This window comes from Thiolinea disciformis DSM 14473 (genome assembly GCF_000371925.1).
Classification (GTDB): domain Bacteria; phylum Pseudomonadota; class Gammaproteobacteria; order Thiotrichales; family Thiotrichaceae; genus Thiolinea; species Thiolinea disciformis.
In genome coordinates this window covers 168633-226303 of sequence record NZ_AQVE01000003.1, presented here as the reverse complement: position 1 = coordinate 226303, position 57671 = coordinate 168633, and the positions used below count along the sequence as shown (strand labels likewise).

The 57671-nt window shown below is 45.7% G+C and carries 51 protein-coding genes and 1 other RNA gene (2 of these 52 cut by a window edge); 34 read left to right on the top strand and 18 right to left on the bottom strand.

Annotated elements, in window-relative coordinates:
* From A3IE_RS21855 to A3IE_RS19820, 3 genes are all read left to right on the top strand, one after another.
* Window positions 1-738: the 3' end of an SUMF1/EgtB/PvdO family nonheme iron enzyme gene (locus A3IE_RS21855; protein WP_020394300.1), read on the top strand. The gene continues 1206 nt to the left of window position 1, outside the view; only the last 738 of its 1944 coding nucleotides appear in the window; its start codon lies off the left edge, out of view; the stop codon is at window positions 736-738.
* Window positions 739-768: 30 nt separating this feature from the next.
* Window positions 769-1314 (top strand): Uma2 family endonuclease, encoded by a 546-nt coding sequence (locus tag A3IE_RS0103990; RefSeq protein WP_020394299.1) that lies wholly within the window; start codon window positions 769-771, stop codon window positions 1312-1314.
* 188 nt (window positions 1315-1502) lie between these two features.
* On the top strand, window positions 1503-5690 hold the full coding sequence (locus tag A3IE_RS19820; protein WP_245539173.1) for an ImpA family metalloprotease: 4188 nt from the start codon (window positions 1503-1505) through the stop codon (window positions 5688-5690).
* Window positions 5691-5781: 91 nt separating this feature from the next.
* Here the strand turns inward: A3IE_RS19820 and A3IE_RS0103980 are convergent, their stop codons facing one another.
* Window positions 5782-6573 (bottom strand): enoyl-ACP reductase FabI, encoded by a 792-nt coding sequence (locus A3IE_RS0103980; RefSeq protein WP_020394297.1) that lies wholly within the window; start codon window positions 6571-6573, stop codon window positions 5782-5784.
* Between the two features lie 118 nt (window positions 6574-6691).
* Between A3IE_RS0103980 and A3IE_RS0103975 the strand changes: the two genes are divergently transcribed.
* From A3IE_RS0103975 to A3IE_RS0103960, 4 genes are read left to right on the top strand one after another with little or no spacing between them, the layout of a single operon-like run.
* Entirely contained in the window at window positions 6692-8566 is a 1875-nt protein-coding gene (locus tag A3IE_RS0103975; RefSeq protein WP_020394296.1) for a peptide-binding protein, read from the top strand.
* A gap of 12 nt (window positions 8567-8578) precedes the next feature.
* Window positions 8579-9958, top strand: coding sequence for an ABC transporter permease (locus A3IE_RS0103970; RefSeq protein ID WP_020394295.1), 1380 nt, complete (start codon window positions 8579-8581; stop codon window positions 9956-9958).
* Window positions 9951-11141 (top strand): ABC transporter permease, encoded by a 1191-nt coding sequence (locus A3IE_RS0103965; RefSeq protein ID WP_020394294.1) that lies wholly within the window; start codon window positions 9951-9953, stop codon window positions 11139-11141. The genes A3IE_RS0103970 and A3IE_RS0103965 overlap by 8 nt, the downstream gene beginning before the upstream one ends.
* Window positions 11141-12778, top strand: coding sequence for an ABC transporter ATP-binding protein (locus tag A3IE_RS0103960; protein WP_020394293.1), 1638 nt, complete (start codon window positions 11141-11143; stop codon window positions 12776-12778). Before A3IE_RS0103965 ends, A3IE_RS0103960 begins: the two co-directional genes overlap by 1 nt.
* A gap of 113 nt (window positions 12779-12891) precedes the next feature.
* Here A3IE_RS0103960 and nadN read toward each other — a convergent pair whose 3' ends face one another.
* Window positions 12892-14742: an NAD nucleotidase gene (gene nadN / locus A3IE_RS0103955; RefSeq protein WP_020394292.1), complete on the bottom strand. Its 1851-nt coding sequence runs from the start codon at window positions 14740-14742 to the stop codon at window positions 12892-12894.
* Between the two features lie 68 nt (window positions 14743-14810).
* Here nadN and A3IE_RS0103950 point away from each other — a divergent pair, with 68 nt between their 5' ends.
* Window positions 14811-15626 (top strand): hypothetical protein, encoded by an 816-nt coding sequence (locus A3IE_RS0103950; protein ID WP_020394291.1) that lies wholly within the window; start codon window positions 14811-14813, stop codon window positions 15624-15626.
* Here the strand turns inward: A3IE_RS0103950 and ftsX are convergent.
* The 3 genes from ftsX to ftsY are packed head-to-tail and all read right to left on the bottom strand — an operon-like array spanning window position 15616 to window position 18305.
* A complete protein-coding gene (gene ftsX / locus A3IE_RS0103945) occupies window positions 15616-16596 on the bottom strand; it encodes a permease-like cell division protein FtsX (protein ID WP_020394290.1) in 981 nt (326 codons plus the stop codon). The two genes, A3IE_RS0103950 and ftsX, sit on opposite strands and share 11 nt — an antisense overlap.
* Window positions 16593-17240: a cell division ATP-binding protein FtsE gene (ftsE, locus tag A3IE_RS0103940; protein ID WP_020394289.1), complete on the bottom strand. Its 648-nt coding sequence runs from the start codon at window positions 17238-17240 to the stop codon at window positions 16593-16595. The genes ftsX and ftsE overlap by 4 nt, the downstream gene beginning before the upstream one ends.
* Window positions 17241-18305 carry a signal recognition particle-docking protein FtsY gene (gene ftsY / locus A3IE_RS0103935; RefSeq protein ID WP_020394288.1) on the bottom strand — a complete coding sequence of 355 codons (1065 nt, stop codon included), beginning with the start codon at window positions 18303-18305 and terminating at the stop codon, window positions 17241-17243.
* Between the two features lie 118 nt (window positions 18306-18423).
* Here ftsY and rsmD point away from each other — a divergent pair, with 118 nt between their 5' ends.
* Both rsmD and A3IE_RS0103925 read left to right on the top strand, forming a co-directional pair.
* Window positions 18424-18993 carry a 16S rRNA (guanine(966)-N(2))-methyltransferase RsmD gene (rsmD, locus tag A3IE_RS0103930; RefSeq protein WP_020394287.1) on the top strand — a complete coding sequence of 190 codons (570 nt, stop codon included), beginning with the start codon at window positions 18424-18426 and terminating at the stop codon, window positions 18991-18993.
* Between the two features lie 92 nt (window positions 18994-19085).
* Window positions 19086-20255 carry a DesA family fatty acid desaturase gene (locus tag A3IE_RS0103925; RefSeq protein WP_020394286.1) on the top strand — a complete coding sequence of 390 codons (1170 nt, stop codon included), beginning with the start codon at window positions 19086-19088 and terminating at the stop codon, window positions 20253-20255.
* 100 nt (window positions 20256-20355) lie between these two features.
* Here A3IE_RS0103925 and A3IE_RS0103920 read toward each other — a convergent pair whose 3' ends face one another.
* From A3IE_RS0103920 to rpsF, 8 genes are all read right to left on the bottom strand, one after another.
* Entirely contained in the window at window positions 20356-20832 is a 477-nt protein-coding gene (locus A3IE_RS0103920; RefSeq protein WP_020394285.1) for a Spy/CpxP family protein refolding chaperone, read from the bottom strand.
* A gap of 132 nt (window positions 20833-20964) precedes the next feature.
* A complete protein-coding gene (locus tag A3IE_RS0103915) occupies window positions 20965-21654 on the bottom strand; it encodes a response regulator (RefSeq protein ID WP_020394284.1) in 690 nt (229 codons plus the stop codon).
* Entirely contained in the window at window positions 21651-23081 is a 1431-nt protein-coding gene (locus tag A3IE_RS19815; RefSeq protein ID WP_020394283.1) for an ATP-binding protein, read from the bottom strand. Before A3IE_RS19815 ends, A3IE_RS0103915 begins: the two co-directional genes overlap by 4 nt.
* A 17-nt stretch (window positions 23082-23098) precedes the next feature.
* Complete coding sequence (gene dnaB, locus A3IE_RS0103905; protein ID WP_020394282.1) at window positions 23099-24466, bottom strand: replicative DNA helicase; 1368 nt, start codon at window positions 24464-24466, stop codon at window positions 23099-23101.
* A 106-nt stretch (window positions 24467-24572) separates the two neighbouring features.
* On the bottom strand, window positions 24573-25025 hold the full coding sequence (rplI, locus tag A3IE_RS0103900; protein ID WP_020394281.1) for a 50S ribosomal protein L9: 453 nt from the start codon (window positions 25023-25025) through the stop codon (window positions 24573-24575).
* A gap of 65 nt (window positions 25026-25090) precedes the next feature.
* Entirely contained in the window at window positions 25091-26002 is a 912-nt protein-coding gene (locus A3IE_RS19810; protein ID WP_020394280.1) for a hypothetical protein, read from the bottom strand.
* A gap of 55 nt (window positions 26003-26057) precedes the next feature.
* Window positions 26058-26285, bottom strand: coding sequence for a 30S ribosomal protein S18 (rpsR, locus tag A3IE_RS0103890; protein ID WP_020394279.1), 228 nt, complete (start codon window positions 26283-26285; stop codon window positions 26058-26060).
* Window positions 26286-26302: 17 nt separating this feature from the next.
* Window positions 26303-26704 carry a 30S ribosomal protein S6 gene (gene rpsF, locus A3IE_RS0103885; protein WP_020394278.1) on the bottom strand — a complete coding sequence of 134 codons (402 nt, stop codon included), beginning with the start codon at window positions 26702-26704 and terminating at the stop codon, window positions 26303-26305.
* A gap of 313 nt (window positions 26705-27017) precedes the next feature.
* Between rpsF and A3IE_RS0103880 the strand changes: the two genes are divergently transcribed.
* The 3 genes from A3IE_RS0103880 to A3IE_RS0103870 all read left to right on the top strand — a co-directional run bounded on the left by A3IE_RS0103880 (window position 27018) and on the right by A3IE_RS0103870 (window position 29392).
* Window positions 27018-28238: a serine/threonine protein kinase gene (locus A3IE_RS0103880; protein WP_020394277.1), complete on the top strand. Its 1221-nt coding sequence runs from the start codon at window positions 27018-27020 to the stop codon at window positions 28236-28238.
* Window positions 28239-28301: 63 nt separating this feature from the next.
* The gene (gene xrtH / locus A3IE_RS0103875) at window positions 28302-28808 is read left to right on the top strand and encodes an exosortase H (RefSeq protein ID WP_033406349.1); all 507 of its coding nucleotides are present in this window, start codon (window positions 28302-28304) and stop codon (window positions 28806-28808) included.
* Window positions 28805-29392 carry an exosortase H-associated membrane protein gene (locus A3IE_RS0103870; RefSeq protein WP_020394275.1) on the top strand — a complete coding sequence of 196 codons (588 nt, stop codon included), beginning with the start codon at window positions 28805-28807 and terminating at the stop codon, window positions 29390-29392. Before xrtH ends, A3IE_RS0103870 begins: the two co-directional genes overlap by 4 nt.
* On the opposite strand, the gene A3IE_RS0103865 is transcribed toward A3IE_RS0103870, so the two are convergent.
* On the bottom strand, window positions 29389-30354 hold the full coding sequence (locus A3IE_RS0103865; protein ID WP_020394274.1) for a hypothetical protein: 966 nt from the start codon (window positions 30352-30354) through the stop codon (window positions 29389-29391). The two genes, A3IE_RS0103870 and A3IE_RS0103865, sit on opposite strands and share 4 nt — an antisense overlap.
* A 160-nt stretch (window positions 30355-30514) precedes the next feature.
* On the opposite strand from A3IE_RS0103865, the gene A3IE_RS0103860 reads away from it, so the two are divergent.
* From A3IE_RS0103860 to lpxC, 18 genes are all read left to right on the top strand, one after another.
* A complete protein-coding gene (locus A3IE_RS0103860) occupies window positions 30515-31438 on the top strand; it encodes a hypothetical protein (RefSeq protein ID WP_020394273.1) in 924 nt (307 codons plus the stop codon).
* A 36-nt stretch (window positions 31439-31474) separates the two neighbouring features.
* An RNA gene (gene rnpB, locus A3IE_RS21860) (RNase P RNA component class A) lies at window positions 31475-31832 on the top strand.
* A 290-nt stretch (window positions 31833-32122) separates the two neighbouring features.
* Window positions 32123-32578 carry a division/cell wall cluster transcriptional repressor MraZ gene (gene mraZ, locus A3IE_RS0103855; RefSeq protein ID WP_020394272.1) on the top strand — a complete coding sequence of 152 codons (456 nt, stop codon included), beginning with the start codon at window positions 32123-32125 and terminating at the stop codon, window positions 32576-32578.
* Window positions 32578-33513, top strand: coding sequence for a 16S rRNA (cytosine(1402)-N(4))-methyltransferase RsmH (rsmH, locus tag A3IE_RS0103850; RefSeq protein ID WP_020394271.1), 936 nt, complete (start codon window positions 32578-32580; stop codon window positions 33511-33513). Before mraZ ends, rsmH begins: the two co-directional genes overlap by 1 nt.
* A gap of 12 nt (window positions 33514-33525) precedes the next feature.
* Window positions 33526-33801, top strand: a complete 276-nt coding sequence (ftsL, locus tag A3IE_RS0103845) for a cell division protein FtsL (protein WP_020394270.1) — start codon at window positions 33526-33528, stop codon at window positions 33799-33801.
* Entirely contained in the window at window positions 33798-35642 is a 1845-nt protein-coding gene (locus A3IE_RS0103840; RefSeq protein ID WP_020394269.1) for a peptidoglycan D,D-transpeptidase FtsI family protein, read from the top strand. The genes ftsL and A3IE_RS0103840 overlap by 4 nt, the downstream gene beginning before the upstream one ends.
* Window positions 35639-37144, top strand: a complete 1506-nt coding sequence (locus A3IE_RS0103835) for a UDP-N-acetylmuramoyl-L-alanyl-D-glutamate--2,6-diaminopimelate ligase (protein WP_020394268.1) — start codon at window positions 35639-35641, stop codon at window positions 37142-37144. The genes A3IE_RS0103840 and A3IE_RS0103835 overlap by 4 nt, the downstream gene beginning before the upstream one ends.
* The gene (locus A3IE_RS0103830; RefSeq protein WP_020394267.1) at window positions 37141-38505 is read left to right on the top strand and encodes a UDP-N-acetylmuramoyl-tripeptide--D-alanyl-D-alanine ligase; all 1365 of its coding nucleotides are present in this window, start codon (window positions 37141-37143) and stop codon (window positions 38503-38505) included. Before A3IE_RS0103835 ends, A3IE_RS0103830 begins: the two co-directional genes overlap by 4 nt.
* Window positions 38505-39587, top strand: a complete 1083-nt coding sequence (mraY, locus tag A3IE_RS0103825; RefSeq protein WP_020394266.1) for a phospho-N-acetylmuramoyl-pentapeptide-transferase — start codon at window positions 38505-38507, stop codon at window positions 39585-39587. The genes A3IE_RS0103830 and mraY overlap by 1 nt, the downstream gene beginning before the upstream one ends.
* The gene (murD, locus tag A3IE_RS0103820; protein WP_020394265.1) at window positions 39587-40942 is read left to right on the top strand and encodes a UDP-N-acetylmuramoyl-L-alanine--D-glutamate ligase; all 1356 of its coding nucleotides are present in this window, start codon (window positions 39587-39589) and stop codon (window positions 40940-40942) included. Before mraY ends, murD begins: the two co-directional genes overlap by 1 nt.
* Window positions 40939-42177 (top strand): putative lipid II flippase FtsW, encoded by a 1239-nt coding sequence (ftsW, locus tag A3IE_RS0103815; RefSeq protein WP_020394264.1) that lies wholly within the window; start codon window positions 40939-40941, stop codon window positions 42175-42177. The genes murD and ftsW overlap by 4 nt, the downstream gene beginning before the upstream one ends.
* Window positions 42174-43292 carry an undecaprenyldiphospho-muramoylpentapeptide beta-N-acetylglucosaminyltransferase gene (murG, locus tag A3IE_RS0103810; protein ID WP_020394263.1) on the top strand — a complete coding sequence of 373 codons (1119 nt, stop codon included), beginning with the start codon at window positions 42174-42176 and terminating at the stop codon, window positions 43290-43292. Before ftsW ends, murG begins: the two co-directional genes overlap by 4 nt.
* Complete coding sequence (murC, locus tag A3IE_RS0103805; RefSeq protein WP_020394262.1) at window positions 43289-44731, top strand: UDP-N-acetylmuramate--L-alanine ligase; 1443 nt, start codon at window positions 43289-43291, stop codon at window positions 44729-44731. The genes murG and murC overlap by 4 nt, the downstream gene beginning before the upstream one ends.
* Window positions 44732-44742: 11 nt before the next feature.
* Complete coding sequence (locus A3IE_RS0103800) at window positions 44743-45657, top strand: D-alanine--D-alanine ligase (RefSeq protein WP_020394261.1); 915 nt, start codon at window positions 44743-44745, stop codon at window positions 45655-45657.
* On the top strand, window positions 45658-46518 hold the full coding sequence (locus A3IE_RS0103795; RefSeq protein WP_020394260.1) for a cell division protein FtsQ/DivIB: 861 nt from the start codon (window positions 45658-45660) through the stop codon (window positions 46516-46518).
* Entirely contained in the window at window positions 46502-47755 is a 1254-nt protein-coding gene (gene ftsA, locus A3IE_RS0103790) for a cell division protein FtsA (protein WP_020394259.1), read from the top strand. Before A3IE_RS0103795 ends, ftsA begins: the two co-directional genes overlap by 17 nt.
* A 16-nt stretch (window positions 47756-47771) precedes the next feature.
* Complete coding sequence (gene ftsZ, locus A3IE_RS0103785; protein ID WP_020394258.1) at window positions 47772-48941, top strand: cell division protein FtsZ; 1170 nt, start codon at window positions 47772-47774, stop codon at window positions 48939-48941.
* A 211-nt stretch (window positions 48942-49152) separates the two neighbouring features.
* Window positions 49153-50070 carry a UDP-3-O-acyl-N-acetylglucosamine deacetylase gene (gene lpxC / locus A3IE_RS0103780; RefSeq protein WP_020394257.1) on the top strand — a complete coding sequence of 306 codons (918 nt, stop codon included), beginning with the start codon at window positions 49153-49155 and terminating at the stop codon, window positions 50068-50070.
* A gap of 4 nt (window positions 50071-50074) precedes the next feature.
* On the opposite strand, the gene A3IE_RS0103775 is transcribed toward lpxC, so the two are convergent.
* Entirely contained in the window at window positions 50075-50491 is a 417-nt protein-coding gene (locus A3IE_RS0103775) for a DciA family protein (protein ID WP_020394256.1), read from the bottom strand.
* Between the two features lie 715 nt (window positions 50492-51206).
* On the opposite strand from A3IE_RS0103775, the gene secA reads away from it, so the two are divergent.
* Genes secA through mutT form a run of 3 tightly spaced genes read left to right on the top strand, consistent with a single transcriptional unit; the run spans window position 51207 to window position 55529 of the window.
* The gene (gene secA, locus A3IE_RS0103770; protein ID WP_020394255.1) at window positions 51207-53909 is read left to right on the top strand and encodes a preprotein translocase subunit SecA; all 2703 of its coding nucleotides are present in this window, start codon (window positions 51207-51209) and stop codon (window positions 53907-53909) included.
* Entirely contained in the window at window positions 53909-55117 is a 1209-nt protein-coding gene (gene argJ / locus A3IE_RS0103765; protein ID WP_020394254.1) for a bifunctional glutamate N-acetyltransferase/amino-acid acetyltransferase ArgJ, read from the top strand. The genes secA and argJ overlap by 1 nt, the downstream gene beginning before the upstream one ends.
* Window positions 55098-55529, top strand: coding sequence for an 8-oxo-dGTP diphosphatase MutT (mutT, locus tag A3IE_RS0103760; protein ID WP_020394253.1), 432 nt, complete (start codon window positions 55098-55100; stop codon window positions 55527-55529). Before argJ ends, mutT begins: the two co-directional genes overlap by 20 nt.
* Here the strand turns inward: mutT and A3IE_RS0103755 are convergent.
* The 3 genes from A3IE_RS0103755 to radA all read right to left on the bottom strand — a co-directional run.
* Window positions 55518-55727, bottom strand: coding sequence for a YdcH family protein (locus tag A3IE_RS0103755; protein WP_020394252.1), 210 nt, complete (start codon window positions 55725-55727; stop codon window positions 55518-55520). The genes mutT and A3IE_RS0103755 overlap by 12 nt on opposite strands.
* 21 nt (window positions 55728-55748) lie before the next feature.
* Window positions 55749-57296, bottom strand: coding sequence for a DEAD/DEAH box helicase (locus A3IE_RS0103750; RefSeq protein ID WP_020394251.1), 1548 nt, complete (start codon window positions 57294-57296; stop codon window positions 55749-55751).
* Window positions 57297-57499: 203 nt separating this feature from the next.
* On the bottom strand, window positions 57500-57671 hold the final stretch of the coding sequence (gene radA / locus A3IE_RS0103745) for a DNA repair protein RadA (RefSeq protein WP_020394250.1). 1193 nt of this gene lie beyond the right edge of the window; 172 of the gene's 1365 nt are visible here — the last part of the coding sequence; the start codon falls outside the window, past its right edge — the gene reads right to left on this strand; it ends in the stop codon at window positions 57500-57502.

Here is a 57671-nt window from a genome sequence, read left to right as displayed (position 1 = left end):
GTTCAGATTGCTGACTTTGCCTTGAGTCGCACTGAAATCACCCGTGGGCAGTTTCGTGCTTTTGTGGAAGCAACTGGTTATAAAACTACCGCAGAAAAAGAGGGGGCGTGTGGAGGCGATAAAACAGGAAAAGGCGATTGGGGTTATGTAGAAGGTAATTACTGGCAAAAGGTTGGTTTTGAGCAAACCGATGATCATCCGGTCGTTTGTGTCAGTTGGGATGATGCACAAGCTTATGTGCAATGGTTAAATGAAGTAGATGCTGGAAAAAACTATCGCCTACCCACCGAAGCAGAATGGGAATATGCCGCGCGGGGTGGCAATCAAAAAAATGCTTATCCGTGGGGGCAGGATGGTAGTGGTCAATTAGCCTGCCAAGGAGCAAACTTGGCAGATCAGGTTTTGAAAAAACATTATCCTAATTGGTCGTGGACAGTAGCAAATTGTGAGGATGGTTATGTTTATACCGCACCCACAGGTCAATTTGATTCAAATGGTTATGGCTTAAAAGATATGCATGGTAATGTTTTTGAATGGGTACAAGACTGTTATCATGGTAGTTATGATAAAGCACCTAAAAATGGTGGCGTTTGGCAAGAAGACTCTTGTGAGAAACGTGTGTTGCGTGGCGGCTCGTGGGGCAGCAAACCACGGAGCGCGCGTTCGGCTATCCGATTCTGGTTCGTTCCCACTGATCGTGACTTCAATATTGGTTTTCGGATTTCCAGGACTTATTAATCTTTTACCTTTGCGCTTTGAACCTTTGCAATGACAACCAGCGAATACCTTCAGCAAGAACGGCAAAGTCGTGAGCGCCATGAATATATTCAAGGTCAAATTTATGCAATGGCAGGCGCTAGCCGTGAACACAATCAATTGGTCTTCAATCTAGCAGGTTTGTTGCACGCTCAATTACGCCACCGACCTTGCTCGGCTTTCGTGGCCGATATGCGTGTGCGGACTCGTGCGCATGAAGCTTATTTCTACCCAGACCTGAGTGTGGTGTGTGGTGAAATGCAATTTGAAGATGAGCATAGCGATACCTTCACCAATCCCAGCTTGATTATTGAAGTATTGTCATCCAGCACTGAAGGCTATGATCGTGGGGCGAAGTTTGCACATTATCGTCGTCTTGAATCCTTGCGCGAATATATTTTAGTAGCACAAGACCGCATCAGTATTGAGCGTTATACGCGCAATGAGCAAGGTCAGTGGTTACTATCAGAAGCCACTGAGTTGGATCAGACCCTGCAACTGGAAGCGATTGGCTGTGAATTGTCGCTGCAAGCGGTCTATGAAAAAGTCCTCAGCTAATATAAATCTTTGTCCCAAGTAATCAGGATTTTTCGAACCCCAAAGTGCGCCTAATGAAGCCATTTAGCTGAAAAATGGCGATAATTTATCCTTCTTAAGCCAATCTGTGGCCGCTTGTCACTTGTAAAGCTTCTTTAGTAGCTAATGCTATTGTTGTAATTTATATTGCTATCAAATCAATAAATATAATGATAGCAATGATTATTCGTCTATTCTTGATAGTTCTATTGTCCGTATTCGCGACCAATGCCGTTAGAGCGGATGTCTCGTTACAAGCGAAGGTCTGGTTACAAGGGGCTTACGACCCGAATACCAAGCTCATGCGTGATGAACTACGCAGCAAAAATCTCCTTCCTAGCACGCAACCTTATCAGCCAGCCCCTTTCAATTATTCAGGTTCAGAGACAGTGAGTGCTAGTTTATTGGCAACCACAGGGCAGAAAGCCATAGTTGATTGGATTTTATTAGATGTGCGTGAGCCGAATAGTCATGATTTGTTAGCACGTCGTGCGTTTTTATTGCAGCGTGATGGGTGGCTGCTCGACCCCAAAACCAATAGCAATACCTTAGTGTTTAGTGGTTTGCCAACAGGTTCTTATGTCATCGGCATCAAGCATCGCAATCATTTGGGTATTCTGAATGCGAGTATGAATATTACTAGCAGCCCGACAATTATTGATTTTACGAAGATCAGTTCTGCGGAAGTGGGTCGAATCGACAGCACGACCAGTGCGTTAGTGGCTGGCGATGTGGATGTTAATCACCAAATTATTAATAGCGGCCCTAATAGTGATGTGAGTGCCGTACTGATTGCTATTTTAGGCCACGCAGGTAATTCTCAATATGCAGCTAATTATCGCATTGATGGTTATTCAAATAATGATTTGAATTTGGATGGCAGTACGCTGTTTGCAGGGCCTAATAATGACACGGATATTCTGCGTACAGGCTTATTGATGCATCCTAGCAACACGAATGCAAATCAGAATTTTCTCTTACAAACTGCACCAAAAAGTCAAACCATTACCACTCAGTTAAATTTAGCGCAGTCATTTGGAATGGCTTCGCAAGGTACGGATTATAACTCGACTTATCTCGCTAATCTTGCGCTGGACGGAAAACTCGATACCTTTAACCACACTGCTTGCGATACTACGAATAATTGGTGGCAAGTTAAATTGCCTGATGCTCTGCCAGTTAACAAAATTGTGATTACCAGTCGTGCGGCTTGGGGCGCACGTCTAAAAGATGCGGCAGTGTATCTCAGTAATGCAGCTTATACCGGCACACCGGTAGAAACTGAGAAAGTTGCCACCCTTTTAGGGGTTGACACGCCACAAACCTTTAATTTTGCAACGCCTAAAACCGCTAATTATCTCATTGTTAAAGCAGTCGATAGCAATTGTTTGCATATGGCCGAGGTGGAATTATATGGTTTAGCACGTACTGCGCCAGTATTTGCTAATGCTGCTTCAAGTTATTTGATTGCCTATAAGACGCCGGATGGCACGCCTATAACAAGCGTTTCTGCGATTGATTATCAAAAAGATGCTATTCAATATAGCATTGAAGGCAGTGTTCCTTTTGCGGTGAATAGTCAAGGGCAAGTGAGTGTTAAAGGGGTACTCAATGCAGGTACAAGCTATCAGTTTGCAGTATTAGCTAGTGACGGTAAACAGAGCAGTCGTCTGCCTTTAACCGTAAACACTACGGCGAGTGATGCAGTAGCGAAAGCTTTGAGTAGTGGTTCTATTGCGGCTGTCACTGACACAGAATTATTAGATGCTGCTTTGGCTGTTATAAATGATGGGCGTGATTTATTAGCCGATGCAAAAATTAAATTATTCAATTTGAATAGTAATGGAAGCGCCAAAACAGATGGTTCGAGCTTAACAGCGATTGATTGGGATCCGTCTGCCAACTCTTCATTCTTTGTCTCAACCTACGGCGTCAATGTATCTGTTCTTAGAACCAATGCTGTCTATGTCGATGGAAACAAAATTCAAGAAAAAGAATTGGGTATTATTGGCACTAAAAGTACCAGTACTACTCCGACCCGTTATATGTTATTAGGCGGCAGTCCTTTCCGGAGCGCGAATCTGGTGAATGCTCAAATGGAGCAATTTATGGAGAATAGCCTAAGTTGGTTAATAGGGCGCACTGATCTAAAAACAGCCTCCTTTAATGTCGTATTGGCACATTTGGGCGAGCATGATTCAACCACCAGAGCATGGCTAGATAAGCATTATCCAAATATGGCGAAGTATAATACTGCGCTAAGTTGTGAGGATGATAAATTAAAAACTTGCTTAACTAATAGCCCTAATATATTGATTATTTCTCATGCGACTAGTTCTAGTAGTGATGCAACCGTCATTGCTAATACTATTCAAGAGGCTATTTCTAAAGGCATACCAGTTTTATATCTTTATCTTGATTGGAATACGAATACGCTAAGTGAGAAATTATTGGCCTACTTCGATGCGTCTTATCAGTATCATAACTATTGGGATCGATTGGGTTTAAAATCTTATAATGTCGCTACTAATCTTGGAAAAATTCCAAGCAATATAGAATCTATAAATACTGTCTTGAAGCACTTTAAAGCCAAGGATTATGCTTTTGATTGGAGTGCTTGCAAAAGTGATGATTGTTCGCCTGTGATAGGACTGGATGCAGAGTTTAAACAAGGCGCTGACGCCACCCGTAATATGTTAACAGGCTTGGATAAAGCTAAAGTTAGCCTATTTAAACAAAGTGGCCTTCAGCTCCAAAAATTATTAACACTTTTAGGAGATGCTTATCGTCAGCAAGTGCGTTTCCCGATGGATAAAGTGTCTACTAATACCACTACCTTTACGAAGGCGTTATTTGCGGATCACGCGGTTTATCAATATCGCGATACTACGCCTATTCCGCCAGATATGGGCAATTTCAGCCGTAGTAATTTCAGTCATATAACACCGGTGACCAAACAAATAACGATGATCAGCCGTCGTAATTTTAAATCAACAGGCGTTTATGCTTTACCCGGTAAAACGTTCAAAGTGACACGTACTGATACCAGTCAAGTAAATACTAAATTATTTATCAATACCCTACGTGCCGGTGCAACCCACGAGTATGAAAGCTTTGGTTATAAGCGGCCTAAGTATTTACAGTCGGTCAGTTACCCCTTGCAAGTCGGTGAAACGATTAGTATTACACCGACTTATGGCGGGCCCATTGCCATCGAATTCGATACTAATGATTTGTCAGTGAGCTTTACGTTCGAACAAGTAGGAGAGCATCCTTTCTGGGATGATGTTAGTGATAATGCCACGTTTGAGGCGAAATTAAAGGCTGGTGAATATGATTGGGCGGAGTTCATTACACCTGCCTTTGAAATCCATTCAAAGCTCGACAAAATGCGTGAGTCGATCAGTGATGCACGTTGGGGCGGTACGCTAGAAGGATTTGCGGCAGCCACTATGCGCTATACCTATAATTTCCCGCATGTATTGGCTGGATTTAAAGGCCCGCATATTGATGTTGTTCCTGAGATTCATGACTTTGCTACCGCTAACAGTTACACCATTGACAATTTGGATATGGTCAAGCACATGAATGCGGATCAAGCCACCTGTGGTTATGGTTGTTCAGGTAATCCGTATGATGCGTATTGGGCCTTTAAGCCTATTAATCACGGCGATATTCACGAGCTAGGCCATGGTTTAGAAAAGTGGCGTATTAAGTTTGGTGGTTGGGAAACACATACTATGACCAATCCATATGCTTACTACACTAAGTCACAATATTTCAAAACAACCGGCGGTGATCCTGAATGCCAAGAGTTGCCATTTGAGAAAATCTTTAAAGTGCTGCAAGCCAGTCGCTTACAAACTGATCCTGCGGCTTATGTGAAGACGAATTTGTGGGATAGCATGGGTTGGTCTGAAGGTGCCGCTACCTTTGTACAAATCTTTATGTCAGCGCAAGATCAGGGTGTCTTAAAAGACGGTTGGCATTTGTTAGCACGGTTGCACATCATGGAGCGCGAATTTGCAAGAGCGACTGCCGATGCCACTAAATGGTCGGCTAAGCGGGCTAGCTTAGGTTTTGATACCTATAGCTTGGATGAAGCTAAAGCTTTAAATCAAAATGACTGGTTATTAGTCGCTATTTCTTATGCAACAGGACGCGATTATCGCAAGTTCTTCGAGGTATGGGCTTTGCCTTATAACACGAAGGCTGGTGAGCAAGTCGCCTTGCGTCAATATCCCTCTGTCACACCAAACTTCTTTATTAGTAGTCCAGCCGGTTATTGCAAAGGTGAAGGCTTTGATGGCAAGAAGTTGCTGATCGATGGAACCAAGACTTGGCCTGTGACTCCATAAGCTAGTAGGTTCTGAATGCGCTGATACTTAGCGCTAAAGCCGCTGAAGCGATGTAGGTTTATCCTACATCGCCCATTTTTAAATGATGAATTTACTCGGTCGGCATGCCCGACATACCTAGAATATTCCAGCCACCATCCACATACATAATCTCGCCCGTAATGCCTGAGGCTAAATCAGAGCATAAGAAAGCTGCGGCATTACCAACTTCTTCAATGGTAACGTTTTTGCGTAAAGGGGCATTTTTCTCGAAGTGATCCAACATTTTACGGAAGCCCGTAATGCCAGAGGCGGCTAAGGTGCGGATGGGGCCTGCGGAAATGGCATTTACGCGAATGCCTTGTGGACCCAAATCTGCGGCCATAAAGCGTACACCTGCTTCTAGGCTTGCTTTTGCCATTCCCATCACGTTGTAGTTTGGAATAGCGGCAATCGCGCCTAAATAACTGAGGGTGAGCATTGATCCAGCACGGCCTTCCATCATAGGCTTGGCATATTTCGCCATACCAAGAAAGCTATAGGCACTAATATCATGCGCGATTTGTGAGCCTTCGCGGGTGGTATTATCGACGATGCTGCCTTCGAGTTGTTCTTTAGGAGCAAAGGCAATGGCGTGAACCAAAATATCGAATTTGTCCCAATGCTCGGCTAAACCTTTGAACGTATTTTCAATCTCAGTGTCAGAAGCTACATCACAGGGGAGGACAATAGTGGAACCAAATTCTTCTGCAAATTTTTCGACGCGAGGTTTGAGTTTGTCATTCTGATAGGTCAGCGCCAGTTCAGCGCCTTCGCGGTGCATCGCTTGGGCAATGCCATAAGCGATAGAACGATTGCTGGCGATACCGGTAATAAGGGCGCGTTTGCCGCTCAGAAAACCCATAAAAACTCCTTACAACTTTTTGAAAAAGAAACGAATTAGGATGGAAGCGAGGCTTTACCTCTGCCCTGATGATGTTATGCTTGTCTAAAATTAACTCTAAGCAGTATATACGAAAATTATGGAAAAAAGACTCACTGCCCGCGATGCCATCTTTTATACAGTACTGGTGGCGCTAATAGCGTTATCGATTTTAATCATGTACCAACAAGATCGTCATTGGACGAAGCTCCAACAAATTCAAGCACAGCTTGCCGAGCAGGCTAAAGAGACTCGCGATTTACGGGCTGCATTGAGTTCGGGTCAGTTGCAAGTGGCCGCGAATACTACTGAGGCAGATCAAGGGAAGACTTCCGCTCAAACAGTCGAGGTAGCACCAGCCTTCCAACGCGCTAAGGCGGCAACGCAGTTGCCTGATTATGCCCAAGGCGATTGGAGTGTGGGAGCCTTTGGCACCAATCTGGCCACTATCTCCCCTTTAGTGTCCCAAGATGCTTATTCTAGCCAAGTACAAGATTATGTCTTGGAGTCCCTGATTAGTCGCGATCCTGATACGTTGGAATGGCAAGGGTTTATTGCCAAAGACTGGCAGATTAGTCCTGATGGTTTAACCATTATTTTTAATTTACGCCAAGATGTTGCTTTCTCTGATGGCGTTCCATTAACCGCAGATGATGTTGTATTTTCCTATAATTTTATTATGAATCCTGCAATTGATGCGCCTCGCCAACGTTCTTATTATGAAAAAATTAAATCCGTTCAAGCTCCCAGTAAATATCAGGTAGTCTTTACCTTTACTGAGCCGTATTTTGAGGCACTGTCTTTGGCGGGTGGAATTGCTATTATGGCTAAGCATTTTTATGAGCCTTATTTACAAAATCCACAGCAATTCAATCAATCTAAAGGCTTATTATTAGGAAGTGGTCCATATAAGTTAGCTGATCCTAAAACATGGACACCTGATCAGGGTTCAGTGGAGTTAATTCGTAATGATCGTTATTGGGGCGATGTTAAACCTTCGTATAATCGGATTGTGTGGAAAATTATTCAAAACGATAGTGCGCGTTTAACGACTTATCGGAATGGTGAAATTGATGGTTATGCGGCACGCCCTATTGAATATGCTAAGTTAAAAGCAGATGCTCAAATGCTAGATAAAAGCCAGAATTTTGAATATATGCCTCCTACAGGTGGCTATAGTTGGATAGGCTGGAATCAGGAAAAAAATGGCAAGCCTAGCTTATTTGCTGATAAGCGCGTGCGTCAGGCGATGACGTATATGACGGATACGGCGCGTATTATTAATGATGTGTTCTTAGGCTATGCAGAGGCTGCGGTTAGTCCTTTTAGCCCAACCAGTAAACAACATGATCAAGCGCTAAAACCTTATGAATTTAATTTACAACAAGCACAGCAATTATTAAAAGAAGCAGGTTATGAGGATCGTAATGGTGATTCGGTCATTGAAAATAGTGCAGGGGAGCCATTTGAATTCAAATTAACGTATTTCCAAGATAATGAGGATACCAAGCGCATGGTATTGTTGCTGCGTGATATTTATGCCAAAGCCGGTGTACGCATGATCCCAACCCCACAGGAATGGCCAGTCATGCTCGATGCTATGAATAAGCGCGATTTCGATGCAATTACTTTAGCGTGGACCAGCGGCATTGAAACCGATATCTATCAAATGTTTCACAGTTCACAAACTCAAGACGGCGGCGATAATTTTATAAATTATAAAAATCCTGAGCTTGATAAATTAATTGAGCAAGCACGTTCTACGGTTGATGACGCAAAACGGATGCCATTGTGGCAGCAAGCCGAGCGAATTATGTATGAGGATCAGCCTTATACGTTTTTAACCCGTGGTAAGACTTTAGCCTTCATTGATAAGCGTATTCACAATATTCAAATGACTAAAATGGGCTTGAATCGAGGCATGTTGCCACTTGAGAACTACGTACCCAGTACGTTACAACGCTATAAACAATAAGGGAGTCGGCAGATGCTGACCTATCTGATTCGACGCCTGCTACTGATGATTCCTACCTTATTGGGAATTACTATAGTGGTTTTTTCGGTGATGGTGATGTCACCAGGGGGGATTGGTGGTCAGCTACAAGCAGACACCATGAACATGAAACCCCAAGAACGCAAAGCTATGATGGATTATTACAACAAACGTTATGGCTTAGACCAACCTGCACCAATACAATACTTAAAGTGGCTCAATAACGTTTCACCGATTGGGTTTGAGGTGAAAGACGATGGCAGTTATGGCAGATTCTCGCTTACGAAGGGAATGAGCCTCGGGCAAAGCTTTATGTATGGTCGACCTGTCGCCGAAATCCTCGGTGAGCGCATTCCGATCACGGTCTTATTAAATGTCCTCACCATTCCGCTGATTTATATTTTCGCCATTGCGATTGGTATTAAAGCCGCGAATGATCGAGGGGGACGCTTTGACGTATCCTCCAATATGATTATGTTGGGCTTATGGTCGATTCCGACGATGTTAGCAGGCGTGTTATTGCTTGGGTTTTTTGCCAATGTGCAGCACTGGCATTGGTTTCCTACCGCAGGTTTAGGCAAACGTGATGCACAAGATATGGTCTTTATGCCGCATTGGGGTTCCTTGTGGGATGTGATCAAGCTCGGCTTGGGCGTCTTCCTCGGCACAGCGTTTGCCATTGCTTTAGCGCGCTTTAATAATCAAGTCGTACGTTTGTGGGTTGCTGCTGGCATCGGTATGGCGGCAGGTGCATGGATGGCCTATGCCCATAATGGCTTCCTGTGGATTAACTGGATTTTCTTACCGCTTCTGGGGGCGGTAATCTTAGTGGGTTTAGCCTATATCGCTTCAGTGCCGTTTCGGGCGGCGAGTTTAGGCTTAGTGGGCATGAGCTTAGGCTTGCTGATTGCGACACAGTTTGTCGGCCAAGGCTATGTGCGCGGCTTTTTATTAGATCGCATATGGCATTTAGTGCTGCCGATTATTTGTATGTCTTATGCGGGGTTTGCGGGACTGGCCAAAATCATTCGTACCTCCTTACTGGAAAACCTCAGTTCTGATTACGCCCGCACTGCACGCGCCAAAGGTTTATCTGAGCAAGATGTGCTCTGGGTGCACGTGTTCCGTAATAGCTTATTGCCGCTGATTACCATTGCGGCGGGCTTATTACCCAGCCTCTTGTCGGGTTCATTAATCGTCGAAAATATTTTTAGTATCAATGGTATGGGGCAGCTCGCGGTAGAAGCTGTCAAAGGGCGGGATCGCGAATTGGTGCTATCGATCACATGGATTAGTGGTTTTCTCACGTTGATTGGCTATTTAATAGCCGACTTCCTGTATACCTTAGTCGATCCGAGGGTGACGTATGACTGATGTAGTAGCAACACGTGACCCTTATTTACGTCGTATTTGGGAACGCACGCTGCAAGGTACTGGTGTTAAGTTTGCGCTGGTGTGGGTTGGCTTATTAGTCTTTGCTGCGGTATTTGCACCCTTTTTAGCCAACAGTATGCCACTGATCATGAGCAAAAATGGGCAAATTTCTATGCCTGTTTTGCATTATTTGAGCCGCGAAGATGTAGTGGTTTTAATCGCTTTTGTGGCGCTAATCGTGTTGTGGGTGCTGCCATTACGCTTAAATTGGCGACGTGGTTTGGCGGTCTTTTTTTTGGTGATAGTGGCGGGTGTCATCATCGCTAATCAGTATGTAAATCCACCCAAACTGATCATTTATGAAGATTTTCGTTCGCCTGCTTACAATCAAGTGGATTGGAAACTCATGCCACCGATTCCGTATGCCCCTACCGATTATATGCGTGATGCACGGGAACGCGGTTTGCAAACTGCTCCCTTATCCGAGCCGAGTCTTCAGCATTGGATGGGCACCGAAGAAAACGGCGCTGAAGTCTTTAGCCGTATGATTCATGCCTCACGTATCGCGCTCAGTATTGGCATTATTGCCACCAGTATTTCGATGGTCATTGGGGTGATCATTGGCGGCATTATGGGGTATTTCTCAGGCGTGGTAGACATGATGGGAATGCGCTTGGTGGAAATCTTTGAAGCCATTCCCACCTTGTTCTTATTGCTGACCTTTGTGGCCTTTTTCGGGCGCAGTTTGTATATGATGATGGTGATTATTGGGGTAACCAGTTGGTCGGGTTATGCGCGTTATATTCGCGCTGAATTCCTCAAACTGCGTAAGCAAGATTATGTGCAAGCGGCGATTGCGAGTGGTTTGCCCCTACGCTCGATTCTGTTCCGCCACATGCTGCCTAATGGGGTTGCTCCCTTATTAGTTGCCGCCAGTTTTGGCGTGGCATCAGCGATTTTGGCAGAAGCAACCTTAAGTTTCTTAGGCTTGGGTTTAGTCGATGCGCCATCATGGGGTCAAATGCTGGATCAGGCCGTCAAATCAGGAACCTTCAATTGGTGGATGGCAGTCTTTCCGGGGGGAGCGATTTTCATGACGGTGTTTGCTTATACCTTAATCGGCGAAGCTTTCCGTGATGCGATTGATCCAAAAACTGCCTACCGAGTTAAGCGGAGCGCCTAATGACAAACTTATTAGAAGTGCGCGATTTGTCCACGTATTTCACCACGCCTGAGCGGGAGGTGAAGGCGGTTGATGGCGTGAGTTTTGCCCTGAATAAAGCTGAGACGTTTTGCTTAGTCGGTGAATCGGGTAGTGGTAAGTCGATTACAGCCTTGTCGGTCATGCGCTTATTACCCGCACGTATTAGCTCGCATCCATCAGGCAGTATTTGGTTTAATGGCGTCGATTTGTTGAAACAAGACGATGAGGCGATGCGCCATATTCGTGGCTCGCAAATTGCGATGATCTTTCAAGAGCCAATGACCTCGCTGAATCCGGTGTTCACGATTGGTGATCAAATCACCGAAGCCTTGCAGCTTCATCATCCGGAAATGTCGAACCAAGAAGTACAGGAACGCACAGTCAAGGCTTTGGAGCAAGTGCATCTACCCAATGCGCGTGGGCGTATGCGTGACTATCCGCATCAATTATCGGGTGGTCAACGTCAACGCGTCATGATTGCAATGGCTTTGGCTTGCGATCCGGAGCTATTAATTGCGGATGAGCCAACCACTGCTTTAGATGTGACCGTGCAGGCTGAGATTCTACGCTTGATGCGGGAGCTGCAAGACAATACCGGCATGAGTATTTTAATGATTACGCATGATTTTGGTGTGGTCGCGCAAATGGCACATCAAGTCGGTGTGATGCAGTATGGCAAATTAGTGGAGCAGGGCAGTACCAAACAAGTCCTGAGCCAGCCACAACATCCTTATACACAGCAATTGCTGGCGGCCGTTCCGGAAAATCTTGCACGTCGCAAACCAACGACAGCGCAAGTGCTGAATGCGGACGCTAAACCACTGATTGAAATCCATAATCTAAGCGTGTGGTTTCCGATTAAAAAGGGCTTATTTCGTCGTACTGTGGATTATGTGAAAGCGGTGGATGATGTATCGCTCGCCATTCCTAAGGGTCAAATTATGGCCTTGGTAGGCGAATCGGGCTGCGGTAAAACCACCTTAGGGCGCGCTATTTTGCAGCTTGAAAAACCAACCCAAGGCAGTGTGAATGTTGAGGGTCAAGAGTTGGTTGGCTTATCGGATCAGGCCTTAAGGCCGTGGCGCGCCAAAATGCAGATCGTGTTTCAAGATCCGCAATCCTCCTTAAATCCTCGTCTCTTAGTCGAAACGATGCTGACCGAACCCATGAAAGTACATGGGATTGGTAGCAGTCATGAGGAACGCTTGGAGTTAGCGGCACGTACCTTGGAGCATGTCCAGTTGAAGCGCGAGTATTTATGGCGTTATCCCCACGAGTTTTCTGGTGGGCAGCGCCAGCGTATTGGCTTGGCGCGTGCTTTGGTTCTGAATCCAGAGTTTATTGTTTGTGATGAAATTACCAGCGCTTTGGATGTATCAGTACAAGCGGAAATTTTGCAATTATTGCTGGATATTCGTAGCGAACGTGATTTAACACTGCTGTTTGTGACGCATAATATCGGTGTAGTGGAATACTTAAGTGATCAGACGGTGGTGATGTATAAAGGTAAAATCGTCGAACGTGGTCTCACCGAACAGGTGTGTAGGAATCCTCAAGAGCCTTATACGCAAAAATTATTGGCTGCCGTTCCGCGCTTAACGATAACGGCGCTTTAAGTAAACCCAAGGGTTGTTATAATTTTTCAGTGCCTTAGTATTAACGTGATAGGCTAGATGCTGTAAAGCTTTGGAGAAAAGGCTATGTCGCCTTTTCTCCTTAAGTCAAAGGCTTAGTGCATCTCACCTTTTGCATTAATAAACTGCTGGGTACTGTATTCTTCAATAGGTAGTTTATCAATCACACGTCCAGCGGCCGTTTCCTTTTGCACATAATCCACAAAGGATTTTGCATAATCGAGGAAAGTATCCGTTTTCTTGCTTGCTGGAATATCACCAAAGGTTAAATAGCCATCTTTGCCGCCAGCAGTAAAGCTGTTGGTAACGACTTTATAGGTTTTGGTTTTATCAATGGCAGCCCAAGTCCCTGCGACACGCGAGTTTACTTGTACATTGCTCAAGCGTTGACCGAAAGGCTTTGATAAATTCATATCCCACCGAAGTCCTGACGCATAAGGATAAGAGCCTGTCGAGCCGCTAGGTTGTAAGGCAAACTCAGTCGCTTCTTCCAACACATCAAGAATTTGCTGGCCCGTCATTTCAATTTCGGTCAGGGTATTCGCGAAGGGCAACATCGTATAAGCCGTATCGATGGTAATAGTGCCCATCGCTACGTCAGTCCGCACGCCACCTGCATTTTGGATTGAAATATCGGACGTATTGCTCATCATCAAGAAAGCTTTGGCGACAATATTACTAATATCACTACCATGAGCTTTAGTGAGTGCATCACAGCCAGCGAGTTTACTTCTGCCAACATCGCCGGGAATCCGTGTAAAGCATAGGTTTTGGGCTGCCGTGCCAATTTGGGTTTTCTTTAGCTCAGTAACTTTATCTGAATAGGTTTTCAGAATGGTGTCGCTGGTCTGATCAGGCGTTACCACTGAGAGCGATTCATTAGCCTCAACGGCATTCAAGACGGTTTGTAAGTCTGCACCGGCTAACGCAGTGCCATTGCGTTTAAACGTATTTCCTAATAATACATGGGGTTTGCCGGAGCAGCTTTTTACATTGCCAGCGCTGTCAAAATTAATCGTTAATTCACCTACTGTGCTGGCATATTGCCAAGCTTGTGCCACACAGACCGTTTTACCAGCTTTGTCAGTGGTTTTGGTTGGGTATTCCCCTTCTGGTTTTAAACCCACTGACGTTAACGCGGTGCCGCCCAATAGGCTATGTGAATCGCCACCAATAATTACATCTACACCCGATAAGCTTTTGGCTAAGCTTAAATCATTGGTATAACCCTGATGCGTCAACAGAATGATTTTGCTAATGCCTTTATTTTCTAGCTCATCAATATATTTCTGTGCGGTTTGGGCTTCGTTTAAAAATAGCGTATTTTTATCAGGATTCGATGAGTTTTTAGTTTTGCCTGCGACATCGATACCAATAATGCCGTACTTTTTGCCATTCAATTCTTTGATAATATAAGGCTTGAAATAATCAGTACTCGTGTTGGGCGCGAGGGGCGATTCACCCACTTTAGGAACAACATTGGCAGCTAATACGGGCGTATTACAGGTGCTAGCGCTTTTTAGGTAGTCTAGAAAGGTTTTCAGTCCTTTGTCGCCTTCATCAAATTCATGATTACCGAGTTCAAAAGCATCAAAACAGACTTGATTCATCAAGGCCGCATCAGCTTCACCTTTAAACAGGGTATAATACAGTGTACCCGTAATCGCATCGCCTGCGTGGAGCTTCAAGGTATTATTCGGGTCTTGGCCTGCCAATTCTCTTATTTTGGTAACCACTTTGGAAAAACCACCCAATTCAACCGTGGTAGCCGCGCCCCCTAAACTGAGTTCCGCAGAAGCAGGGGCAAGATTCGAGTGATGATCATTAATGTGTAAAATACGTAAATTGGATTCCGTACCATTATTGTCTTTATCATTACAAGCGCTAAGCACTAAGCCAAGAGCGGCACTTAGCAATAATGTTGAGCTAAATGTTGTTAATTTCATGCGGCTAGACCTCGGGTTAAAGAAAGTGGCAATGAGCTTGTGGCAGCTTAGAAGATTAAGGACGTAATATGACACTGGGATTAAAAGAAAACATGCGAACGAAGTTGATGAAAACTAAGTTAAAAAAAAGCTTCCTAACTGCTATGTTATTCGTCAGTGTAGCGAGTAGTTCTTTCATTAGTCAATCGGCTCATGCCTATACTTCGTGGATGCCTTGGGGTGGTATGGGTAGTTCTATGCTAAATCCTTGGAATATGGGCAGTTTTGGGGGTATGAATCCTTGGAGCATGGGCAGTTTGGGGGGAATGAATCCTTGGAGCATGGGGCCTTGGAATAATAGCTCAGCTTTGGGTGGGACAGGTTGGCCGATGCTGAATGCTTGGAATGGTTTTGGTAATGGCATCAATCCTTATCAATTTTTTTCGGGTAATGCTTGGAATCGTGGCGATTGGGGGCGGCGTAATCGTAGTGATGATTATTTGTTATCGCTGATGCTCTTGAATTCTTTGCAAAACCAAAATCCTAATGCCTTGTTATATCCACCCAGTTTAGGCTATGACAGTTTACTATTGCCTAATCCCAATATCGCTACGCCCTTGTGGCAAACGCCGCTGCCGAACACATTAGGTGGGATGAATCCTAATGTGCAAGGCTTGGCGACTATTCCGAATACATCGATTTTGCCACCAACCCCAATCCCCTCAGTGCGTCCCTCTGTCCCCGAAAGTCAAGATGGTTTTCCGCCTACTGAAGCATTGCATCACTACTTGAATAACCCCCAATCTATGCAACCTTTAGCACCAGCGCTTCCATCCAATAGCAGCGATAAGGCTTGGGTCTTTCCTGATGGCAGTTCGGTACCCTTTTCGGAGTCTATTCGCTGACTTCACGTTGGCGCAAATAGCGCCCCACCGCAATCCATGCGCCAATCAGACCTAAAATCGCACTGACTACTAATATCTCCAGCGATAAGACAGGACTGATGCCCACTAGGCTAAAATTGGTGTTATAGCGTAATGCTAATTCAGCCACAGGTTCTTTAAGAAAGTGCAAGGCTAGATGCAAAATCAATAAACTTAATACGCCCCCGAAAAAGCCCAGCCACAGGCCATTATATAAAAAAGGTCGGCGTATATAAGTATTAGTTGCACCAATTAAACGAGTGACACGAATTTCTTCTTTGCGGTTTTCAATATCTAAGCGAATCGTATTGCCGATAACTAATAAAACAGTTAAACCCAGCAAGGCAAACACGATTAGCAAAATACGATTCACAATTTTGAAAATCGCATGAAGACGCATAATCCAAGAGGTATCATTGGCAACACTCTCAACATTTTTACTAGCCCTAATACGAGCAATAAAGTCTGACATGCCTTCTTCAGTGCCACCTAAGACCGTTAAATCAGGCGTGACAATGATCATATTGGGAAAGGGATTTACCTTGCCGAGGCTTCGAATAATATCATCACTACCCATCCGGTTTTGAAAGTCTACCATTGCTTCATTACTGCTCATAACGCGCGCATGTTTGACTTCTGGAAAGTCTGCAATCAGCTCTGCTTGATCTTTAGCTTCTTGCTCAGAGATGTTTGGTTTAAGGAAAATCGTAATAGTTGGAATTTCACTTTTGCTGTCGGTCAGTGTTTGTAAATTATGAACTAATAAATACAGACTGGTAGGCAAAGATAGTGCAATCGCTATGGTCGCTAAGGTTATCCACGTAGAAATAGGATTAAACCATAAGCGTTCCAAGCTAAATTGAATCGCGTGGCGTTGTTGATGCAGCCAAATTTTCAATGGGTTTTGACGTTGGCTAGGGGTATTTTTGGCGCTAGCTGTTTCGCTGCTCATGGGTTTACCTTTTGCAGTACAATCGTGCGTTTACGCATACGTTCCACTAAAGCATGGTCATGGCTCGCAATTAATACAGTAGCGCCTAATTCATTAAATTGTTCAAACGTATACATAATGTCTTGCGCTAATTCGGGGTCAAGATTTCCTGTGGGTTCGTCCGCTAAAATAATCGTTGGGCGATTGACCATAGCACGCGCAATACCCACGCGTTGTTTTTCACCCGCCGATAACATCAAAGGATAGTTTTTTTCTTTATTAGCGAGTCCTACTTTATCTAATGCCGCTTGTACACGACGACGAATATCAGCTTGAGCGAGGCCCGATAATAATAAGGGCATCGCTACATTGTCGAACACCGTGCGATCATGTAATAAATGCGGGTCTTGAAAAATAAAACCAATGCGGCGCCGATAATGGGGAATATTACGCTGGCTGAGTTTATTGAGAGGCCGTCCACCCACAATCACTTCACCTTTACTGGGGCGCTCCAATAAAGCGACTAATTTTAAAAGTGTACTTTTGCCCGAACCAGAATGACCTGTAATAAAAATCATCTCACCAGCAGCTAAGCTAAGATTGACATTATACAAGGCCAATTGGCCGGTTGAATAACGTTTGCTGACCCCTTTAAATTCAATCATTTATTCTTTGGCGCCGCTTAATAAGGCTTTAGTAAATTCATCGGCATTGAAGGTTTGTAAATCATCAATGGTTTCGCCAACCCCAATAAAACGTACCGGAATTTTTAGCTGCTCGGCTATGGCAAATAAAATACCACCTTTCGCTGTACCATCGAGTTTGGTGACAGTAATGCCCGTGATCCCTAACGCTTCATTGAATTGGCGTGCTTGAACCAAGGCATTTTGCCCAATACTGGCGTCAACGATCAGCATGACTTCATGAGGAGCATTTGCGTCGATTTTTTGCATGACACGCTTTACTTTTTTCAACTCGTCCATCAAGTTGCTTTGTGTGTGTAAGCGTCCAGCGGTATCGGCCAAAAGAATATCAATGCCACGGGCTTGAGCCGATTGTACAGCATCATAAATCACCGAAGCCGAATCAGCCCCTGTGCCTTGAGCAATCACAGGTATATGATTACGCTCGCCCCAGATAGTGAGTTGCTCTACCGCTGCTGCACGGAAGGTATCCCCAGCGGCAAGCATGACCGATTTACCTTGCTGCTGAAATTTTTTAGCAAGCTTGCCAATTGTGGTGGTTTTGCCCGCGCCATTAATCCCGACCATTAAGACCACCGTGGGTTTATGGGCTGGATTAATCACCAGTGGTTTTTCGACGGGCTTGAGCATGGCACTCATTTTTTGATGCAAGGCAGTTCTTAGGGCATCCAGATCATCTAACTCGCTACGGCTGACGCGCTGCGCTAAATCAGACATAATTTTGGTCGTTGCTTCCATGCCTACATCAGCGGTGAGAAGACGGCCTTCCAATTCTTCGAGCACTTCATCATCAACACGCTTTTTGCCTTTGATGAGGGTTTCCATGCCTTGTGTCAGGGAGCTTCCCGTTTTTGCTAAGCCCTGTTTGAGGCGCGCAAATAAACCTAATTTCTCTGGCTTCGCGCTAGTCGTATCCACTATCTCGGCGCTAGGACTGCTTTCCGTGGTGGCAGTTGGTGGGAGGGCTTGTGTTGTTACCGGAGCTGTTTCCGTATCCGGTTTTTTTTTCTTTCCGAATCCAAACATCGTATGATTACCTATAAGCTATGGGTTCGGGTTAGCCAACAATGCCCCCGATACAAACGCCGAGAATACTATCATTTACTAGCTAAATGCGTAATAACCATCAATAAAGGTCAAGCGGATGGAGAGTCACAAACTGCGTATCATCGGAGGCGAATGGCGCAGCCGACGTTTGCCTATTGCTGAGGTAAGCGGTTTGCGACCCACGCCAGATCGTATCCGTGAGACGCTGTTTAACTGGTTACAGTTTGAAGTTCAGGGTGCTTTTTGTTTAGATTTATTTGCAGGCAGTGGCGCGCTTGGGTTTGAAGCGTTATCCCGTGGTGCTTTGCACTGTAGTTTTGTCGAAAAACACCCGAAAGCCTTTGCCCAGTTAAAGGCGAATGTCACCAGCTTAAAAACGGATAAAGCCGTGTTGTATCACACCGATGCCCTACAATTTCTTCAAACGCCACCACCACAAGCATTTAATTTAATTTTTCTGGATCCCCCCTTTCGCCAAGCGTTATTAGCCCCAAGTGTAGCGCAAGTTTGTCAGCCTGCTTGGCTTAAAGCAGGGGCTTGGATTTATGCGGAACATGAGACCGACTTAACTATTGATTGGCAAAATTTCCCTTTGCGCTTACATCGCCAAAGTCGAGCCGGGCAGGTAGTAAGCGTGTTATTGCACTATCAAACTGAGGACGAGTGACTATTAGGCTAAGCGATTTTATAGATTGAGTAAGATATACCGGATGTACTGTTTTTGATTTAGATTTAACTGTAGAGAGACGCTAGAACTATATGGGATTATTTGCTGATTTAGCTGTGTGGCAGCTTGTTTTAATCACACTGGTCTTAACACATATCACGATTGCCGCTGTTACGATTTTCTTGCATCGTTGTCAATCGCATCGTGCTTTAGATTTATCACCGTTACCGTCGCATTTTTTCCGTTTTTGGCTTTGGCTCACCACTGGGATGGTGACGCGTGAATGGGTAGCGATTCACCGTAAGCATCATGCGAAATGTGAAACCAAGGAAGATCCGCATAGTCCTCAAGTATACGGCTTGCATAAGGTGTTATGGCTGGGAGCATGGTTATACCGACAAGAGTCTTATAACCAGCAAACCTTAGAAGCCTATGGTAAAGGCACGCCAGATGATTGGTTAGAGCGCCACGTATATGCACGTTTTCCGTGGCTAGGCATTGTCTTGATGTTAGTGATCGATATTATCTTATTCGCTTGGGCGGGCTTAGCGATTTGGTTAGTACAAATGTTATGGATTCCGTTTTGGGCAGCGGGTGTGATTAATGGTGTAGGTCATTTTGTCGGTTATCGCAATTGGAACACAGTGGATGCTTCTACCAATATTTCGCCATGGGGCATTCTGATTGGTGGCGAAGAGTTACACAATAACCACCACGCTTTTGCTAATTCAGCCCGTCTTTCTAGCCAGTGGTATGAGTTTGACATTGGTTGGGTTTATATCCGCGCGCTTGAAATCGTCGGCTTGGCTAAGGTTCGCAAAGTCGCACCGCGTGTCAAAGTAAACCCTGCGAAAACGGTGGTTGATTTTGATACCGTCACCGCAGTATTAGGCAATCGTTTACAAGTTTTGTCCCATTTCGCTCGTCAAGTGACACAGCCACTGATTAAGGCGGAATTATGTCGTACCCCCGAACAGTGTAAGCAACGTGCCAACGCAGCACGCAAGTTGATGAGCAGTACGCAAGAATTAGATCAGTCCGCCAAATTGGCGCTTCAAACGATTTTGGCCGAGAGTCATTTGTTGGAGACAGTTTATCAATATCAGCAGCGCTTACAGGCCTTGTGGGAGCGTACCACGATTAGCCAAGAAGCGCGCCTTGAAGCGTTACAAGACTGGATTAGTAATGCCGAAAAAACGGGGATTGCTGCGTTGGTAACGTTTGCACAGCGCTTACGTGGGTATTCGGTGGTGCGGGTCTAATTGCTGTGCTTTAAATATGCTTTAAATATAAAAAGGCCGGATTACTCCGGCCTTTCATCCTAAGTCGTTCCAGTAACGACGCTCTACTTACTTTTAGTATTTATTGATCGCTCATGCCGTGATGGCCTTTGCCACCCCAACCACCGTGTTCACCCCGATGTCCGCCGTGTTTACCACCTTTTCCACGCATTTCTTGCATTTTCTGCATTTGCTCTGGAGTTAACACCGCTTCTAACTGCTTTTTGCTGTCTTCCATAGCCACTTTCATTTTTTGTTGCTGCTCATCCATAATCGCCTTAACTTTTGCCGCTTGCTCATCACTTAAACCGAGCTTTTCTTTCATTTTGGCCAAACGTTTTGCTTGGTGCTCAGCACGCATAGCCTCAAAGCGTTCGGTATCCGTCATGGCGCCACGCACAATAATGTTCTGAATACGTTCAACTTGTTGATCATTGAGATTGAATTCGGTTTTTAATTGCTCAGCCCGTTGTTTAACCGTTTCTTGATCAACCGCCGCAACAGCAGCAGTAGAGGCGATCGCGGTACCGAGAATTAAAGCTACTAAAGATTTTTTCATTGCGTCACTCCAAAAGAATTATGTTTTAGGTTGTTGGCGGTTCGTCCTGAACTTCCATGCCACTAACAATAATCCAAGATTGTGAAGCGAATTTGCCAGAATTGTGGAAAAAAACAGGAAGTGTCGTAGGTTTTAGGCTTCGAATTTATAACCGACAGAGTAGACTGAATGAATCAAATCGCTCTCTGGATGTAGTTCGGCAATTTTTTTGCGTAGCTTTTTGATGTGACTATCGATTGTACGGTCACTGACAATACGATTGTCAGGATAGACGCGCTCCATTAAATGTTGGCGACTAAAAATACGGCCGGGCTGGGAATGGAGTGCTTCTAATAATTCAAACTCGACTAAGGTCAAGGTCGTTTCTTTGTCTCCCAACATCACTCTTAAACGTTCTCGATCCAAGTGCAAACTCGCGAAAGCACTCGCCTCATAAGGTTGTTGCTGATTGCTGGAGGCGTGACTGCGCCGCAATACCGCTTTGATGCGAGCGACTACTTCGCGGGGGCTAAACGGTTTGCAGATATAATCATCTGCACCTAATTCTAAACCCAATAAACGATCAATTTCTTCGATACGTGCGGTGAGCATAATCGTTGGTGTTAGTGGATCGGTTTGGCGTAATTGTTTACACACCTCTAAACCATCTTTGCCGGGCAACATTAAATCGAGCAAAATTAATTCAGCTTTGTGATCCTTGAGCCAGGCCAACGCTTGATTACCATCTGCAATCCAGTGGGTTTTATAGCCGGAGTTTTGCAGATATTTTTGCAGAAGATCGGCGATTTTGGGTTCATCTTCCACAATCAAAATCGGATTCATAACGACCTTATACCTTGTGATTTAGTGGGCAGTAAGGGGAGACGGATAATAATTTTTAAGCCGCCTAATTCGGAATGCTCAGCGCGAATATTACCTTCATGGGCGGCAACGATATTACTGCAAATACTTAAGCCAATACCGGCTCCACCCGTCGCGCGATTCCGCGAGGCATCCACCCGATAAAGACGATTAAATAACAAGGGTAAAGCTTCATCGGGTACGCCTGGCTCGGAATCTTCAAATACGATTTCCGCCATGCCTTGTATAGCGTGACTGAGGACACGGACTCGCCCCGGGGTATCGGTATAGCGCAAGCTATTTTTTAGCACATTTTGGAGCAATTGCTGTAAACGTTGCCCATCCGCCATAGCCCACAGTGGCGTTTTACTTAGCCTGTGGGTGTCGAGTTCCAGCGCTTGCTCTTCTAATTGACCTGCAAATTGCGCTAAGGTTTCTAATAACACCTGCGTTATATCGATTTTTTCCTTGTGATAGCTTAGTGCGCCATTATCCGACATGGATAGGTTATAAAGGTCATCGACTAGGCGTTGTAGATGTAAAGTTTCTTGGTGTAAGGAATGGATGGTGTCTTCGTCAGCCTCCACGATGCCATCTTGGATAGCTTCAATTTCGCCACGCAAAACCGACAGGGGCGTGCGTAGTTCGTGCGCAATATCCATAATCCATTGGCGGCGCGATTGCTCGTGTTGTTGTAGCCGCTGGGCTAGTTGATTGAAGTCGTGACTCAACTGCCCCAATTCATCAGAGCCGACGCGTTGAATGTGTGTTTTATAATTGCCATTGGCTAGTTCGCGTGTGCTATTTTGCAGATTCCGAATCGGTTTTACCCATTGGCGCGCTAGCAAATAAGACATAATCATACTGCCAATAAGCGTGCCTAGGGCAACCCACCATAAGCCACGGGTTTGTTGCTCCAGAAAGCGTGCGGCGCGACTCCCTTCCGAAAAGCCTTGGCGTTTATATAGTCCTATATAACCAATTACTTGGCCATTCAGCAGCAGGGTCTGCTCAACGTCTGGGACTTCATTGGATGCAGCATTACTTTGGATGATCTGATGCTGAGGATCGAGTAGTACCGTGCGACGGCGGATATCACCTAATGGGCGTCGCCGCCCATGAGCATCAGGTGGCGGGGGCGGCGCATCATCCTCTAATTGTCGTCCGATGCGCTGCTGAAATATAAACCAATTCCGTCGATTCCGTAATTCATCCCAGCGTCCTACTGCCTGATAGTACTCCACTAGGTTTTGCTGTAATTGATCCAAATATTGCTGCTCTTGTTCGCGCACAAAATCCAAATAAGTGGTTTGGACCTGATAACGTACAAGGCCTAGCGCGGCTGCAATCGTCAGCAAGCTGGTGAGAAAAATCGCGATAAATAATTTAGTACCAATACTTAAACGCATGACGAGTGATGCCTTGCTTACTCGAAGCCTTGGCTATAAACATCCGGCGTATAATTCTCAAAACGCGTATATTTGCCCAAGAAGGTCAAACGGCAGGTGCCAATGGGGCCATTCCGTTGTTTGGCAATGATAATTTCTGCAGATCCTTTTTCAGCAGAGTCGGGATTATAAACTTCATCGCGATACACGAACATAATGACATCGGCGTCCTGTTCAATCGCGCCTGATTCACGTAAATCCGACATAATCGGGCGTTTATTGGGACGTTGTTCCAGACTGCGATTTAATTGCGATAGCACAATAATCGGGACATTTAGCTCTTTAGCGAGTGCTTTTAGGGAGCGCGAAATTTCGGATACTTCGTTGGTACGATTTTCATTTTTACCGCTCCCTTGCATGAGCTGCAAGTAATCGAGCACGATTAAGCCTAATTGTCCGTGTTCACGCACCAAGCGGCGTGAGCGTGCACGTACCTCATTTGGTGACAGGGCAGGGCTATCGTCAATGAACATCGGTACATCGGCAAAGATTTTCACGGCGGTTGCAATACGCGGCCAATCTTCATCCGTTAATTGACCGGTACGAACCCGATGCTGATCCACTCGCCCCATGGAGGACAATAAACGCAAGGTTAATTGTTCGGCGGGCATTTCCATACTAAACACCGCAACCGGCAATTTTTTATGAGCGGCTGCATATTCGGCAATATTCATCGAGAAAGTCGTTTTACCCATAGAGGGTCTTCCAGCAACGATAATCAAATCGCCTTTTTGTAAGCCGGAAGTCATCTCATCCAGATCGGTATAGCCGGTTGACACACCAGTAATGCCAGAATTAAGTTTGCTTAATTCCTGAATATGATCCAGCGATAATTTCATGAGGGTTTTGAGCGGCCGGAAAGAGCGAGTATTGCGTGCACCTTGTTCGGCGATCTCAAAGACGCGTCGCTCGGCTTCGTCTAATAATTGACGGCTCTCCCGTCCTTCCGGATTAAAAGCCGAGTCAGCGATTTCTGTACCGACACTAATCAACTGCCGCAGAATTGATTTCTCGCGCACAATATCGGCATAAGCGCTGATATTCGCGGCGCTGGGTGTATCTTTCGCCATAAGCGCTAAATACGCTAATCCCCCAGCATCTTCCAAAAGACGGTTCTCACGTAGCCATTCAGTAAGCGTGAGCACATCGACCGGTTTTTGCTGGAGCGCCATTTGGCTAATCGCACGGAAAATCAAGCGATGATCTTGGCGATAAAAATCTTCTTCTACCAATTTGTCGCCAACGACCATCCACGCTTCATTATCCAACATTAAGCCACCCAGCACGGATTGCTCTGCTTCGATAGAGTGAGGAGGTATTTTTAAGGATTCGTAAGTGTCTGCCATAGGGAGCAGTTTACAGGAAGATAAGTGCTACAGAGAGCAACCGAGGATATAAAATTTACCGAGCTTAAATTAGCTCGGTAAATAAGACAAAGTGCTGAGAAAGGTATTAACCTTCTTCTGCTTCAACAACCACTTTAATCATGGTATCGACGTCAGTATGTAGGTGTAGCGCCACTTCATGCTCGCCTAATACACGAATCGGGCCATTTGGCATACGAATTTCGCGGCGTTCGATCTCTAAACCAGTAGCTTTGATTGCCTCAGCGATTTCAATGCTAGAAATAGAGCCGAATAATTTTCCTTCGCCGCCTGTTCTAGCTTTGACGGTTAATACAAGATCTTTCAACTGGTCACGGCGTGCTTCAGCAGCCGCTAAAATCGCTTGTGCTTCTTTTTCTAATTCAGCACGGCGCTTTTCAAATTCCGCAATATTAGCCTTAGTGGCCATTTTGGCACGACCCGTTGGGATCAAGTAGTTACGGCCATAACCTGCTTTTACCTTGACAACATTGCCTAAGGTTCCGAGGTTTTCTACTTTTTTCAGAAGAATGACTTCCATCGTTCTCACCTTAAATTGTGTTTCAGGCTAACGCCTGTAAATTTTTTAACAGTTTTCTGATTCGGTTAGGGCTTAAACTGGTTTTTTTGCGCAAGGTAATGTCGAAAATCCGCAAAACTATCTACCAATCCAAAGGCCGCGAGTAGCAAGATCATATGCACCGGTACAAACAAAAACGGTAGGTACAGCGCCAATAACCATGTTTTAGGCAAATGGCTAATGCGAATACTACCGTGCACCATAGCAATACCTTGCAAACTAAATAGCAGTAAACCTAAGAGCAACACATTGATTAGCACAGGCGTTGAACTTAGAAGTGTCAGGCCAATTAAGCTGAGTAGTACTAACGCAGCGGGTTTGCCTAAACGTAATTCACTAAATTCCCGACTAAACCCACCTGGGTTATAAAGTTGTGCTTGCCATTGACGCGCTAGCATCAGGGATAGGCTTAGGATTAAGGCTAAGCTTACGCTAAACACACCTGCTAAATAGGGGGCAGCTTGGTCTAGTAAACTATTCCATTGTTCGGCGCTAAGGGGTTGTGGTAATGACTTAAGTTGGAGAATGGGTTGGAATAGATGCTTCCAAAAGCTGGTGGTATCAGGCACTAAGCCATGAAACAGAACCAAACCCAAACCGACTAAGCCAAACACACTAAACAGCGCTTGACGCCATGAAGCGGTATGAGTCAGCAAACTAGCAATGATAATAATAGTCAGCCATAAACCACCCAATACTAAAGGTGTGTTTATGGAGGCGCTATACAAAGAAGCTATTAATAAGCTTATGATTGCAGTCGCACCGAGCGCTATTTTTAAACCTTGTTGCCAACCCAAACGCAGCGTCACTAAACCAACGGCCGCATTGCCCATCACACCGAACACTAAACCCACTAATGGCACCACAATAGACAAAAGTGTGGTCAAAACAACAAAACCTAGCGCGTGCCAAGGCCCTGTCATGATGAATTTAGCCATTATTGCATTGCCACTTAAATACTGCCTTTAACCGAAATCAGTGCGCTAAGCTGAATTACTTATGCTTGTCTGTATAAGAGATCAGCGCTAAATAACGCGCACGCTTAATAGCAGTTGCTAATTGGCGTTGGTAGTTAGCACGAGTTCCCGTGATACGACTGGGCACAATTTTGCCAGTTTCAGTAACGAAACCTTTCAAGGTCTCTAAATCTTTGTAATCGACTTCCGTGATACCTTCAGCGGTAAAACGGCAGTATTTTTTACGGCGAAAATAGCGTGACATAGCGTTCTTCCTATTAATTAGTCTTCAATATCATCGTCGTCATTATCAACGCCGACTTCTTCTAATTCTTCACGACGACTAGGACGTTTGGCCTTGCCTTCGTTTTCCTTATTCAAAGGAGAAGCTTCAGTAATCGCCACTTTACGCACTAAAGTCAATGTACGAATGATTGCGTCATTGAAACGGAAGATACTTTCTAATTCAGCTAAGGTTTCCGCATTGCACTCAATATTCATTAGAACATAATGTGCTTTGTGGATTTTATTGATGGGATAGGCCAGTTGACGGCGACCCCAATCTTCTAAACGATGGATAGAACCGCCATTTTCGGTCACCAGCGCACGATAGCGCTCGATCATTGCAGGCACTTGCTCGCTTTGATCAGGATGAACCAAGAACACAATTTCATAGTGTCGCATGTAGTCTCCTTACGGGTAAAAGCCTCCTGTCCGCGACGACAGTGAAGCAAGGAAGGGGGAATATCCCCAAGATACAATAAAGGCGCGGTATTCTGCGGGAGGGCAACTCACTTGTCAATCGCTGGGGAATAAATAAAGGTGTTAGCTTTTATTCACATGAAGCAATAAAGCGTAAGAATTTGAAATAGATTGTCGATTTTTAGAAAACTTGACAATTGTATCCTACAATTGTGGCTGTGGGATATGGCAAGGAATCGTTATCTCTAGTTTGCGAGAGTTGACAAGAAAGGTAATAAAAAAAGGGGTAATAGCCGTGAAACAGTTAGCTTTGGAGAGACAAACCCAGCAGATCTTTAAGATTGTGTTTATTAATGCATCCAGTTCAACCCATCTGAATCTGGAGTTTATTCTTTATCATACCTTTCCTGATGCAGTTTTTGACTATTACACCCCTGATTCCCTGCAAAATTGGCATGATTTTGTGTGGCAGAACTATGACTTAGTCATGTTGGAGCAAGGCGTCGTCAATGATCAGACCTTAGCTGTGCTGAGTGAAATGCGCTCAATGGCAGCTTATTTTCCAGTCACCACAATGATCCAAACACAACCCAGCTCTAGCGCTCACACCTGTCATGATGCCTTCGATTTATGCCTGTCTATTCATGAAACTGCTTTGGATTTAGCCGCGAAATTAAATATTACACTGGAGCTGATTCGCACTTTACGTCACTACCCCTTACGTTTAGCGGGTTGGCAATTAGAAGAGTTATTGCACAGTAGTGAAAACTCGCTGGTGTTTTTGGCAAGGAATGCACAAGGAGAAAAGGCTGCGGTTAAGCGCTTTAAATTTGATGTCTCAGGCGCTAATAAAGAAGATATTTGGGGCTTTTTAACCAGTGCGCGCACGCTGATCTGGTTTGATCATGTTGGTCTGGCGGGGGTGCGTGATGCAGATGTTTATCAGAATGCCGTTTATTTAGTGATGGAGTATGTTGAGGGTACGAGCTTACGCACCTTGCTGAATGAAAAGCCACGCCCCAGTACTCAACAAGTGTTAGCGTGGTTCGAGCAAATTACCAAGGCATTAGGTGCCATGCATGATATCGACTTACTGCATCTGGATTTGAAATCTTCCAATATTATGGTGCGTCCCAATGGACAAACCGTGTTATTGGATTTTGGCATCGAAGGTAAGTTGTTGGTTGAAACTGGATTTTTGCAGGCCAGTGAAATTTATTGTACTCCCTTTTATGTGAGTCCAGAGCGTATTGTGGGCGAGCCAGCGAGTGTCCAGTCGGATCTTTATGCTTTAGGCGTATTATTTTATGAAATGCTGGTAGGCGATAAGCCCTATAAAGGCTTTCCTCTGTCCGCGATTTTACAGCAGCATATTTTTGATCCCATTCCTAAGCTGCCGGAAGTGTTCGCGCACTATCAACCCTTGTTAGACAGTTTGATGGCTAAGTCTTTGGAGCTGCGGCCTGTTTCAACTTATGAAGCCTTAAAATTGCTAAAAGCCTGTGAGTTAAACTAACTAGCTATTCAATCTTTAGCGTGCTACATTTTTATAACTTATAAACAATAAAAAATAATGATTATGTTGCGCTTTTTGATCTGGTTCTTAGTTCTGCAATTAGTGTTGTTCAGCTTAGAAATGCTACAACCGATTCAACAAGCCATTATTTTGCCGTGGACAAGCTTTATTGCTCATCTAAGTTCCCTGTTACTTAGTGCGTTTGATTCGAGTGTGCAAAGTTCTGGCAAAGTGATTAGCAATACCTTAAATGATTTCGCGATTTCGATAGAACCGGGCTGCAATGGCGTCGAAGCCATGATTGTATTAGCAGCAGCGCTCATTGCCTTTCCCACCACGTGGACTTATAAAATCAAAGGTTTATGGTGGGGGACGCTGGCAATTCAAGCGCTAAATTTAGTGCGTATTATTAGCTTATTTTACCTAGGGCAATGGAGCCGCGAATTATTTGATTGGGCGCACCTGTATGTGTGGCAGGCTTTGATTATGCTGGATGCCTTGGTGGTGTTTTTGGTGTGGATACGCCACTTACCCAATACGCCGACTCAATCGCAGGCCGTTGCGCTATGAAGGCATTTTCCTTAAAGCATTTTGTGATCATGGTACTTTTGCTATTACCACTGAGTTTTACGCTTTGGTATTTTACTGCTCCTTGGCATTTAGCACCGCTGACTTGGTTAAGCCAAACCATTCTCAAGCAAGTGTTACCGAATGCAATTCAATGGTTAGGTTTGGAAGGGCATACCTTAGTGCTTGCTTCAAGTTTTGCTGCTGACGCACAACAGCTTGACTCCCTAGGTTTTCATTTGAATCCTTTAGCTTATAGCTATAGCTTTCCTTTATTAGCGGCTTTGTTATTAGCCACACCCTCGCGGCAGCACGGTTTAACGCTGCTAATCGGTTTACTGGCTTTATTACCCTTCCAACTGTTAGCCATGCTCAGCAGCGTAGTCAAAACCTTGGCATTTGAAATTGGTTTGCCCTTTCAGGAGCGCTATGGTTTCTCTGGATGGGGGTTAGATGCTTTGGCTTTGTTCTACCAAATCAGCACGCTCATTCTACCGATGGTATTGCCACTCATTATTTGGGGATGGCTGAATCGCTCACTATTGGAAAAGCTTATGCCGCCTGTAAGGATCGTTGCCAATGGTTAGCGTGATGAATCCGTAGGGTGATTGCGTTTCCAATGTTGAAGGTCGACAACATTCTCGTCTTTATGCGCAGTATCGCGACCTGATCCCAATAATACAGAAGGATTGCCTTCTAAAAACTCGCGCATAAGACGTAGCTTCAAACTATTGGGAAAACGTAATCTGGTTTGATCATTTTCTAGCGCATCCGCTTCTTCTTCAGTTAGCGAGTCGACTAATTTTTCCCAGCGCTTGATCAACATTTCTTCAAGCTGCTTCCCATTATTTTCTAGTTTATTGAGTTCTTCTTCCGGCAATGATTCAAGATACGCATCCAAATTTTCTAAGATGCTTTCTTGGCGTGTTGAATCTAAGGTATCCAATAAGTCTTGCAGCCACTGTGTTTCAGCTTCCTGAGCAAAGTGATCATAGTTTTTAGTCGGTTCACCCTGTGCCACCATGCCATTAGCCTTACCATACAGTTGCCACAATAATTTTAAGCGTGGCGCTTGAGCCGCAAATTGATAAACCGGATGTGGATTTTCAGGTTGATCCTCGCTGGGGGTGAAAGTAGCGGGTTGCAATTGTTGGCATAATAGGCTGGCTTGATATAAAGCACTGACATATTGGAAGGGGTCAAAGCTGAAGCTAATCAAGTTTTCTTCGTAGCCATCGTCGATTTCATCTTCTAATTCAATATTTAAAAATGGATCGTAATGTTCAAACACTAAATCCCAATGAATTTTGCCCTCTTGATGCCGTACGAATACGGCAGATTCAATCTGAAAGCGCATATTATCAGGCGAAGCCGTAATCATCCAATGATCGCCCGGATGCTGAGCACTATTGACTAATAGCGGAATATCGACGAATTCAAGCGGCACATTAAAAATTTGTGCTGAGCTGTAATAGCTGTCTTGTACACTTAAATAGAGGTTGGGTAGGCCGCCCTCGAGTGTAACGGTGATAGATAGACTTTGATCCATAGTTTCAGTATATCAGCTCTATATAGCAACTCGCCAATTTTGCGTCGATTGGTGAGATTTTGCTTGGTGCATGGCATGTTTATAGAGAAATAGTCTATGCTTTGCGCACAAAACCCAACGTGTTATCAGTGTCATTTGAGAATTTTAGGATCATTACGTTATGAAGTGGATGGTAAGTCGTGTCACCGATTTATTAATCGCGTTAATTATTATGACGCTGCTAATTTGGGCAGTGCTTAAACAACCTACTTTTTCTTGGGGGGTGAAACCCGCCCCAATTGCCTTAAGCGGGGATCAATTAAATACTGGTGTAAAAGCGATTATGGCACTGTCTGATGAAACGTTAGATGCGCCCACCCGTTTGAAAATAGCCAATCATTATTTTGTTGAGCAGTTGTCTCCAGTGGGGGAGGTCGTTCCGATTGAGCGTGGCACCGATGGTACGCAATATGCCTTACAGCTTACTATAGCGGGCACGAGTGATGAAAAATTAGTGGTTGTGCTACATCATGTGGTGACGGATAAACCTGTGCTGGAGCTAGCAGAAACAACACAGGGCATTATCGAGTGGGCGAAGAGTCTTGGAAAGCTTAAACCAGCACTAAGCGTAGAATTGATGATTTTTTTGCATAGTGTTCAAGATTTGCCGCAGGGTTTAATTAGCGCCAGTCTGTATCAAGCTGAAGTATTGAATGCTGTAGCTGATAAGGATAAAACCTTGGTCTTAGTGTTTATTCCGGGGATGGCAGCGCCTGAAGTGGCTTATGCGGGTGGGTATTCACGTTTTTTCAGTAATCTGATGCCTAAAGCAGAGGCTGATTTGGCTTTGTTTGGCCGATTGGAGGATATTTCAGAGTTACGTACGCTAAAGAAAGCCATTCAACAAAATGGTTTGGAAGATGTGGATTCTATTAATATACCGGTGCATTTTGCCAAATTGCCGCCCTCGGTTTTAAAGTCCTATTGGGATAAACACATCCCTGCCATGCTGGTACGGCCAGGCATCTTAATTAAACAACCTGTCCACCCAAATCATATTACCTTTGTGTCGGCTTTAAATGGGGTGGTGCGTCAGGGTTTATAAGACTTGCACTCAGCAACTACACTTGCTATAAGCTTTCCAGCCGATTGGACAACCGCTGCTTTGCAAAAAGGGGAGGAAAGTCCGGGCTCCATAGGGCAAGACGCTAGGTAACGCCTAGGCGGCGTAAGTCGACGGAAAGTGCCACAGAAAATATACCGCCTATCCGATTTCGCGCAAGCGATCCGTTAGGTAAGGGTGAAATGGTGCGGTAAGAGCGCACCGCGCTTTTGGCAACAAAAGTGGCAGGGTAAACCCCGTCTGGAGCAAGACCAAATAGGAATGCATTGGTGTGGCCCGCACTGCATTCGGGTAGGTTGCTGGAGGCAGTTAGTGATAACTGTCCTAGATGAATGGTTGTCCTCGACAGAACCCGGCTTATAGATCGGCTATCTTTTCTTATACAAAAATTTATAGGTAAGATTTTCTATCTTATCATTTTAAATCACCTCAACGTTGAAACACTGCTTTGGTAATTGCTTGATTTCCTTGTTTCTAATCCAAGTAAATAATTTATATTTATTCGTCGGATAATCCTTGCTTAGGAAATGTTTTTGTGCCGTTTGATTGACAGCACGAGGCTCAGTTTCTATTATCTTCTCATTCGTGGGGAAAAGTGGAGAAAAGTGGGATAAATTCCCGTGCTGCATGATATAAAGACTGAAAATCAATACGTTGGATTCATGGATGTTTCGAGGCATTTCCCATATTGCAATTGATAACAAAGGCCGTATAGCGATACCAGCCAAATATCGGGAGATGATTGCGGAGCAGGCGAATAGCCAAATGGTTCTAACTGTGGATCATACTGATGACTGTTTGCTACTTTATCCAATGAATCAATGGGTTAAATTTGAACAGACTCTCATGGCTTTGCCAAATATGAATCGCCGTGTACGTAATATGCAGCGTCTGCTGTTAGGCCATGCTGCTGAGTTAGAGTTAGACACGCAGGGGCGATTGTTGTTGCCTACCCCATTACGTGATTATGCCCACTTGGATAAACGTGCGGTGTTGGTAGGGCAAGCTAATAAATTCGAGTTGTGGGATGAAGAGCGTTGGTTTAGCGCCCGCGAAACTTGGTTGCAGGAAGCTCAGGACGATGAAGACGCGCATGATCTTCTTAATCAGGTTTCTATGTAATGGATGTGTTTGCGCACGATACGGTGTTGCTGTCTGAGGCAGTGGATGCTTTGGCAATTAAGCCCGATGGACTTTATGTGGATGGTACTTATGGTCGTGGTGGCCATTCAAGTGCGATTCTCCAAAAACTCAATGGCAAAGGTCGTTTGATTGCTATTGATAAAGATCCCAGTGCAGTTGCTGTAGCACGTGAACGTCATGCCAATGATCCTCGTTTTTTTATGTGGCATGGTGCATTTCATGAATTTCCGCAAGCCCTAGAAGCAGCGAATTCTGTAAAGCCGATTGATGGATTGTTATTAGATTTAGGGGTTTCATCGCCACAGTTAGATGATGCAACACGTGGTTTTAGCTTTATGCGCGATGGTGATTTAGATATGCGCATGAATCCAACGCAAGGGCAAAGCGCTAAAACATGGTTGAAAGAGGCAGATGAGGCCGATATTGCTAATGTGTTGTGGTTATACGGTGAGGAACGTTTTTCACGTCAAATTGCGCGTAAAATTGTGCAAATCCGCGTGGACACACCCATTGAGACCACCTTGCAATTAGCGCATGTCATTGCTCAAGCAGTGCCCAAGCGTGAACCCGGTAAGCATCCTGCAACACGAAGCTTTCAGGCGATTCGCATTAAGGTGAATCAAGAATTAGACCAATTAGAAGCTGTTTTACATAGGACTTTGGAGTGTTTAGCGCCTAGCGGGCGTTTAGTGGTGATTAGTTTTCATTCACTAGAGGATCGTATTGTCAAACAATTTATGCGTGATCACTCGACGGCACCAAGGCTTCCCAAACATTTACCGATTCGTGATACACAAACCGCAATACCCACAGCGTTAAGTTTATGTGGCAAGGCCGTAAAACCGTCCGATAAGGAAATTGAGACCAATGTTCGTGCACGAAGCGCCATTATGCGTGTTGCGCAAAAAAATTAAGGGCTGTGACAGGTGTTAGCTCGTTGGTATTGGCCTTGGCTCGTGATGTTGTATGTCATAGTGATTACGCTTGCGGTTATGGTGGCGGCTAATCGCCATGAGGCTCGTCAGTTGTTTGTTGAAGTGCAGCAGTTAGAGCGTGATCGAGACCAATTAAATGCGACATGGAGTCGCTATGTGTTAGAACAAAGTACGCAGTTAAACCAATTGCATGTCGAAAGTAGAGCGGTAGAGTCACTCAATATGCAAAAGCCGGTTGCTGATAATACCCGAGTCATTCGCGAATGAGCCGTCGTAAATTACCATCCCCGCTGTTCCAAGGACGCCGCCGCTTCTTAATGCTGGGCTTGGTGGGCCTTATGGGTGTTTTAATGTTGCGCGGCGTGTGGCTAGAGGTATTTGAACAAGAAAAATTACAGCAACGTGCCGATGCGCTCCAAAATCGTGTGGTGACTATTCCTGCCTATCGAGGGATGATTTTAGACCGTAATGGTGATCCTTTAGCCGTTAGCTCGCCCGTCGAAAATTTATCCTGTAATCCCTCTCAATTATTGAATGCCCGACAAAATTTGCGCGATGAATATGATATTGCAAGACAAATGGGCGAGGTAGGCGAGGCGCAAGATAAAGCGCAGGCGAAGCAAAACAGCGAGTTGGCTGCGCTTAAGTTTGTCAAATTGGAGAATAGTTTTCGCAAAATTGAAGAGATTTTGGAGCTTAATCCTGGGGAGTTATTGGAGCGTCTGGAGCAAGCGCGCGATAAAAGCTTTTTCTATTTAGGCCGTCAACTACCACCGGAGGCGGTGCAGCAGGTGATGGAGCTGGATTTGGAAGGGGTAGAAAGTAGCCAAAGTTATCGGCGCTTTTATCCTTTAGGGGAGGCTGCAGGTCATATTTTGGGTATGACTAGCATTGATGGGCATGGCATTGAAGGTATTGAGAAGGCACAGCAGTCCTTACTAGCAGGCAAAGATGGGAAAAAGCGTGTAGTACTGGATGCCAAACGTCGCATCATTGAAAATGTCGAAAGTATTGAGGACATGATTCCGGGGCAATCGGTGCAGCTCAGTATTGATCGCCGTATACAGTTTATTGCCTATCGTGAATTAAAAACGCAAGTTGCTAAATTAAATGCTAAATCAGGCTCACTGGTCGTTTTAGATGCACAAACCGGTGAAATTTTGGCGATGGTTAATTCACCTTCTTTTAATCCTAATAACCGAAAAGAACTGAGTCCTCAGCAATACCGTAATCGCGCGGTGACTGATAAATCTGAACCGGGTTCTACCTTAAAGCCCTTAACTTTGGCGGCGGCTTTAGAATCGAAAGTCATCAATCCTAATGTCTCAATTGATACTTCACCCGGTCATCTGAATCTTGGTAAATACATTGTTCGTGATAAAGGTAATTACGGCATTATTTCTTTGCCTACCTTATTGGCAAAATCCAGTAATGTGGGCGCAAGTCGTGTCGCTCTCATGTTGAATCCCCGCGATCACTGGATGTTTTTGAGTCGTTTAGGGCTGGGCGATTATCCGAATTCGGGTTTTCCGGGGGAATCTCCAGGACAACTGAGTAATTATGCATCATGGGGAAAGATTGACCGTGCTTCGCATGGCTATGGCTATGGCTTGTCTACCAGTTTGCTGCAATTGGCTCATGCGTATGCACCTTTTGCCGCAGAAGGTAAGTTAGTGCCTTTATCTATTTATAAGGTAAATAAAGTTCCACCCAGCCCCAACGTCATGTCCGCCAAAACCGCTAAAGATGTGGTTAAGATGATGGAGTCGGTAGTGACGGAAGGAACGGGTAAGCGGGCGATGGTGGATGGTTACCATGTGGCTGGTAAAACCGGCACAGCCTTTAAGTTCATTAATGGCAAATATCAGAATGACCGCTACATGACAAGCTTTATCGGTGTGGCACCAGCCAGTCGTCCACGCTTGGTAGTCGCAGTACAAATTGATGAACCGAAGGTAAATGATAGCGGTGGTTTGGCGGCAGCACCGGTATTTTCTAAAGTGATGGCTGAGGCATTGCGTTTGATGGATATTCCTCCTGACAATGTGCCACATCTCAAGCAAGCTAATGAAAAACAAGACCAAATAAAACAAGGGGGCGCGACATGAGCAAAGTCTCATTAGCGGTATTATTACAAGGATTTGCTTCAAATCTACCCGATATTTCTGTATCGGGTTTGTCGTTAGATAGCCGCCAGATTCAAAGCGGCTTTATGTTTGTCGCGTTGCAAGGAACACGTCAACATGGTTTAGAACATGCACAATCCGTGATTGAAGCAGGGGCTTCAGTCATTGTGCACGACCACGTTGCACCACCAGCTGTAGTCGAGACCTTAAAGTCTGCCACTATTCCGGTGGTTAGTATCACCGGCTTAGCACAACATTTGGGTGAAATTGCTAAACGTTTTTATCAGGCCAATCAACAAGCTGAGGCTCGTGTCATTGGGGTCACGGGTACAGATGGAAAAACTTCCACCACCCATTTTATTGCGGAAGCTTTGCACGCTGCTCAACAACAAGCTGCAGTGATTGGTACTTTAGGGATTGGTCAACCGGGCAAATTACATAAAGGAACGCATACTACGCCCGATGCAATTCAGGTACAGCAACATTTGGCACAACTTGCCCAAGCTGGGTTTGAGACGGTTGCCATGGAGGTGTCGTCTCATGCCTTAGATCAAGGCCGCGTGAATGCGGTGAATTTTGAAATGGCGGTGCTGACGAATTTGACGCGTGATCATTTGGATTATCACGGCACCGTAGCAGCGTATGCAGATGCTAAGCGCAAATTATTCCAGTGGCCTAGTTTAAAGCATGCTGTTTTGAACTTAGATGACGCTTTCGGACAGGAGCTGGCGCAACAACTGCAAGCCAGACAGGTGCAGGTTTGGGGGTATGGGCTTGGCGAACGAGCGAATTACCCAACCAATGGTGTCATTGCGACTGAGGCACGTTTCGACCATAACGGTATTTGGGCCAAGATCGTGACGCTGGCGGGTGAAGGTATTTTACAAGCGCCTGTGCTGGGTAAATTTAATTTACATAACTTATTGGCGGCGCTCAGTGTTTTATTAGCGTACGGCTTAGACTTGCCACAAGCTTTAAAAGCGTTGCAGCAAGTGTATACCGTACCGGGGCGTATGGAGCGCGTGACAGCATCGACCATGAAAGATGTGTTAGTGGCTGTGGATTATGCGCACACACCGGGTGCTTTAAGCCAAGTGTTGAATGCTGCCCGAGTCCACACCCGTGGCAAACTGATTTGTGTATTTGGTTGTGGCGGTGACCGTGATGCAGGCAAGCGCCCCTTGATGGCAGGTATTGCGGAGCAGCAGGCGGATCAAGTGATTGTCACCGATGATAATCCGCGTACGGAATCAGCGCAGCAAATTTTTCAGGATATTCGTGCCGGTTTCAAAAATGCTCAGGCTGTGACGTTTGAGCATGATCGCGCCAAAGCGATTCGCATGGCAGTTAAAGCTGCGCAAGAGGGTGACACAATTTTGATCGCAGGCAAGGGTCACGAAACGGTGCAGTTGATTGCAGGCGAGCAAATTCCTTTTGATGATCGCGAACAAGCTGCTTTAGCACTTGAGGAGTGCGCTGCATGACGTGGCTGAATTTGGCTGAATTTGCACAATTAGCTAGTGGTCGTCTACACCTTATTAGTGAACTAGAGGCAGCGAATATGGCATTGGAGCGCGTGGAGCGTGACTCGCGTGCAGTACAGCAAGGCGATGTATTTTTAGCGCTGAAAGGTGAGCGTTTTGATGCACATGATTTTGTGGCTCAAGTGGCAGGTAAGGCTTCCGCTGCTTTAGTCAGCCACGCAATAGAGGCGCCGATTCCACAAGTGATTGTGCCAGATGTGCGCTTGGCCTTGGGGGAATTAGCCAAAGCATGGCGCGCAAGGTTTTCTACGCCAGTTGTTGGTTTGACAGGGAGTAACGGCAAGACCACTTTGAAGGAAATGCTGACCTCAATTTTGGCGCTTCAAGGCAAAACGCTAGCAACAGCAGGCAATTTGAATAATGACATTGGTATGCCGCTGACCTTACTGGGTTTACGTGCTGAGCATCAATTTGCAGTGATTGAAATGGGTGCTAACCACTTTGGTGAAATTGATTATTTGACTAAAATTGCGCGTCCTAATGTTGCCATTCTAAATAATGCGGGTGCTGCACATTTAGAAGGGTTTGGTGATATAGCCGGTGTTGCACGTGCCAAAGGCGAGATTTTCGCTGGATTGATGCCGAATGGTGTGGCGATCATTAATGCCGATGATATTTATGCCGATTATTGGTTTGAATTAAATAAAAAACGGCCTATTATCCGCTTCGGTTTGCAACACGAAGCAGAAGTAAGTGGTTATTTGAATGCGGCAAATCACTTGGTGATTCAGGCGTATGGTGAACAAGTTGAAGTCGATTTAAAACTTTTAGGCCAACACAATCGACTCAATGCGCTAGCAGCGACGGCGGCGGCTTTGGCGCTGAAGCTGCCCTTGACTGCGATTGCAAGTGGTTTGGCGGCGTTACAGGCGGTAAAGGGACGGCTAAATCCGGTGCAAGGCACGCACGGCGGCGTGGTAATTGATGATACGTATAATGCAAATCCTTCTTCAATGGCCGCAGCCGTAAAGGTGTTGGCGGATTTCAAAGGGCAGACGGTCTTTATAATGGGTGATATGGCGGAGTTAGGTGATACAGCGGCGAACCTGCATCAAGCGATTGGCCAGCAAGCAAAAGAGGCTGGTATCGAGTATTTGGTGAGCTTAGGGCATTTAAGTCAGGCAGCAAGCCAAGCATTTGGTGAAAACGCTAAGCATTTTAATGAATTAGATCTGTTGGTGGAGTATGTAAAAAATATCCTAACACCCAGCAGTACGGTATTAGTAAAAGGCTCTCGTTCAGCCCGTATGGAACGGGTGGTTGATGCTTTATGCACACGCTCAACAGCGGAGGTGCATTGATGTTGCTGTGGTTGTTTGACTTTTTGGATGATTTTTACCGTGGCTTCAACGTCTTTCAATATTTGACCTTGCGTGCGATTTTGGCGGTGTTAACGGCATTTGTGATCGGCTTATGGACCGGACCCTCCATGATTCGGGCATTAACGCGTTTGAAAATTGGCCAATATATTCGTGAAGACGGCCCCCAACACCAAATGAAAGCGGGCACGCCCACGATGGGGGGAGTGATGATTATTTTAGCGATTGCTGCTGCCACCTTGTTATGGGCTGATTTGAGCAATCGCTATGTTTGGGTTGTGCTATTTGTGACCTTGGGATTTGGTTTAGTCGGTGGTTTAGATGATTACATCAAACTGAAAAAACGCCGCAACTTAGGCTTAACGGCGAAACAAAAATATCTAGGACTAAGTTTGATTGGATTTGCTGCGGCCTTTTATTTGTTTTTTAGCGCTCAAACCTCCACAGAAACGACTTTATTTTTACCTTTTTTGAAGAATGCCCATTGGCAAATGGGGATGTTGTTTATTCCTTGGGTTTACCTTGTGATTGTTGGTTCTAGTAATGCAGTTAATTTAACTGATGGATTAGATGGCTTGGCGATTATGCCGACGATTATGGTGGCGGGTGGTCTCGCTATCTTTTCTTATGTCAGCGGTCATGCAGCGATTTCGCAATATTTAGGTATTCCCCGTATTCCAGGTGCTGGTGAAGTCATGATTTTCTGTTCAGCCATTTTCGGGGCGGGGCTAGGATTTTTATGGTTCAACACCTATCCAGCACAGGTTTTCATGGGGGATGTAGGTGCGCTCGCACTGGGAGCTGCATTGGGTATTGTAGCCGTGATTGTGCGTCAAGAAATTATACTAGCCATTATGGGCGGTATTTTCGTGATGGAAACGTTGTCGGTGATTATGCAAGTCGGCTATTTCAAAGCCACAGGCGGGAAACGTATTTTCCGCATGGCGCCTTTGCATCATCACTATGAAAAGAAAGGTTGGCCTGAGCCGAAGGTAATTGTACGGTTTTGGATTATGACCGTGATTATGGTCATGATTGGTCTTGCTTCATTGAAGGTGCGCTAATGGCAGAGCAATCTAATCTAGCTTGGACAACACTCGTCGTCGGTTTAGGTCAAACGGGCTTGTCAGTGGTGCGTTATTTAGCGCAACGTGGTGAAAAAATAGCTGTAGTCGATAGCCGTGCACAGCCGCCGGGGTCTGAGGTGCTGCAAGCTGAATATCCCACGGTACCGCATCACTTTGGTGCATTTGAGCAGGCAGTGGATTGGTTTGCACATGCCAAAACCTTGGTCGTAAGTCCGGGTATTGCCGTCGCGACGCCTGAAATTAAAGCTGCCCAAGCCCGTGGGGCTGAGATTATTGGTGATATTGAATTATTCGTGCGTGAGGCTAAAGCCCCGATTATTGCCATTACTGGCTCAAATGGTAAAAGTAGTGTTACTACCTTAGTGGATCTCATGGCGAAAGCGTGCGGTTGGCAATCTTATGCGGGTGGTAATTTAGGTTTTGCGGCTTTAGAAATGTTGGAAAAGCCCATACCCGATGTATACGTGATGGAGTTATCGAGTTTCCAATTGGAAACGACTTACTCATTAAATGCGCAGTCAGCGGTGGTTCTGAATGTCAGCGAAGATCATATGGATCGCTACGACAGTTATGCGGATTATGCAGCCGCGAAAGAAAAAATTTACGAGCGTTGTGCCTGTGCGGTTGTTAATCGCGACGATCCAGTAGTAATGGATATGTTAGAAACGACGCCACCGGCGCGCAGTATTAGTTTCGGTTTGGATCAGCCTGAAGCGCAGCAATATGGGCTGCGTGAAAAAGATGGAGACTCTTGGTTAGCGCGTGGACAAGAGTATTTACTGCCCTTGGATAAGCTACGCTTGCCCGGTGAGCATAATGCAGCCAATGTATTAGCGGCTTTAGCGTTGGGAGAAGCCGCCGGTATGTCACTGCCGCATATGCTCGAAGCTGCTCAGTCTTTTAGCGGCTTGCCGCATCGTACCCAATGGGTGCGTGAGCGTCGTGGGGTGAATTGGTATGACGATTCCAAGGGAACCAATGTTGGTGCAACAGTTGCTGCGTTGCGTGGCATGCCCAGAAAAACGGTCTTAATTGCGGGTGGTCAAGGTAAGGGCGCAGATTTTTCCCCCTTAAATCCAGCCGTACAAGCTAAAGCACGCGCAGTTGTGCTAATGGGTGAGGATGCAGACAAGATTCAAGCAGCTTTACAAGGTGAGGTGCCAATTCGTCATGTTGCGAATATGGATGAAGCCGTGCGTGTTGCAGCAGCATTAGCGCAAGAAGGCGATAATGTCTTGCTTTCACCCGCTTGTGCCAGTTTCGATATGTTCCGTAATTATAATCATCGGGGCGAAGTGTTTACTGAAACCGTGTTGAGGTTGCCTGCATGAAAGACTTAGGTTTGCCAAGCACCGAACAAATTGAAAGCTTAGATTGGACACGTTATGTGGATCGCGATTTGTTATTGGCTTTGGCTGCCTTATTAGGAATTGGCATCGTGATGCTAGGCTCAGCGTCGTTTTGGGTGGCAGAAAAACAGTATAACGATGCGTTTTATTACCTAACGCGCCAAGTTGGCTTTTTAGGCTTAGGTTTAGTAGCCATGGTGATGATTTACCAAGTGCGCATGTCGTTTTGGGAAAGTCTCGGTCCGCCTCTGTTATTGGTAGCGCTAGGGTTATTGGGCTTGGTGTTAGTGCCCGGTATCGGGGTAGAGGTGAAAGGAAGTCGACGCTGGCTCAATTTAGGTTTTATGACCTTGCAAGTATCGGAATTGGTCAAATTAGTTACGATTTTGTATTTGGCCGGTTATTTGGTGCGTCATGGTAAGCGTCTGGCTTTGTTAGGAACTTACCAACCCTTGCTCATTCCATTATTGGCATTGGGTATGATTGGTGGCTTGTTATTAGCCGAACCTGATTTTGGTTCGACGGTCATTATTCTAGGGGTTGGCTTGGCGATGTTGTTTTTAGGCGGTGTACCGCTGAAGCAACTCGGCATTTTATTCGCGGGTGCTTTTGCGGTTATGTTGCCATTAGCGTTCGTCGGTTATCGCGGTAATCGCTTACAAGCCTTCTGGAATCCATGGGAATACGAGCAAACCAGTGGCTATCAAACCGTCCGTGCGCTGATGGCGGTTGGGGATGGCGGTTGGTTAGGTAATGGTCTGGGTGCGAGTGTACAAAAATTGTTTTACCTGCCTGAAGCACACAACGATTTTATTTTCGCGGTATTAGCGGAGGAGTTCGGCTTCGTTGGTATGTTGGTAGTGTTGGCTTTATTCGGTTGGTTAGTCTATCGCGCCTTTGTCATTGGCTTTCAAGCGGATAAGCAAGGGCAGTTTTATGGTGCTTATGTTGCTTATGGCATTGGTTTTTGGATGGGAATGCAATCGATTTTGCATGTGGGGGTAAATCTGGCCGTGTTGCCACCAAAAGGTTTGACCCTACCGCTCATTAGCTATGGTGGTAGTAGTTTAATCGTAAGCCTAATGGCTATGGGCATCTTATTACGTGTGCACCGCGATACACAAATTAGTCAATTTGGCTTGCAGCCGGTAGAAAAGAAAGTAAAAACGCGTCGCCCAGCCCCTATGTTGGAGTCAAAAACGAGGAAAGCGGCATGACAACTATAAAACAGCCTATTCTGATTACCGCAGGGGGAACCGGCGGGCATGTTTATCCGGGGCTAGCAGTAGCACGTGCGTTGCAAGCGAAGGATATTCCTATTGTTTGGATGGGCACCAGAAATGGCTTGGAAGCGCGGGTTATTCCTGAAGCTGGCATTCCCATGGCGTGGCTTACGGTGAATGGTCTGCGTGGCAAAGGCTGGCAAGCTTGGTTAGCAGCACCATGGCGTTTGCTGGTTGCCTTGGGTCAGTCCGTTAAAATTATGCGTGAACATAAACCTGCTGCGGTCTTAGGTATGGGTGGATTTGTAGCTGGTCCGGGGGGCTTGGTAGCTTCACTGATGGGCATTCCCTTGGTCATTCACGAACAAAATGCGGTCGCGGGTTTAACCAATCGTTTGCTCGCCAGCTTTAGTAAGCGTGTGTTGGAAGGTTTCCCGAAAACGTTTCCGGCTTCCAAAAAATTACTGGCTACTGGTAATCCGGTGCGAAATGATATTGCGGCACTGCCCGCTCCAGAACTACGTCATGCAGCGCGTGAAGGTCAAAAAGTACATCTATTGATTATTGGTGGCAGTCTAGGCGCGGCGGCGTTAAATGAGGTTGTGCCACAGGCTTTGGCTTTAATACCCGAGTGGATGCGCCCCGAAGTACGCCACCAAGCAGGCACACGGAATCTGGAAACCGCGCAAGCCAATTACCAGTCGGCTCAAGTGGCTGGTACGGTGACCGCTTATATTGAGGACATGGCAGAGGCCTATAGCTGGGCTGATTTGATTATTTGTCGTGCGGGTGCTTTGACCATCGCCGAAGTTGCAGCCGCAGGTTTGGCGAGTATTTTAGTGCCTTATCCTCATGCGGTGGACGATCATCAGACCGCCAATGCGGCTTATTTAGCGGATCATGGTGCGGCGCTCTTGATGCCGCAAAGTCATTTGACTGCACAGACATTGTCAGTGGCTTTACAGGAATTATGTACTGATCGCCCACGTTTATTGCACATGGCGCAGGCAGCACGGCAATTAGCTAAACCTCAAGCTACCGAGGAAGTGGCTGCCATTTGTGCCGAATATGCGGGTTATCATTTTAATGAACAGGGACAAGTAGCATGAAAACAGGCGTTGACAGCCTTGCGCGGAAACGGATTAACCGCATCCATTTTATTGGCATTGGTGGTGCTGGAATGGGGGGAATTGCTGAGGTGGTTGCCAATCTGGGCTACAGCGTCAGTGGCTCCGACTTAGCGGATAATACCATGACACGGCGCTTACGCTCTTTGGGCGTCAAAACCTATAAAGGTCATGCGGCTGAGCAAGTGAATGGTGCCGATGTTATTGTGGTCTCAACTGCCATTGATGATGCTAATCCTGAAATTATAGCCGCACGTGAACAGCGCATTCCTATTGTGCGTCGTGCTGAAATGCTCGCGGAACTGATGCGCTTTCGTCAAGGTATTGCGATCGCAGGAACGCATGGTAAAACGACCACTACCAGCCTAGTAACCAGTTTATTAGTCGAAGGCGGAATGGATCCAACTTATGTCATTGGCGGTAAATTGAATAGCTCAGCCAGTAACTCTAAGTTGGGAACGGGTGAGTATTTGGTAGCAGAGGCCGATGAAAGCGACGCCTCGTTTTTGCATCTGCAACCCATGATTTCTATTGTCACTAATATCGACGAAGACCACATGTCTACATACGGCGGCGATTTTGCCCGCTTAAAGCAGACGTTTATCGACTTTTTGCATCACTTGCCGTTTTATGGATTGGCGGTCTTATGTACGGATGATGAGCATGTGCGAGCGATTTTGCCCCAAGTAAATCGTCCGATTTTGACCTATGGCATTGAGCAGGATGCGGATGTTCGTGCAAGTCATGTGAAGTACGAAGGTCTGCAAAGTCAATTTACGGTGGAGTTTGCACGAACGGGCAAGCGTTGGGACGTCACCTTGAATTTACCCGGACATCATAACGTTTTAAATGCTTTAGCTGCGATTACGGTTGCGACTGAGCTAGACATTCCGCAAGAAGCGATTCAACGTGGCTTGCAAAAATTCGATGGCGTTGGACGACGTTTCCAACTCTATGGCGATATTAATTTTGGTCGTGGCACGGCAACCTTAGTGGATGATTATGGGCATCATCCGCGCGAAATGCTAGCTACCTTGAAAGCTGCTCGGGGGGTTTGGCCTGATCGGCGTTTGGTATTAGTATTCCAGCCGCACCGGTATACCCGTACCCGTGATTTATTTGAAGATTTTGCTCAAGTACTTTCTGAAACGGATGTCTTAGTTTTGATGGATGTTTATCCTGCCAGCGAGCAACCTATCCCAGGTGCTGACGGGCGTGCCTTATCGCGCGCTATCCGTATTCGTGGCAAGGTCGATCCCATTTTTGTAACCGATGTAGAAGATGTGCCGGGTGTCTTGAAGCATATTTTACAAGATGGGGATGTGATACTCACTCAAGGGGCAGGCAGTGTCGGTGCTTTGGCAGCAAGTTTGCCGCAAAAGCTCGATGTCACGCGTCAAGCGGAATTAACTGATGAATAGGGCAAATAATAATGAATAATCAACAACGTTTCGGCAAAGTGGCAGTGCTTTATGGTGGTTGGGCTGCAGAGCGTCCTGTTTCTTTGAAAAGCGGTGCGGCGGTATTGAAAGCGCTGCAAGAAAGCGGTGTCGATGCACACGGTATTGATGTCGATAAGACTGTTTTACGCGTTTTACAAGAAGGCAAGTTTGATCGTGTATTCAATATCTTACATGGTCGAGGTGGGGAAGATGGTGTACTACAAGGTGCATTGGAGTTACTCGATTTGCCTTATACCGGCTGTGGTGTGCGTGCCTCCGCAGTTAGTATGGATAAACTCATGACGAAGCGGCTATGGGCTGGCACAGGCTTACCAACCCCTGCCTATCACGTGTTGAATGCAGACACGGATTTCGATGCTGTGGTCAAAGCATTAGGTTTGCCTCTGATGGTAAAGCCCGTGACGGAAGGCTCCAGCATTGGCTTGAGTAAGGTTACGGAAGCATCTCAACTCAAAGCAGCTTATTTAAAAGCTGTCGAGCGCGATCCAGTGGTCATAGCAGAGCAGTGGATTACGGGTGCGGAATATACGGCTGGTATTTTAGCGGGTGAATCTTTGCCACTGATTAAACTCGAAGTACCCGGTGATTTTTACGATTACGAAGCAAAATATATTTCGGATGACACACGTTATTTTTGTCCTTGTGGTTTAGAGCCGGACGAGGAAAAAGCGATGCAAGCATTAGCACGTGAAGCCTTTGCTGCGGTGGGTGGTAAAGGTTGGGGACGGATTGATTTAATGCGCGATCAACAAGGTAAGGCATGGTTATTGGAAGTGAATACGAATCCGGGCATGACCGATCATAGTTTAGTGCCCATGGCAGCGCGTGCAATCGGTATGGATTTTAATAGTTTGGTGGTTCGAATTTTGGAAACAACGCTGTAAATGGCACAACAACCTAATAAAAAACGTAAACCCAGTCTGCCGAAGGCCGCGCCCAAAAAGCTTGCGCCTAAGCGTGAGTTTACGCTATCGCCTGCTGCAGTGCGCGCAGGGATATTAGGTTCGTGCGTATTAATTGCTGTGGGTGCAGTTTTATGGGTGGTGGCTTGGTTAAACAATCCGAATCACCTACCGATTGAGAAAATAGATTGGCAGGGTGATTTTCAGTATTTAAAAAAATCGGAGTTAGAGATTATTGCTCAACCTTATGTCGGGACTAATCTATATTTATTAGACGCGATGAATTTAGAGCAGGTACTGGAAACTAATGAATGGGTACGTGATGTTAGTCTGCGTAAAGTATGGCCAAATCAATTAATAGTGACGGTGGAAACGCAGTTTCCTATCGCTTTTTGGGGCGAAGGACAATTATTAAATAAATATGGTGATATTTTTACAGGGACAGTGCCAGAGAAACAAGGTATCTTTCCATTCATATACAGTTCAGTCAGTAGTGGTCGGGAAATGGGCGAACGCTACGTGAAATTGATGGGTGTTTTCAAAGGCTTGAATCTGGAAATTACGGAACTGACTGAGGATCAACATGGGTCGTGGTTCTTAAAATTCCGTCAAGGGCCCGAAGTAATTGTTGGACGCAAGGAGCAGGAACAGCGCATGCAACGTTTGAGAGTCGCGTATGAGCATGAGTTGCGTAAGACGTTTGACAAAATTAAACGCATTGATTTGCGTTATACCAATGGTTTGGCAGTGGAATGGAAGCAGGGCTTTGGTGAGAGTGCAGCCAATACGCTGAATGTAGAGAGCACCAAAGTCTCGGGAGCTAAATATGTCGAAAAAAGCTGAACACAATAACGTTGTTGCTTTAGATATTGGTACATCTAAAGTCGTGGCTATGGTGGGTGAAGTCGGTGAAAATGGCCGTTTAGAAGTCATTGGGATTGGGACATACCCTTCACGCGGCATGAAAAAAGGCGTGGTGGTTAATATTGAGTCAACCATTCAGTCCATTCGTCGTGCGATTGAAGAGGCTGAATTAATGTCGGGCGTCAGTATCAGTTCGGTCTATGTAGGCATTGCTGGGAGCCATGTGCGTAGTTTAAATTCGCACGGCATTGTCGCCATTAAAGACAAAGAAGTAACGTCGCTTGATTTAGATCGGGTGATGGATGCAGCCCGCGCAGTAGCGATTCCAGCCGATCAGCGTATTTTGCATGTTTTACCGCAAGAGTACGTCATTGACCAGCAAGATGGGATTCGTGAACCAGTGGGTATGTCCGGTGTACGCTTAGAGGCACGCGTGCATCTAGTGACAGCGGCGCATAGTGCGGCACAAAATATTATTAAGTGTGTTGAACGCTGTAATTTGAACGTGGAAGATATTATTTTAGAGCAAGTAGCTTCCAGTTATGCTGTGCTTGAAGAAGATGAAAAAGAGTTAGGTGTTTGTTTAGTGGACATTGGCGGTGGCACGAGTGACATCGCGGTGTTTATTGATGGTTCGATTCACCATACCGCAGTGATTCCGATTGCGGGTGATCAGGTGACGAATGATATTGCGGTGGCAGTGCGTACTCCGACGCAACATGCTGAAGTGATTAAAATAAAGTATGGTTGTGCTCTACGTCAGTTGGTAGATGAAGAGCAGTTTATTGAAGTACCGGGTGTTGGTGAGCGTGAAGCACGCAGTTTGTCTACGCAAACGCTTGCATCTGTCATTGAGCCTCGGTATGAAGAGCTATTCGCATTGGTCTTGAAAGAATTACAGCGCAGTGGTTTTGAAGAACGTATCGGCGCTGGCATTGTGTTAACGGGTGGAACATCCAAGATGAAGGGTGTTGTTGAGTTAGCCGAAGAAGTCTTTCATATGCCGGTGCGAGTAGGTATGCCGCGTGACATCGGAGGTTTACGGGGCGAAGTGGAAAATCCCATCCACTCCACTGGGGTGGGATTGTTGCTGTACGGTATCGCGCAGCAAGCCTATGGAGAACGGCGCACCTTTAGTCCGTCTGTGGTCGCAGCGTCTAGCTCGGCTTCAGGGACTTGGGATCGTCTGAAAAGTTGGTTTAACGGAAATTTTTAACAGTTGGAGAGTGGGCATGTTTGAAATAATGGATAATGTAAATACTGGCGCAGTGATCAAGGTGGTCGGCGTTGGCGGCGGCGGCGGTAATGCGGTAGCAAACATGGTTGCTTCAGGCATTGAAGGTGTAGATTTCATCTGTGCTAATACCGATTCTCAAGCCTTACAATGCAGTACTAGCAAAACCGTATTGCAATTAGGCTCAAATTTAACAAAAGGCTTGGGTGCTGGCGCGAATCCGGATGTCGGGCGTGAAGCGGCTATTGAGGATCGTGATCGCATTAAAGATTTAATCCGTGGTACCGACATGCTATTTATTACAGCCGGTATGGGCGGTGGAACAGGCACAGGTGCAGCGCCAGTAGTAGCTGAAATTGCGCGCGATTTGGGCATTTTAACCGTGGCGGTCGTTACGCGTCCTTTCCCTTTTGAAGGACCTAAGCGTATGAAAGCGGCTGATGCAGGGATTGCTGAATTAGCCAAACATGTTGACTCCTTAATCACGATTCCTAATCAGAAGTTACTGACTTCCTTAGGTAAATCGGTGACTTTATTAGAAGCTTTTAAAGCGGCTAACAATGTGTTGTTACATGCTGTACAAGGTATTGCAGAATTAATCACGCGTCCGGGTTTGATTAACGTTGACTTTGCGGACGTGCGCACAGTGATGTCTGGCATGGGCGTTTCGATGATGGGCATGGGACGTGGTCAAGGTGATGAGCGTGCCGCCAAAGCAGCGCGTGAAGCGATTTCTAGTCCCTTACTCGAAGACATTTGTTTGGATGGTGCACGGGGTATTCTGGTGAATATTACCGCTGGCCTAGATATGGGCATCCATGAGTTTGAAGAAGTCGGTGAAGTGATTCGCCAGTTCGCATCCGATGAAGCAACCGTCGTAGTGGGTACCGTTATTGATCCAACGATGAGTGACGAAATCCGTGTAACCTTAGTGGCTACTGGTCTGGAAGAGAGTGCTATTACTAGTCGTGCAATTGGCGCAAAGACGGCCGCTCCTGCCCAAGCTCAACAACCACAGCGTCCGCGTTTACGCCCAGTGGAGTTAGCTTCAACTGCACCACAACAAGCTGCACCAGCTGCTTCAACAGCTCGTACAACGCGTAGCTCTCTAGAGAGTGATATGAGTGTATTAGAAATACCAGCTTTCTTGCGCCAACAAGTGAACTAAGTGGTTCAATGCAAGCTCAAACATGCCAAAGCAGCCGGTGCAGGATGCGCCGGTTTGCTTGTATGTTAGGCAAAAAATGAGTGTTTTGTTCAGGCTGCTATTAAGCAAACCCACGTAAAATAAGCTTCTATTATTAAGCTAGTCGATAATATATTAGAATTTCGCAGTTTCTCTTTTAATGAAGAATGAAATCGTCAGTTAGGGGCGACAAGTGCTTAAACAAAGAACACTAAAAAGGGCTGTCTCTTCCGTCGGTATTGGCTTGCATTCCGGTAAAAAAGTCGTGATGACCCTGCGCCCTGCGCCGGTTAATACAGGTATTGTATTTTTTCGCACAGACTTAGCAGGCAAGCCTAGCTTAAGCTTGCACCCTGAGCGAGTCGGTGACACACGTCTATGCACGGCGTTGATACAGGATGATATTAAGGTTGCGACTGTCGAGCATCTACTCTCAGCGGTTGCTGGCTTAGGGGTTGATAACTTGTATGTTGATATTAATGCGCCTGAAATTCCTATCATGGACGGCAGTGCCGCACCCTTTTTATATTTATTATTAGAAGCTGGTATTGCAGAGCAGGCAGCTTTAAAGCGTTTTATTCGTATTAAAAAGCCCATTGAAGCGCGCCAAGGCGATAGCTTTGCACAATTAACGCCCTATGAGGGTTTTAAGGCTTCGTTCGCCATCCAATTTAATCACCCAGCTATTAGTGCTACGCCTCAACAGGTTGAGTTTGATTTTTCTAATCAAGCTTATACCAATGAAATTGCACGCGCGCGTACCTTCGGTTTTATGCGCGATATTGAAAGCCTACGCTCAAAAAATCTAGGTCTGGGTGGCAGTTTGGAAAATGCCATTGTGCTAGACGATTTTAAGGTGCTCAATCCAGACGGTTTGCGCTATCAAGATGAATTTGTGCGCCACAAAATTTTGGATGCCATCGGGGATTTATATACCCTAGGCCATGGGATTATCGGGGCTTTCCACGGCCATAAAGCGGGTCATGCGATTAATAATTTATTGGTTCGTGAGCTATTACAGCGTCGAGACGCTTGGGAAATGGTAGGTTTGGAAGAAAAGCGTCAAAGCCAAGCTATTTTTGCCGATACATACACCTTAGTAGGCGCCTAGCATGTTAGGCTACCGCAACAGTTGCTGCCACGCCTAGCAGTGACTGTTTCAGACCCTCATCATTAATGCTTTCTGCAATATAAGCTAGTGTCTGTACAACCTGTGGTTGAACCGGTAGGCGTGTTATTTTTCGACTTTGTCTGGTAGTGGGGAGGTTCACCACCTTAACATCAATACCCATTAGATTTAGCTTGAGTTCGGCATTTAGTTGTTTACACAGTGTTTTTTGTAAGAAACGTGCTTGGGTGGCTAGATAAGGGTCGTCCGTGAGTATTACTAAACGGCGCTGACGAATCAAAGGCCAAATGCGGTCACGAACTTGCACACCAACTTGTTGTTCTATCAAGGCTGCCAAGTGCTCAAGCTGCGCCAAGGTGTCAATGATAGGGGCTTTGCGAACCCAACGACTCAGTTTTTCCATGATTTGACTCGCCCTTGTGGCCTAAATCCAAGATGCCACAGAATATGCAGAAGATTTGATGGGGATATTCCAAGTATGAAGAGGCGCTTTATACAGCGCTTAATATCCATCTGATCACCTAGCTCGTGATCTTAGCGAGTGTGATAGTTTTGCTCGTGACTGGTGTGTTGTTTAATCAACGGCTCGATCTACCTGAGTGCGATCATACACTGCTAAGGGTGCGTTTGACGACTACTCAAGTTGAAAAAATTTTAGGCGATCTTGATGGCGGGTGTGATTATTCTGATTAGAATTTAATCGAATTAGGGGGAGCTTGTGGCAGGAGAATGCGTTTAAACCTTGCTTGAGAGCCATTCGGCTAGGAGTTTTTTCGGACAAGCTAGGGCACTTGCTTGAATGACATGTGGTACTTAGAAATTTTGTATCATGAAAGGCAACTTGATCCGCAAAATTATCTCACTGGCTTGGAATAAAAATTCAACTTAAAATAACTAAGCCAGCTATACTGTGCGCGGCTAAAAATGGGAGTCTGTTCTACGATAAAAATAATGCGCAGCCTTCCTTGTTTTTAGCGGAGTTGCCTCCATATTGTGGCTAATTTGTTAATTTGTCGGGCAGGTTACTCGCCTTTTAAAGAACGTCCTATTACGTTGCACTGCTCATCATCACGGCCAGTAAAGGCGCTGGTAGATGGGGTTAGGAGAATATAAAACATATGCTGGGTTCTGTTGCCAGAAAGATTTTTGGAAGCCGTAATGACCGTTTGGTTAAGGCTTATGCCAAAATCGTCAAAAATATCAATAGCCTCGAAGAGCAGTACAGTAATCTGCCCGATGTTGCCCTACAGGCCAAAACGGCTGAGTTTCGTGAAAAGTTAGCCAAAGGCGCAACCTTAGACGATATTCTGCCAGAAGCGTTTGCCACGGTGCGTGAAGCAAGTAAGCGTGTGCTCGGTATGCGCCATTACGACGTGCAAATGATTGGGGGTATGGTGCTACATAGCGGCAAGATTGCTGAAATGCGTACCGGTGAAGGAAAAACCTTAGTCGCAACGCTCGCAGTGTATCTGAATGCTTTATCTGGCAAGGGCGTACATGTTGTTACCGTAAACGATTATTTGGCGCAACGTGATGCAACTCATCTCTCAAAATTATACGGATTCTTAGGGTTAAGTACGGGTGTCATTATTAATGGTTTGACACAGGAGCAGCGCCGCAGTTCTTATGCAGCAGATATTACGTATGGAACGAATAATGAATTTGGTTTCGATTATCTGCGTGACAATATGGCTTTCTCGTTGGAAGAGCGTGTACAGCGTCCATTGAGTTATGCAGTAGTCGATGAAGTTGACTCGATTCTGATTGATGAAGCGCGCACACCCTTAATCATATCTGGTCCAAGCCAAGACGCGTCCGATTTATACCGCGCTATTGATAAGCTCATTCCCGACTTAGTGCGCCAAAAAGAAGAAACCGGCGAGGGCGATTACTGGGTTGATGAGAAGGCTAAGCAAGTCTTTTTATCAGAAGTCGGCCAAGAGCGTGCTGAGCAATTATTGCACCAGACCGGCATTCTGCCAGAAGGGCAAGGCTTGTACGATTCTAGCAGCATTGCGATGTTGCACCACTTGAATGCGGCTTTGCGTGCTCATGCCTTGTTCCAAAAAAATGTGGATTATATTGTACGCGAGGGGAAAATCGTCATCGTCGACGAATTTACAGGCCGTACCATGCCAGGGCGGCGTTGGTCTGAGGGGTTACATCAGGCGATTGAAGCGAAAGAAAACGTTGAAATTCAGGCTGAAAACCAAACCCTTGCCTCGATTACTTTCCAAAATTACTTCCGTCTGTATAAAAAGTTATCTGGTATGACCGGTACAGCGGATACCGAAGCGTTTGAGTTGAATCAGATTTATGGGCTTGAGGTTGTCGTTATTCCAACGCATCGCCCCATGATTCGTGATGATGCTAATGATCTGATTTATCTCAATGCAGAAGATAAATTTAACGCCATTATCGATGATATTAAGACTTGTGCCGAAAAAGGCCGCCCCGTTTTAGTGGGTACAGCATCGATTGAAACCTCAGAATTAGTATCGGAAAAGCTCAAGAAGTTACGTATTCCGCATGAAGTTTTAAATGCTAAACAACACGAACGTGAAGCGCATATTATTGCCAATGCTGGTCGCCCAGGTGCGGTGACGATTGCGACCAATATGGCTGGGCGTGGTACTGATATCGTGTTAGGGGGTAGCTTAGACGAAGAGCTTAAGCAATTACCGCCAAATTCTGATCCAGTAGCCGCTGAGAAAATTCGTGCTTTATGGCAAAAACGTCACGATACGGTCGTCGCTGCGGGTGGTTTGCATATTATCGGAAGCGAGCGCCACGAATCACGTCGTATAGATAATCAGTTGCGTGGTCGTGCGGGCCGTCAAGGCGACCCCGGTTCTTCACGGTTCTATTTGTCGCTTGAAGATAACTTGATGCGGATTTTTGCTTCAGACCGTGTAAAAGGCTTGATGCAGCGTTTGGGTATGGAAAAAGGACAAGCGATTGAAGCGAGTTTAGTTTCTAAATCGATTGAAAACGCCCAACGCAAGGTCGAAGCACACAACTACGATATTCGTAAACACGTTCTGGAATATGACGATGTGGCGAATGATCAACGTAAAGTTATTTATGCGCAGCGTTCCGACTTGTTGGAGAGCGACGACATTAGTGAAATGATCGGGTCGATTCGGTTTGATGTCGTCGATCAATTAATTAGCAAATATATCCCGCCTGAGAGTGTAGATGAGCAATGGGATATCCCAGGGCTGGAAGCCGCTTTAAAGCAAGATTTGGGTTTAGAGTTGCCTGTACAACAGTGGTTAACAGACGACAAGAATTTGCACGAAGAAACCTTGCGTGAGCGTATTCAAGAGATTGTCCAAAAAGCAATAGCGGAAAAAGAAGAGCTCATTGGTGCGCCAAATATGCGTCAGCTAGAACGCAATATCATGTTACAGGTACTGGATACGCACTGGAAAGAACATCTGGCCGCCATGGACTATTTGCGCCAAGGGATTGGCTTACGGGGTTATGCGCAGAAAAATCCTAAGCAGGAATATAAGCGCGAAGCCTTTGATATGTTTGAGCAGCTGCTGGATCGTATTAAGCACGATGTAGTCAGTTTCTTAGCCCGTATTCAAATTGGTGAACCGCAACCTGAGCCTGCACACGCTGATCCAAATCAAATGAATTATATGCATCCTGAAGCGCAGTCCTTTGCGGACGATGATGAAGTGGTGGATGCTTTTACGCCAGAACCTTCCGCACAGCAAGCGCGTGCTGATGAGCCTAAAGTCGGTCGCAATGAGCCTTGCCCGTGTGGTTCTGGGAAGAAATATAAACATTGTCATGGGCAATTAGCGTAATGGCCGTTAATTTACAAGCACCGAATGAATTATTAGCGGTCAAAGGCGTCCGCTTGGCTGCGGTTCATGCCGGCATTCGTTACAAAGATCGTAATGATCTGGTGTTGATGGAATTGGCCGAGGGCAGCCAAGTAGCGGCTGCTTTCACACTAAACGCCTTTTGTGCAGCGCCTGTCACTGTAGCGCGTGAGCACCTGAAATTAGCTACGCCGCGCTATTTGCTAATTAATGCGGGCAATGCCAATGCCGGCACGGGTTATCCGGGCTTGGTTGCTGCACGCCAGACCTGTGCGGATGTCGCAAAAGTAACCGGCTGCTTGGCCAATCAAGTGTTGCCTTTTTCTACTGGTGTGATTGGTCAAGCCTTGCCTGTGGAAAAGGTGGCAGCCGCTTTACCAAAAGCCTTGGCTGAATTGGATGCCAATCATTGGTTGCTAGCAGCGCGCGCGATTATGACCACGGATACGGTCATGAAAGCGGTTAGTAAGCAAGTTACTCTATCCAGTGGAACCATTACTATCACCGGCATGGCTAAAGGTTCGGGTATGATTCACCCGAATATGGCGACGATGCTGGCCTATGTGGCTACGGATGCGAAAGTCGAGAGTAGTACGCTACAGGATTTATTGCAGGATGTGGTCGAGGCAAGTTTCAACAGCATTACGGTTGATGGCGACACCTCGACCAATGATGCTTTAGTCGTGGCTGCTACCGGACAGTCTGGTGTAGAGGTTTCTGGGAGTGATGTAAGTATTTTTGCTGACGCTCTACGCGAGGTTTGTCTCTACCTTGCGCAAGCCATTGTGCGCGATGGTGAGGGGGCAACGAAGTTTATTAGCATTAGTGTGGATGGTGCACGTGATAAGGAAGAAGCGCGTGTGATTGGCCAAACAGTGGCGTCATCACCCCTCGTTAAAACAGCTATGTTTGCGAGTGACCCGAATTGGGGGCGTATCTTAGCCGCCATAGGTCGTAGTCCGCTTGAAGCTTTAGACGTGTCTTTGGTGTCAATCTGGCTAGGCCAGACACTTTTAATTGAAAAAGGTGAACCCGCCGCCACTTATCGCGAGGAGTTGGGGCAGGCCGAAATGAAGAAAGCGGAAATTCCAGTACGTATTGATATGGGGCGTGGTTCTGCCAGTACTGTGATCTGGACTTGTGACTTTTCCTACGATTACGTCAAAATTAATGCTGAATACCGCAGCTAATTCCGTAGCCCCTGCCGTGTTACATGTAGCGGTAGGGATTATTCGTTGTCCTTTGACGCAGCGTATTCTGATTGCGCAACGTCCAGCCGGTAAACATCAAGCCGGTAAATGGGAATTTCCGGGGGGCAAGCTTGAACCCTCTGAAACGGTACAGCAAGCCTTAGTGCGCGAATTAGACGAAGAGTTGGGGATTAGGGTTAATGCAGATGCTCTAAGCAAACTGATTGAAATTAGTCATGAATACCCAGAGCGCTCTGTTTTATTAGAGGTATGGCAAACGCAGCAATTTGATGGCGAGCCAATCGGGCGCGAAGGTCAGGCTTTACAGTGGTGTGAGATCAGTAAGCTCGGCCAACTAGAGTTTCCTGAGGCCAATCGCGCCATTATTCAAGCGCTCCAATCAAGCATTTAGATCAGGGATCAGTTGACTATGAATACGGGCAATTTGATCTTTCAGTGCTAATTTACGTTTTTTCATGCGTGCCAACATAAATTGATCGCTGGCAGGGTTTTGGCGCAATTGTTCAATGGCTACATCCAAATCGCGATGTTCCTGCGTGAGTTCAAATAACTTATTACGCAGCATAAATTCTTCATCAGGATGTAGCATGATAGCCTTGAACGTAGGTTATTACACGGAAGGGGTGCTGGGCTGACGTCGCTTTTCTTTATAGCGAATTACCACCTTTTTATCAGCAGCATTGGGTTGTTTCGGCACATAATCCTGCTTTTCCCAACTACCAATTTCATAAGGCGCATCGCTACGCATGGTATTCGGTTTACGTTGTGCACCACCATTTAAACGGCCATAAGGTCCTTTACGTGCTTGGCGTTGCTTATCATCACCATTTCCATTTGCTTGCACAGGGCCATTATTGGCATGAGAGGAGCTTGGTTTGCGGCCTTGCGCCTGATGTGGCTTAGCACCACTCCCATTAGGACGAGCTTTGCGCTCACCTTGGCCTTGTGTTGTGCGAGGTGTGCGTGCTTTACCACCACCACCTTCTTTACGCGGATTAGCACGACCATGAGCTGGTTTTGTACTCACAGTAGAGCGTGGTGTGGCCTTGGGCTCTAAGCCAGGGATATGGCGCGCATTAATCGCTTCACCCTGATAAGCCTCAATCCGCTTCAGATTCTCGCGATCTTGATTGGTAACTAATAATAAAACTGGGCCGGTTTCTTCACAGCCTAAAACATCACGTAAACGATTCTGATACGTTTCGACTTTTTCTGGTAATTCAAAATGAATAACCATTTCTTTACCGGACATTTCTGGTACAAAGTTTTCCTGATCGGGAACGATTAAAATAGGACAAGCCTCTAAATTACGCTCTTCTTCCGGCAGGAGGTGTGTCGCATCGGCAGTGTGACCATGATTAGCAAGATTATCGGCTAAAGTTTTTGCGGTTTTACTGCTGGAGGTGAAAATAACGGTCGACTTGCCTTTATAGTGATCCAGTAAATAATCAGTCAAGGCTAATTTATGTGTATAGTCATCAGCATTGTGTACGGTTTGGGTTAATTGTAATAACAAACTTTTTTCATCTTGAATAGTGATTTCTTGAGCTTCAGCAAAAATTTTGCGGGCATAAGGAGTGACTTCGTCATCGTGGCGCACAAAAACAATAACAGGTGCTGCTTTAGGCTTTTGCTCAACGATCTTATTAATTAATTCAGCCAAACCTTTCTTATAAATGGCGGTTAGGTCATCAATAATTAATAGCTCGAGATTTGAAAAGTTAGCTTTATTATTATCAACGAGATCACTTAGGCGACCCGGTGTCGCAATCATTAAATCTAAGGGACGGCGTAAAAGGCGCATTTGCGGCTGATACGGGCGGCCACTCACAATAAAGCCAGTGCGAATTTGCTGCTGCTCGTCGCCAACCAGTCGCTTAATCGTATAAGTGATTTGGTTAACACGATCACGTCGTGAGGTCAGGACTAAAACCCTTGCACCTTGATGATTTTCAAGCGGATTTTGCAGTATATAGTCAATAGCTGGAATTAAAAACGCTCCGGTTTTTCCGGCAGCGGATTGCGTCCATACTAATGCACTTTTACGCTGTGCCATCAACGGAATGAGCTGTTGTTGTAATTCGGTCGGGGTTTCATAGCCCGCCGCATCAATATGCTCAGCAAAGGTTTCCTGTAAACCTAATTCACTAAAAGACAAGCTAATACTCCTGGGCTGTATGGACGAGTCTGAGGTCTATAGCCTAGTGTTTTTACGAATGTGCGATATGAGGATTCTGGAAACTTAGTCCGAACGGTGCAGACATATTCGAATTTGTAAATGAAATTACGCCCCAGAATTTCCATAAAGCTATTATATCTATAGTTTGGAGTCAACAAATATGCGATGGATGTGTTGTATTTTTACCTCAATGCGTCCATTGCATCTTGTAATCGTGCCACAGTAATGATTTGCATACCTGCAATAGGATGATGAGGCCGGTTAGCTTTCGGAATAATGGCGTGTTTAAAGCCATGCTTCGCTGCTTCTTTCAAGCGTTCCTCACCATTAGGCACGGGTCGAATCTCGCCTGCT

Excerpts from the sequence above, each read along its gene's own strand:
- A3IE_RS0103990 (WP_020394299.1), top strand. The coding sequence starts at position 769 with ATGACAACCAGCGAATACCTTCAGCAAGAACGGCAAAGTCGTGAGCGC.
- A3IE_RS19820 (WP_245539173.1), top strand. The coding sequence starts at position 1,503 with ATGATAGCAATGATTATTCGTCTATTCTTGATAGTTCTATTGTCCGTA.
- A3IE_RS0103980 (WP_020394297.1), bottom strand. The coding sequence starts at position 6,573 with ATGGGTTTTCTGAGCGGCAAACGCGCCCTTATTACCGGTATCGCCAGC.
- A3IE_RS0103975 (WP_020394296.1), top strand. The coding sequence starts at position 6,692 with ATGGAAAAAAGACTCACTGCCCGCGATGCCATCTTTTATACAGTACTG.
- A3IE_RS0103970 (WP_020394295.1), top strand. The coding sequence starts at position 8,579 with ATGCTGACCTATCTGATTCGACGCCTGCTACTGATGATTCCTACCTTA.
- A3IE_RS0103965 (WP_020394294.1), top strand. The coding sequence starts at position 9,951 with ATGACTGATGTAGTAGCAACACGTGACCCTTATTTACGTCGTATTTGG.
- A3IE_RS0103960 (WP_020394293.1), top strand. The coding sequence starts at position 11,141 with ATGACAAACTTATTAGAAGTGCGCGATTTGTCCACGTATTTCACCACG.
- nadN (WP_020394292.1), bottom strand. The coding sequence starts at position 14,742 with ATGAAATTAACAACATTTAGCTCAACATTATTGCTAAGTGCCGCTCTT.
- A3IE_RS0103950 (WP_020394291.1), top strand. The coding sequence starts at position 14,811 with ATGACACTGGGATTAAAAGAAAACATGCGAACGAAGTTGATGAAAACT.
- ftsX (WP_020394290.1), bottom strand. The coding sequence starts at position 16,596 with ATGAGCAGCGAAACAGCTAGCGCCAAAAATACCCCTAGCCAACGTCAA.
- ftsE (WP_020394289.1), bottom strand. The coding sequence starts at position 17,240 with ATGATTGAATTTAAAGGGGTCAGCAAACGTTATTCAACCGGCCAATTG.
- ftsY (WP_020394288.1), bottom strand. The coding sequence starts at position 18,305 with ATGTTTGGATTCGGAAAGAAAAAAAAACCGGATACGGAAACAGCTCCG.
- rsmD (WP_020394287.1), top strand. The coding sequence starts at position 18,424 with ATGGAGAGTCACAAACTGCGTATCATCGGAGGCGAATGGCGCAGCCGA.
- A3IE_RS0103925 (WP_020394286.1), top strand. The coding sequence starts at position 19,086 with ATGGGATTATTTGCTGATTTAGCTGTGTGGCAGCTTGTTTTAATCACA.
- A3IE_RS0103920 (WP_020394285.1), bottom strand. The coding sequence starts at position 20,832 with ATGAAAAAATCTTTAGTAGCTTTAATTCTCGGTACCGCGATCGCCTCT.
- A3IE_RS0103915 (WP_020394284.1), bottom strand. The coding sequence starts at position 21,654 with ATGAATCCGATTTTGATTGTGGAAGATGAACCCAAAATCGCCGATCTT.
- A3IE_RS19815 (WP_020394283.1), bottom strand. The coding sequence starts at position 23,081 with ATGCGTTTAAGTATTGGTACTAAATTATTTATCGCGATTTTTCTCACC.
- dnaB (WP_020394282.1), bottom strand. The coding sequence starts at position 24,466 with ATGGCAGACACTTACGAATCCTTAAAAATACCTCCTCACTCTATCGAA.
- rplI (WP_020394281.1), bottom strand. The coding sequence starts at position 25,025 with ATGGAAGTCATTCTTCTGAAAAAAGTAGAAAACCTCGGAACCTTAGGC.
- A3IE_RS19810 (WP_020394280.1), bottom strand. The coding sequence starts at position 26,002 with ATGGCTAAATTCATCATGACAGGGCCTTGGCACGCGCTAGGTTTTGTT.
- rpsR (WP_020394279.1), bottom strand. The coding sequence starts at position 26,285 with ATGTCACGCTATTTTCGCCGTAAAAAATACTGCCGTTTTACCGCTGAA.
- rpsF (WP_020394278.1), bottom strand. The coding sequence starts at position 26,704 with ATGCGACACTATGAAATTGTGTTCTTGGTTCATCCTGATCAAAGCGAG.
- xrtH (WP_033406349.1), top strand. The coding sequence starts at position 28,302 with ATGTTGCGCTTTTTGATCTGGTTCTTAGTTCTGCAATTAGTGTTGTTC.
- A3IE_RS0103870 (WP_020394275.1), top strand. The coding sequence starts at position 28,805 with ATGAAGGCATTTTCCTTAAAGCATTTTGTGATCATGGTACTTTTGCTA.
- A3IE_RS0103865 (WP_020394274.1), bottom strand. The coding sequence starts at position 30,354 with ATGGATCAAAGTCTATCTATCACCGTTACACTCGAGGGCGGCCTACCC.
- A3IE_RS0103860 (WP_020394273.1), top strand. The coding sequence starts at position 30,515 with ATGAAGTGGATGGTAAGTCGTGTCACCGATTTATTAATCGCGTTAATT.
- mraZ (WP_020394272.1), top strand. The coding sequence starts at position 32,123 with ATGTTTCGAGGCATTTCCCATATTGCAATTGATAACAAAGGCCGTATA.
- rsmH (WP_020394271.1), top strand. The coding sequence starts at position 32,578 with ATGGATGTGTTTGCGCACGATACGGTGTTGCTGTCTGAGGCAGTGGAT.
- A3IE_RS0103840 (WP_020394269.1), top strand. The coding sequence starts at position 33,798 with ATGAGCCGTCGTAAATTACCATCCCCGCTGTTCCAAGGACGCCGCCGC.
- A3IE_RS0103835 (WP_020394268.1), top strand. The coding sequence starts at position 35,639 with ATGAGCAAAGTCTCATTAGCGGTATTATTACAAGGATTTGCTTCAAAT.
- A3IE_RS0103830 (WP_020394267.1), top strand. The coding sequence starts at position 37,141 with ATGACGTGGCTGAATTTGGCTGAATTTGCACAATTAGCTAGTGGTCGT.
- mraY (WP_020394266.1), top strand. The coding sequence starts at position 38,505 with ATGTTGCTGTGGTTGTTTGACTTTTTGGATGATTTTTACCGTGGCTTC.
- murD (WP_020394265.1), top strand. The coding sequence starts at position 39,587 with ATGGCAGAGCAATCTAATCTAGCTTGGACAACACTCGTCGTCGGTTTA.
- ftsW (WP_020394264.1), top strand. The coding sequence starts at position 40,939 with ATGAAAGACTTAGGTTTGCCAAGCACCGAACAAATTGAAAGCTTAGAT.
- murG (WP_020394263.1), top strand. The coding sequence starts at position 42,174 with ATGACAACTATAAAACAGCCTATTCTGATTACCGCAGGGGGAACCGGC.
- murC (WP_020394262.1), top strand. The coding sequence starts at position 43,289 with ATGAAAACAGGCGTTGACAGCCTTGCGCGGAAACGGATTAACCGCATC.
- A3IE_RS0103800 (WP_020394261.1), top strand. The coding sequence starts at position 44,743 with ATGAATAATCAACAACGTTTCGGCAAAGTGGCAGTGCTTTATGGTGGT.
- A3IE_RS0103795 (WP_020394260.1), top strand. The coding sequence starts at position 45,658 with ATGGCACAACAACCTAATAAAAAACGTAAACCCAGTCTGCCGAAGGCC.
- ftsA (WP_020394259.1), top strand. The coding sequence starts at position 46,502 with ATGTCGAAAAAAGCTGAACACAATAACGTTGTTGCTTTAGATATTGGT.
- ftsZ (WP_020394258.1), top strand. The coding sequence starts at position 47,772 with ATGTTTGAAATAATGGATAATGTAAATACTGGCGCAGTGATCAAGGTG.
- A3IE_RS0103775 (WP_020394256.1), bottom strand. The coding sequence starts at position 50,491 with ATGGAAAAACTGAGTCGTTGGGTTCGCAAAGCCCCTATCATTGACACC.
- secA (WP_020394255.1), top strand. The coding sequence starts at position 51,207 with ATGCTGGGTTCTGTTGCCAGAAAGATTTTTGGAAGCCGTAATGACCGT.
- argJ (WP_020394254.1), top strand. The coding sequence starts at position 53,909 with ATGGCCGTTAATTTACAAGCACCGAATGAATTATTAGCGGTCAAAGGC.
- mutT (WP_020394253.1), top strand. The coding sequence starts at position 55,098 with ATGCTGAATACCGCAGCTAATTCCGTAGCCCCTGCCGTGTTACATGTA.
- A3IE_RS0103755 (WP_020394252.1), bottom strand. The coding sequence starts at position 55,727 with ATGCTACATCCTGATGAAGAATTTATGCTGCGTAATAAGTTATTTGAA.